This is a genomic window from Xanthomonas massiliensis (assembly GCF_900018785.1).
Taxonomy (GTDB): Bacteria; Pseudomonadota; Gammaproteobacteria; order Xanthomonadales; family Xanthomonadaceae; genus Xanthomonas_B; species Xanthomonas_B massiliensis.
The window spans coordinates 459,640-515,483 of record NZ_FCOY01000007.1; the positions used below are offsets into that span (position 1 = coordinate 459,640).

The 55,844-nt window shown below is 67.5% G+C and carries 58 protein-coding genes and 5 tRNA genes (1 of these 63 running past the window's edge); 4 read left to right on the plus strand and 59 right to left on the minus strand.

Translation table 11 applies throughout. The features are described from left to right. Positions 1-219: 219 nt before the first annotated feature. Both BN3794_RS12095 and BN3794_RS12100 read right to left on the minus strand, forming a co-directional pair. On the minus strand, positions 220-1,206 hold the full coding sequence (locus BN3794_RS12095; RefSeq protein WP_066097599.1) for a malate dehydrogenase: 987 nt from the start codon (positions 1,204-1,206) through the stop codon (positions 220-222). Positions 1,207-1,295: 89 nt separating this feature from the next. Further along, complete coding sequence (locus BN3794_RS12100; RefSeq protein WP_066097600.1) at positions 1,296-1,790, minus strand: peptidylprolyl isomerase; 495 nt, start codon at positions 1,788-1,790, stop codon at positions 1,296-1,298. Between the two features lie 205 nt (positions 1,791-1,995). Here BN3794_RS12100 and typA point away from each other — a divergent pair, with 205 nt between their 5' ends. From typA to BN3794_RS12115, 3 genes are all read left to right on the plus strand, one after another. Further along, a complete protein-coding gene (gene typA, locus BN3794_RS12105) occupies positions 1,996-3,825 on the plus strand; it encodes a translational GTPase TypA (protein ID WP_066097602.1) in 1,830 nt (609 codons plus the stop codon). Positions 3,826-3,842: 17 nt separating this feature from the next. Then, positions 3,843-4,352, plus strand: a complete 510-nt coding sequence (locus BN3794_RS12110) for a DUF2127 domain-containing protein (RefSeq protein WP_425476717.1) — start codon at positions 3,843-3,845, stop codon at positions 4,350-4,352. Between the two features lie 82 nt (positions 4,353-4,434). Continuing rightward, positions 4,435-5,991 (plus strand): amidase, encoded by a 1,557-nt coding sequence (locus BN3794_RS12115; protein ID WP_066097604.1) that lies wholly within the window; start codon positions 4,435-4,437, stop codon positions 5,989-5,991. Between the two features lie 61 nt (positions 5,992-6,052). On the opposite strand, the gene BN3794_RS12120 is transcribed toward BN3794_RS12115, so the two are convergent. The 5 genes from BN3794_RS12120 to BN3794_RS12140 form a co-directional block, all read right to left on the minus strand. Further along, the gene (locus BN3794_RS12120; protein ID WP_147675761.1) at positions 6,053-6,547 is read right to left on the minus strand and encodes a hypothetical protein; all 495 of its coding nucleotides are present in this window, start codon (positions 6,545-6,547) and stop codon (positions 6,053-6,055) included. Between the two features lie 57 nt (positions 6,548-6,604). After that, positions 6,605-8,806 (minus strand): TonB-dependent siderophore receptor, encoded by a 2,202-nt coding sequence (locus BN3794_RS12125; RefSeq protein ID WP_066097607.1) that lies wholly within the window; start codon positions 8,804-8,806, stop codon positions 6,605-6,607. A 103-nt stretch (positions 8,807-8,909) separates the two neighbouring features. Then, positions 8,910-11,024, minus strand: a complete 2,115-nt coding sequence (locus tag BN3794_RS12130) for an acylase (protein ID WP_066097609.1) — start codon at positions 11,022-11,024, stop codon at positions 8,910-8,912. A gap of 461 nt (positions 11,025-11,485) precedes the next feature. After that, the gene (locus tag BN3794_RS12135) at positions 11,486-12,595 is read right to left on the minus strand and encodes a mechanosensitive ion channel family protein (protein ID WP_066097611.1); all 1,110 of its coding nucleotides are present in this window, start codon (positions 12,593-12,595) and stop codon (positions 11,486-11,488) included. Positions 12,596-12,668: 73 nt separating this feature from the next. Beyond that, on the minus strand, positions 12,669-14,051 hold the full coding sequence (locus BN3794_RS12140) for a class II 3-deoxy-7-phosphoheptulonate synthase (RefSeq protein ID WP_066097613.1): 1,383 nt from the start codon (positions 14,049-14,051) through the stop codon (positions 12,669-12,671). Between the two features lie 236 nt (positions 14,052-14,287). Here BN3794_RS12140 and BN3794_RS12145 point away from each other — a divergent pair, with 236 nt between their 5' ends. Then, positions 14,288-16,396, plus strand: coding sequence for a TonB-dependent receptor (locus BN3794_RS12145; protein WP_066097615.1), 2,109 nt, complete (start codon positions 14,288-14,290; stop codon positions 16,394-16,396). Positions 16,397-16,526: 130 nt separating this feature from the next. On the opposite strand, the gene BN3794_RS12150 is transcribed toward BN3794_RS12145, so the two are convergent. The 52 genes from BN3794_RS12150 to lolB all read right to left on the minus strand — a co-directional run. Beyond that, the gene (locus tag BN3794_RS12150) at positions 16,527-17,042 is read right to left on the minus strand and encodes a disulfide bond formation protein B (protein ID WP_066097617.1); all 516 of its coding nucleotides are present in this window, start codon (positions 17,040-17,042) and stop codon (positions 16,527-16,529) included. Between the two features lie 126 nt (positions 17,043-17,168). Continuing rightward, positions 17,169-17,552, minus strand: coding sequence for a 50S ribosomal protein L17 (gene rplQ / locus BN3794_RS12155; protein WP_066097619.1), 384 nt, complete (start codon positions 17,550-17,552; stop codon positions 17,169-17,171). Positions 17,553-17,849: 297 nt separating this feature from the next. Beyond that, positions 17,850-18,848, minus strand: coding sequence for a DNA-directed RNA polymerase subunit alpha (locus tag BN3794_RS12160; protein ID WP_066097621.1), 999 nt, complete (start codon positions 18,846-18,848; stop codon positions 17,850-17,852). 52 nt (positions 18,849-18,900) lie between these two features. Continuing rightward, entirely contained in the window at positions 18,901-19,530 is a 630-nt protein-coding gene (gene rpsD, locus BN3794_RS12165) for a 30S ribosomal protein S4 (RefSeq protein ID WP_066097623.1), read from the minus strand. A 14-nt stretch (positions 19,531-19,544) separates the two neighbouring features. Beyond that, positions 19,545-19,937 carry a 30S ribosomal protein S11 gene (rpsK, locus tag BN3794_RS12170; protein WP_024891209.1) on the minus strand — a complete coding sequence of 131 codons (393 nt, stop codon included), beginning with the start codon at positions 19,935-19,937 and terminating at the stop codon, positions 19,545-19,547. Positions 19,938-19,949: 12 nt separating this feature from the next. Beyond that, complete coding sequence (rpsM, locus tag BN3794_RS12175) at positions 19,950-20,306, minus strand: 30S ribosomal protein S13 (RefSeq protein ID WP_066098847.1); 357 nt, start codon at positions 20,304-20,306, stop codon at positions 19,950-19,952. 342 nt (positions 20,307-20,648) lie between these two features. After that, positions 20,649-22,001, minus strand: coding sequence for a preprotein translocase subunit SecY (secY, locus tag BN3794_RS12180; RefSeq protein ID WP_066097625.1), 1,353 nt, complete (start codon positions 21,999-22,001; stop codon positions 20,649-20,651). A gap of 7 nt (positions 22,002-22,008) precedes the next feature. Next, the gene (rplO, locus tag BN3794_RS12185; RefSeq protein ID WP_066097627.1) at positions 22,009-22,452 is read right to left on the minus strand and encodes a 50S ribosomal protein L15; all 444 of its coding nucleotides are present in this window, start codon (positions 22,450-22,452) and stop codon (positions 22,009-22,011) included. A gap of 6 nt (positions 22,453-22,458) precedes the next feature. After that, positions 22,459-22,650 (minus strand): 50S ribosomal protein L30, encoded by a 192-nt coding sequence (gene rpmD / locus BN3794_RS12190; protein WP_005408214.1) that lies wholly within the window; start codon positions 22,648-22,650, stop codon positions 22,459-22,461. Continuing rightward, positions 22,643-23,185, minus strand: a complete 543-nt coding sequence (rpsE, locus tag BN3794_RS12195) for a 30S ribosomal protein S5 (RefSeq protein ID WP_066097629.1) — start codon at positions 23,183-23,185, stop codon at positions 22,643-22,645. The genes rpmD and rpsE overlap by 8 nt, the downstream gene beginning before the upstream one ends. Positions 23,186-23,396: 211 nt before the next feature. Further along, complete coding sequence (gene rplR, locus BN3794_RS12200) at positions 23,397-23,756, minus strand: 50S ribosomal protein L18 (protein ID WP_066097631.1); 360 nt, start codon at positions 23,754-23,756, stop codon at positions 23,397-23,399. A 90-nt stretch (positions 23,757-23,846) separates the two neighbouring features. After that, positions 23,847-24,374, minus strand: a complete 528-nt coding sequence (gene rplF, locus BN3794_RS12205) for a 50S ribosomal protein L6 (RefSeq protein WP_066097634.1) — start codon at positions 24,372-24,374, stop codon at positions 23,847-23,849. A gap of 13 nt (positions 24,375-24,387) precedes the next feature. Then, positions 24,388-24,786 carry a 30S ribosomal protein S8 gene (gene rpsH / locus BN3794_RS12210; RefSeq protein ID WP_066097636.1) on the minus strand — a complete coding sequence of 133 codons (399 nt, stop codon included), beginning with the start codon at positions 24,784-24,786 and terminating at the stop codon, positions 24,388-24,390. A 225-nt stretch (positions 24,787-25,011) separates the two neighbouring features. Continuing rightward, positions 25,012-25,317 (minus strand): 30S ribosomal protein S14, encoded by a 306-nt coding sequence (rpsN, locus tag BN3794_RS12215; protein ID WP_066097638.1) that lies wholly within the window; start codon positions 25,315-25,317, stop codon positions 25,012-25,014. Between the two features lie 16 nt (positions 25,318-25,333). Further along, positions 25,334-25,879, minus strand: coding sequence for a 50S ribosomal protein L5 (gene rplE, locus BN3794_RS12220; RefSeq protein ID WP_066097639.1), 546 nt, complete (start codon positions 25,877-25,879; stop codon positions 25,334-25,336). 11 nt (positions 25,880-25,890) lie between these two features. Beyond that, positions 25,891-26,208, minus strand: coding sequence for a 50S ribosomal protein L24 (gene rplX / locus BN3794_RS12225; RefSeq protein WP_066097642.1), 318 nt, complete (start codon positions 26,206-26,208; stop codon positions 25,891-25,893). 15 nt (positions 26,209-26,223) lie between these two features. Beyond that, complete coding sequence (rplN, locus tag BN3794_RS12230; protein WP_013535986.1) at positions 26,224-26,592, minus strand: 50S ribosomal protein L14; 369 nt, start codon at positions 26,590-26,592, stop codon at positions 26,224-26,226. Positions 26,593-26,606: 14 nt separating this feature from the next. Then, positions 26,607-26,876: a 30S ribosomal protein S17 gene (gene rpsQ, locus BN3794_RS12235; protein ID WP_066097644.1), complete on the minus strand. Its 270-nt coding sequence runs from the start codon at positions 26,874-26,876 to the stop codon at positions 26,607-26,609. 11 nt (positions 26,877-26,887) lie between these two features. Beyond that, positions 26,888-27,076 carry a 50S ribosomal protein L29 gene (gene rpmC, locus BN3794_RS12240; protein WP_066097646.1) on the minus strand — a complete coding sequence of 63 codons (189 nt, stop codon included), beginning with the start codon at positions 27,074-27,076 and terminating at the stop codon, positions 26,888-26,890. Further along, entirely contained in the window at positions 27,076-27,489 is a 414-nt protein-coding gene (rplP, locus tag BN3794_RS12245; protein WP_066097648.1) for a 50S ribosomal protein L16, read from the minus strand. The genes rpmC and rplP overlap by 1 nt, the downstream gene beginning before the upstream one ends. A 5-nt stretch (positions 27,490-27,494) precedes the next feature. After that, positions 27,495-28,217: a 30S ribosomal protein S3 gene (gene rpsC / locus BN3794_RS12250; RefSeq protein WP_066097650.1), complete on the minus strand. Its 723-nt coding sequence runs from the start codon at positions 28,215-28,217 to the stop codon at positions 27,495-27,497. Between the two features lie 2 nt (positions 28,218-28,219). Continuing rightward, entirely contained in the window at positions 28,220-28,555 is a 336-nt protein-coding gene (gene rplV, locus BN3794_RS12255; RefSeq protein WP_066097652.1) for a 50S ribosomal protein L22, read from the minus strand. A 12-nt stretch (positions 28,556-28,567) separates the two neighbouring features. Continuing rightward, positions 28,568-28,834: a 30S ribosomal protein S19 gene (gene rpsS / locus BN3794_RS12260; protein ID WP_066097654.1), complete on the minus strand. Its 267-nt coding sequence runs from the start codon at positions 28,832-28,834 to the stop codon at positions 28,568-28,570. Between the two features lie 6 nt (positions 28,835-28,840). Beyond that, positions 28,841-29,668 (minus strand): 50S ribosomal protein L2, encoded by an 828-nt coding sequence (gene rplB / locus BN3794_RS12265; RefSeq protein ID WP_066097656.1) that lies wholly within the window; start codon positions 29,666-29,668, stop codon positions 28,841-28,843. Positions 29,669-29,678: 10 nt separating this feature from the next. Next, positions 29,679-29,978 (minus strand): 50S ribosomal protein L23, encoded by a 300-nt coding sequence (gene rplW / locus BN3794_RS12270; protein WP_066097658.1) that lies wholly within the window; start codon positions 29,976-29,978, stop codon positions 29,679-29,681. Further along, entirely contained in the window at positions 29,975-30,580 is a 606-nt protein-coding gene (gene rplD, locus BN3794_RS12275) for a 50S ribosomal protein L4 (protein WP_066098849.1), read from the minus strand. Before rplD ends, rplW begins: the two co-directional genes overlap by 4 nt. Positions 30,581-30,592: 12 nt before the next feature. Then, positions 30,593-31,243 (minus strand): 50S ribosomal protein L3, encoded by a 651-nt coding sequence (gene rplC, locus BN3794_RS12280; RefSeq protein WP_066097660.1) that lies wholly within the window; start codon positions 31,241-31,243, stop codon positions 30,593-30,595. An 11-nt stretch (positions 31,244-31,254) separates the two neighbouring features. Then, positions 31,255-31,566 (minus strand): 30S ribosomal protein S10, encoded by a 312-nt coding sequence (gene rpsJ, locus BN3794_RS12285; RefSeq protein ID WP_005408208.1) that lies wholly within the window; start codon positions 31,564-31,566, stop codon positions 31,255-31,257. Positions 31,567-31,979: 413 nt separating this feature from the next. Next, on the minus strand, positions 31,980-33,170 hold the full coding sequence (gene tuf, locus BN3794_RS12290; protein WP_066097662.1) for an elongation factor Tu: 1,191 nt from the start codon (positions 33,168-33,170) through the stop codon (positions 31,980-31,982). Between the two features lie 47 nt (positions 33,171-33,217). Next, a complete protein-coding gene (gene fusA / locus BN3794_RS12295) occupies positions 33,218-35,338 on the minus strand; it encodes an elongation factor G (protein WP_066097664.1) in 2,121 nt (706 codons plus the stop codon). Between the two features lie 136 nt (positions 35,339-35,474). Further along, positions 35,475-35,942, minus strand: coding sequence for a 30S ribosomal protein S7 (gene rpsG, locus BN3794_RS12300; protein ID WP_066097666.1), 468 nt, complete (start codon positions 35,940-35,942; stop codon positions 35,475-35,477). 12 nt (positions 35,943-35,954) lie between these two features. After that, complete coding sequence (rpsL, locus tag BN3794_RS12305) at positions 35,955-36,329, minus strand: 30S ribosomal protein S12 (protein WP_066097668.1); 375 nt, start codon at positions 36,327-36,329, stop codon at positions 35,955-35,957. 212 nt (positions 36,330-36,541) lie between these two features. Beyond that, entirely contained in the window at positions 36,542-40,771 is a 4,230-nt protein-coding gene (gene rpoC / locus BN3794_RS12310) for a DNA-directed RNA polymerase subunit beta' (RefSeq protein ID WP_066097670.1), read from the minus strand. Positions 40,772-40,857: 86 nt separating this feature from the next. Next, positions 40,858-45,048: a DNA-directed RNA polymerase subunit beta gene (gene rpoB / locus BN3794_RS12315; RefSeq protein WP_066097672.1), complete on the minus strand. Its 4,191-nt coding sequence runs from the start codon at positions 45,046-45,048 to the stop codon at positions 40,858-40,860. A 249-nt stretch (positions 45,049-45,297) separates the two neighbouring features. Continuing rightward, on the minus strand, positions 45,298-45,669 hold the full coding sequence (gene rplL, locus BN3794_RS12320; RefSeq protein WP_066097674.1) for a 50S ribosomal protein L7/L12: 372 nt from the start codon (positions 45,667-45,669) through the stop codon (positions 45,298-45,300). A gap of 64 nt (positions 45,670-45,733) precedes the next feature. Continuing rightward, entirely contained in the window at positions 45,734-46,261 is a 528-nt protein-coding gene (rplJ, locus tag BN3794_RS12325; protein ID WP_066097676.1) for a 50S ribosomal protein L10, read from the minus strand. A 493-nt stretch (positions 46,262-46,754) separates the two neighbouring features. After that, a complete protein-coding gene (gene rplA / locus BN3794_RS12330; RefSeq protein ID WP_066097678.1) occupies positions 46,755-47,453 on the minus strand; it encodes a 50S ribosomal protein L1 in 699 nt (232 codons plus the stop codon). Between the two features lie 3 nt (positions 47,454-47,456). Next, positions 47,457-47,885 (minus strand): 50S ribosomal protein L11, encoded by a 429-nt coding sequence (gene rplK, locus BN3794_RS12335; RefSeq protein ID WP_066097679.1) that lies wholly within the window; start codon positions 47,883-47,885, stop codon positions 47,457-47,459. A gap of 196 nt (positions 47,886-48,081) precedes the next feature. Continuing rightward, positions 48,082-48,639: a transcription termination/antitermination protein NusG gene (gene nusG / locus BN3794_RS12340; protein ID WP_066097681.1), complete on the minus strand. Its 558-nt coding sequence runs from the start codon at positions 48,637-48,639 to the stop codon at positions 48,082-48,084. A 13-nt stretch (positions 48,640-48,652) separates the two neighbouring features. Further along, positions 48,653-49,063 (minus strand): preprotein translocase subunit SecE, encoded by a 411-nt coding sequence (gene secE / locus BN3794_RS12345; protein WP_066098851.1) that lies wholly within the window; start codon positions 49,061-49,063, stop codon positions 48,653-48,655. Between the two features lie 62 nt (positions 49,064-49,125). Further along, a tRNA-Trp gene (locus tag BN3794_RS12350) sits at positions 49,126-49,201 on the minus strand. Between the two features lie 99 nt (positions 49,202-49,300). Next, positions 49,301-50,491, minus strand: coding sequence for an elongation factor Tu (gene tuf / locus BN3794_RS12355; RefSeq protein WP_066097662.1), 1,191 nt, complete (start codon positions 50,489-50,491; stop codon positions 49,301-49,303). A 73-nt stretch (positions 50,492-50,564) separates the two neighbouring features. Further along, a tRNA-Thr gene (locus BN3794_RS12360) sits at positions 50,565-50,640 on the minus strand. Positions 50,641-50,687: 47 nt separating this feature from the next. Continuing rightward, a tRNA-Gly gene (locus BN3794_RS12365) sits at positions 50,688-50,761 on the minus strand. A 31-nt stretch (positions 50,762-50,792) separates the two neighbouring features. After that, positions 50,793-50,878 (minus strand) — tRNA-Tyr (locus BN3794_RS12370). A gap of 133 nt (positions 50,879-51,011) precedes the next feature. Continuing rightward, the gene (gene ychF, locus BN3794_RS12375) at positions 51,012-52,103 is read right to left on the minus strand and encodes a redox-regulated ATPase YchF (protein WP_066097683.1); all 1,092 of its coding nucleotides are present in this window, start codon (positions 52,101-52,103) and stop codon (positions 51,012-51,014) included. Between the two features lie 77 nt (positions 52,104-52,180). After that, positions 52,181-52,762: an aminoacyl-tRNA hydrolase gene (gene pth, locus BN3794_RS12380; protein ID WP_066097685.1), complete on the minus strand. Its 582-nt coding sequence runs from the start codon at positions 52,760-52,762 to the stop codon at positions 52,181-52,183. 57 nt (positions 52,763-52,819) lie between these two features. Continuing rightward, on the minus strand, positions 52,820-53,491 hold the full coding sequence (locus tag BN3794_RS12385; RefSeq protein ID WP_066097687.1) for a 50S ribosomal protein L25/general stress protein Ctc: 672 nt from the start codon (positions 53,489-53,491) through the stop codon (positions 52,820-52,822). Between the two features lie 106 nt (positions 53,492-53,597). Further along, positions 53,598-54,557, minus strand: a complete 960-nt coding sequence (locus BN3794_RS12390) for a ribose-phosphate diphosphokinase (RefSeq protein WP_066098853.1) — start codon at positions 54,555-54,557, stop codon at positions 53,598-53,600. Between the two features lie 96 nt (positions 54,558-54,653). Further along, positions 54,654-54,730: transfer RNA gene (locus tag BN3794_RS12395), tRNA-Gln, on the minus strand. A gap of 3 nt (positions 54,731-54,733) precedes the next feature. Beyond that, the gene (ispE, locus tag BN3794_RS12400; RefSeq protein ID WP_066097689.1) at positions 54,734-55,609 is read right to left on the minus strand and encodes a 4-(cytidine 5'-diphospho)-2-C-methyl-D-erythritol kinase; all 876 of its coding nucleotides are present in this window, start codon (positions 55,607-55,609) and stop codon (positions 54,734-54,736) included. Then, on the minus strand, positions 55,606-55,844 hold the 3' portion of the coding sequence (gene lolB, locus BN3794_RS12405) for a lipoprotein insertase outer membrane protein LolB (RefSeq protein WP_066098855.1). Its footprint extends 406 nt past the window's final position; only the last 239 of its 645 coding nucleotides appear in the window; its start codon lies beyond the right edge, outside the window — the gene reads right to left on this strand; it ends in the stop codon at positions 55,606-55,608. Before lolB ends, ispE begins: the two co-directional genes overlap by 4 nt.

Here is a 55,844-nt window from a genome sequence, read left to right on the forward strand (position 1 = left end):
CCCGGGCATGGCGTCCGACCGCCCGGGAGCGCCCGCCCATGGCCATCGCGAACGGCGCCGCCTGCCCTGCCCGGGTGTTGGCGAGTCCACCGGACCGGTCGTGCGCCGTCCTCCTCGCGGCGAGGCCCGCCCTTCTCCTTGCTCCTTCCCCCAAAAAAAACGCCACCCCGAAGGGCGGCGTCCGTATCGCTGGCCGGGGCGCGGTACGCCCCGCCGGCCTTACTTGAGCAGGTGCGCCACGCCGGCACGCTCTTCTTCCAGCTCGGCCAGGGTCTTGTCGATGTACTTCTTGCTGAAGTCGTCGATCGGCAGGTCCTTGACGATGGTGTACTTGCCGTTCTCGGTGGTCACCGGGAAGCCGAAGATCACGCCCTCCGGGATGCCGTAGGAACCGTCGGACGGCACGCCCATGGTCACCCACTCGCCGCCGCTGCCCAGCACCCAGTCGTGGATGTGGTCGATGGCGGCGTTGGCGGCCGAGGCGGCCGAGGACAGGCCGCGCGCCTCGATGATCGCCGCGCCGCGCTTGCCCACGGTCGGGATGAAGGTGTTGGCGTTCCACTCCTGGTCGTTGATCGCCTCGGCGATGGAGGCGCCATCGGCGGTGGCGAAGCGGTAGTCCGGGTACATGGTCGGGCTGTGGTTGCCCCACACCACCAGCTTGCGGATGCCGCCGACCGGCTTGCCGAGCTTGTGCGAGAGCTGGCTCAGCGCGCGGTTGTGGTCCAGCCGCAGCATCGCGGTGAAGTTCTTCGGATCCAGGTCCGGGGCCGACTTCATGGCGATGTAGGCGTTGGTGTTGGCCGGGTTGCCGACCACCAGCACCTTGACGTCGCGCTTGGCGACCTTGTTCAGCGCCGCGCCCTGGGCGGTGAAGATCTTGGCGTTCTCCAGCAGCAGGTCCTTGCGCTCCATGCCCGGGCCGCGCGGACGCGCGCCGACCAGCAGGGCGATGTCGGCGTCCTTGAACGCCACTTCCGGATCGTCGGTGCCGACCATGCCGGCCAGCAGCGGGAACGCGCAGTCGTCCAGCTCCATCATCACGCCCTTGAGCGCGGCCTGGGCCTTGTCCACCGGCAGTTCCAGCAGCTGCAGGATCACAGGCTGGTCCTTGCCGAGCATCTCGCCGGAGGCGATGCGGAACAGCAGGGCATAACCGATCTGGCCGGCGGCGCCGGTCACGGCAACACGAACGGGGGTCTTCATGGGGTATTTCCTCTGCGATGAAACGTGGGAGAGCGCGACCACGGCGCTCCTAGACGAAGACGGCCGCCCGTGCCGGGCAGCCGCCGTGATCAGGCATCCAGGACCTTGTTCCACTCGGCCACGCGGTCGGCCTTGGCGGCCAGCGCGGCATCGGCGTCGCCCTCGATGGTGACCTTGTTGATCACGTCGCCCTGCTGGACGGCATCGACCACGTCCTGGCCTTCCAGCACCTTGCCGAACACGGTGTGGCGCCCGTCCAGCCACGGCGTGGCGACGTGGGTGATGAAGAACTGGCTGCCGTTGGTGTTCGGGCCGGCGTTGGCCATCGACAGCGTGCCGCGCTCGTGGTGCAGGCCGTTGCCGGTCTCGTCCTCGAAACGGTAGCCGGGGCCGCCGGTGCCGGTGCCGTGGGGGCAGCCGCCCTGGATCATGAAATCGGCGATGACGCGGTGGAAATTCAGCCCGTCGTAGAAGCCGCGCCGGGCCAGGTTGACGAAGTTGGCCACGGTCAGCGGGGCCTTGTCGGGGTACAGCGCGATCTTGATCGGGCCGCGGGCGGTGTCGAAGGTGGCGGTCAGGGACATGGGTTCCTTGGCGTGCGCAGGGCGGTGTTTTCCGGCCCGCTAGGATACACCGGCAGGCCCGTTTCCCGGGGCGCCGGGGCGCCGCGCGGGCCCGTTCACCCGGCAGCCGGGCCGATGCCGGCGGCCGCGCCCGGAAGACGATATAATGATCGGCTTGTCCACCCCATCCAGGCACGGCGGCCCGCAACGGCTGCCCACATCGCGCATGTCCATCGAGAACCTCCGCAACATCGCCATCGTCGCCCACGTCGACCATGGCAAGACCACCCTGGTCGACCAGCTGCTCAAGCAGTCCGGCACCTTCAGCGAGCGCGCCCAGATCGCCGACCGCGTGATGGACAGCAACGACCAGGAAAAGGAACGCGGCATCACCATCCTGGCCAAGAACACGGCCATCAACTGGAACGGCAACCGCATCAACATCGTCGACACCCCCGGGCACGCCGACTTCGGCGGCGAGGTGGAGCGCGTGCTGTCGATGGTGGACACGGTGCTGATCCTGGTGGACGCGATGGACGGGCCGATGCCGCAGACCCGCTTCGTCACCCAGAAGGCGTTCGCGATGGGCTTCAAGCCGATCGTGGTGGTCAACAAGATCGACCGCCCCGGCGCGCGCCCGGAATGGGTCGTCGAGCAGGTCTGGGACCTGTTCGACCGCCTCGGCGCCACGCCCGAGCAGATGGACTTCCCGATCGTCTACGCCTCGGCGCTGAACGGCTACGCCTCGCTCGACGAGAACGCCCGCTCCGGCGACATGACCCCGCTGTACGAGGCCATCATGCAGCACGCGCCCAAGCCGGACGTGGATCCGGACGGCCCGTTCCAGATGCGCATCAGCCAGCTGGACTACAACAGCTTCGTCGGCGTGATCGGCATCGGCCGCATCCAGCGCGGCACGCTGAAGAAGAACATGCCGGTGGTGGTCATCGACCGCGAGGGCAAGAAGCGCCAGGGCAAGGTGCTGCAGGTGCTGGGCTTCCTCGGCCTGGAGCGCATCGAGCAGGAGTCGGCCGAGGCCGGCGACATCGTCGCCATCTCCGGCATCCAGGAGCTGACCATCTCCGACACCATCTGCGCGCCCGACTTCCCCGAGGCGCTGCCGGCGCTGACCGTGGACGAGCCGACCATCTCGATGACCTTCCAGGTCAACAACTCGCCGTTCGCCGGCAACAAGGACCTGTCCGGCGGCAAGTTCCTGACCAGCCGCCAGCTCAAGGACCGGCTGGACCGCGAGAAGGTGCACAACGTCGCCCTGCGCGTTGAGCAGCTGGAGGACGCCGACAAGTTCCTGGTCTCCGGCCGCGGCGAGCTGCACCTGTCGGTGCTGATCGAGAACATGCGCCGCGAGGGCTACGAGCTGGCGGTGTCGCGCCCGGAAGTGATCATCAAGGAGATCGACGGCCAGCTGATGGAGCCGATCGAGCAGCTGGTCATCGACGTGGAGGAGATCCACCAGGGCGGCGTGATGGAGAAGCTCGGCATCCGCAAGGGCCAGCTCAAGAACATGGAGCCCGACGGCAAGGGCCGCGTGCGCCTGGATTACGAAATCCCGGCGCGCGGCCTGATCGGCTTCCAGAACGAGTTCAAGACCCTGACCCAGGGCTCGGGCCTGCTGTTCCACGTGTTCGACCACTACGGCCCGAAGGAACAGGGCGCCATCGCCAAGCGTCCCAACGGGGTGATGATCGCCAATGCGCCGGGCACCACGCCGGCCTACGCGCTGGGGCCGCTGGAAGAGCGCGGCAAGCTGTTCGCCGCCGAGGGCGACAACGTGTACGAGGGCCAGCTGGTCGGCATCCATTCCAAGGACAACGACCTGACCGTCAACGCGATCAAGACCAAGCCGCTGACCAACATGCGCGCCTCGGGCAAGGACGATGCGATCAAGCTGACCCCGGCGATCAAGTTCACCCTGGAGCAGGCGCTGGACTTCATCGAGGACGACGAGCTGGTCGAAGTGACGCCCAAGGAAATCCGCCTGCGCAAGAAGGGCCTCACCGAAAACGAGCGCAAGCGCGCCAGCCGCGGCGGCTGACCGGCGCACCCACCGGGATGGGCGAAGAGGACGCGATGGCGCACGAGCCGCCACGGCCGTACAACCCGAGTCCGCGCGCCCACCCCGGCCTGCACGTGCTGGCCCTGGTGGAAGGCGGCAAGGGCCTGCTGGCGGTTCTCGCCGCCAGCGGCCTGGAACTGATCGGTCCGGATCCGCTGCGCCATGCCCTGCACTACCTGATCAGCCGGCTGCACCTGGATCCGGATCACGGCGCCCTGCCGTCGCTGTTGCGCGTGATCGACCCGAGCGCGGTGCACCTGGCCGCCGGGATGATCCTGCTCTACGGCCTGCTGCATCTGGTCGAGGCCTGGGGCCTGTGGCGCGCCCGCGCCTGGGCCTCCTGGCTGGGCTGCATCTCCGCCTCGCTGTACCTGCCCTTCGACATCTTCGCGATCCACCACCACCCGAGCTGGACGTCCTGGGCCGTGCTCGGCTTCAACCTGCTGCTGGTGGCCATCCTCGGGCGCGACATCCATCGCCGACACGCCCGCCCGGCCAACAACTGACGCGCCGCCGCCGGCACGCGCGACGCCGGCCGCTTGGTTAAGCTGGCCTGCCCTCCTCCGGAACGTACACGCCATGGCCCGCATGCCTGCGCCGTGCCTGTTGTTCGCCCTGCTCCTGACCGCCGGCCCCGTTGCCGCCGCCCCGCCCGACTGCGCCACGCTGGACATCGCGAGCACCCGGGCCGGCATGGCCGCCGGCGACTTCGACAGCCGCCAGCTGGTGCAGGCCTGCCTGCAACGCATCGCCGCCCTGGACCGCGACGGGCCGGCGCTGCACGCGATCCTGGAGACCCATCCCGGGGCGCTGCAGGAAGCCGGGCGGCGCGACGAGGCGCGCCGTGCCGGCCATCGACCGGGATCGCTGCAGGGCATCCCGATCGTGCTCAAGGACAACATCGACGCGGCGCCGATGGCCAACAGCGCCGGCTCGCTGGCGCTGGCGGACTTCCACCCGCGCCAGGATGCCCCGCTCGTCCGGCGCCTGCGCGCGGCCGGCGCGGTGATACTGGCCAAGACCAACCTGAGCGAATGGGCCAACTTCCGCTCCACGCACTCGATCGGCGGCTGGAGCGCGCGCGGCGGCCAGACCCGCAATCCCTACGTGCTGGACCACACGCCGTGCGGCTCCAGCTCCGGTACCGCGGTGGCCGTGGCCGCCGGCATGGCGGTGGCGGGCGTCGGCACCGAGACCGACGGCAGCCTGATGTGCCCGGCCGCGGTGAACGGCCTGGTGGCGATCAAGCCGACCGTGGGCCTGGTCAGCCGCCGCGGCATCATCCCGATCTCCGCCAGCCAGGACACCGCAGGCCCCATGGCGCGCAACGTCGCCGACGCCGCGGCGCTGCTGACCGTCATGGCCGGCCCCGACCCGGACGATCCGGCGACCAGGGTGGCGGACCGGCCAGCGCCGGCCGACTACCGCCAGGCCCTGGACGCCGGCGCCCTGCGCGGGGTCCGCATCGGCGTGCTGCGCAACCGGCTGACCGCCGATCCGGCGATCGCGGCCCGCTTCGAGGCGGCACTGGAGGTGCTGCGTGGCGCCGGCGCCCAGCTGGTCGATGCGACGATCACCACCGACGGGCAATGGTCCGAGGACGAGACCCGCGTCCTGCGCACCGAGTTCAAGCACGGGCTGGATCGCTACCTGCAGTCGCACGACGCGCCGGTGGCCTCGCTGGCGGCGCTGATCGCCTACAACGACCGGCATGCCGAAAGCGAGATGCCGCTGTTCGGCCAGGAGACCTTCATCGCCGCCCAGGCCACCGCCGGCCTGGACGATGCCGACTATCTCAGCTCGCGCGCGCGCGCCCACCGCCTGGCCGGCCCGGAAGGCATCGACCGCGCCCTTGCCGAGGCCGGCGTGCAGGCCCTGGTCGCCCCGGCCACCGGACCGGCCTGGCCGATCGATCCCGCGCGCGGCGGCCGCTTCCCCGGCGCCGGCTACAGCGCGGCCGCGGTCAGCGGCTATCCCAGCATCACCGTGCCGATGGGCAGCATCGGCCCGCTCCCGGTCGGCCTGCTGTTCATGGGCCCGGCGTGGAGCGAGGCACGCCTGGTCGGCCTGGCCTACGCCTACGAGCAGCGCCGCGGACCGCGCCCGGTGCCGGCCTTCCTGCCCACCCTCGACGCGACGCCCTGACACGCGAAGGGCCGGGTCCCGAAGGACCCGGCCCTTGCGCGGCCACCTTGCCGGCGGCGATTCAGGGCATCTTGTCGGTGCGGTCGAAGTACTCCACGAAGGCCTTGGACTTGCCCTCCACGGACTTGCCCACGCCCTTGCGCACCAGGTGCTTGCCGTCGGCGGAATATTCCCAGAACTCGCCGACCACCACATCGTCGCCCTTGAGCTTCAGGAACTGGAACTCGCGCGGCCCCATGCGGCTGACCGACACCGCGTTGTAGCGGTCCTCGGGGCCGTGCTCGGGCAGCGGATGGGACTTGCCGTCCATCGGGATGTGGTAGCGCAGCGTCGTCTTCTTGGCCGGATTGGTGTCGTTGACCGAGTAGTAATCCAGCGCGTTGCCGTCGAAATCCACCTTCACCGTCAGGCTCATGCCCTTGGGCATGTTGCCGTCGGTCCAGTAGGACTTGACGTTGTCCAGCCGCCACACGCCGTCGAGCGGGCTCTTGGCCAGGACCAGCGCCGGCAGCATCAGCGAGAACATCAGCGCACCACGGGCTACGTGTTTGAACACGGCATTCACTCCTCTTGTTTCGATCGGATCAGGAACCGGCGTGGATACCGGAAGACATCAGAAGTCGAAGGACACGTTGGCGTAGTACGCGCGCGGATCGCCCAGGAACACGAACGAGTTCGAGCCGCCGATCCAGTAGGCCTTGTTGAACAGGTTGTTCACGCCGACGCGGTAGGTGACCTGGTGGGCGCCATAGGGCGCGGCGTACTTGAAGCCGACGTCGTACAGCGTATAGCCCGGGGCGGTCAGGGTCAGCTGGCGGGTGATGTTCTGGTAGGCGGTCGTCTCGCCGGTCGCGCGCGCATTGACGTTGACGCTGGCGCCGGGCAGCCATTGCGGGCTGTACTCGGCACCCAGCGCGCCGCTGGCGCGGAAGCCGCCGGACACCTGCTTGCCCTTCAGCCAGGCGTTGTCGATGGTCACGTAGTCGGACTTGTCCAGGTAGACCGCCGAGGCCGACAGGCGCAGGCTCGGCACCACGCGCCAGCTCAGGCTGGCATCCACGCCCTGGTAGCGGCTGATGCCGCTCTGCACGTAGTAGTTCTCGCTGTTGGCGTAGCCGGTGCCGCGGTCGAGCCGGAACAGCGCCAGCGAGGCGTTGACCAGGCCCTTCTCCAGCTTGAAGCCGGTCTCGTACTGCTTGCTCTTGATCGGCCCCAGCTGCTGGCCGTAGTTGACGTAGGTCGCGCCCACGGTGTTGCCGGCCTCCAGCGCCTCGACGTAGCTGGCGTACACGGTGGCGTCGGGGATCGGCTTGTACATCACCGCGACCGTCGGCGAGGTCGAGTACGCGGTCGAGGTGGTGCGGCTGCGCGAGCTCACTTCGCCCGCGCTGAACTTGTAGGCGTTGTTGTACTGCTCGTACTGGGTGTAGCGCACGCCCAGCAGGGCCGACCACTGCGGCGAGAAGTCCACCGTGTCGCTGGCGAACACCGCACGCTGCAGGTCGCCGCTGGTCGGGTAGCCCTGCTGCGACTTGCCGTAGGTCGGCGTGTACACCAGCTTCTGGCCGTCGCCCAGGTAGCGGTAGCCGTGCGCCACGTAGCCCTGGGTGAGGTTGCTGTAGCCGAGCTTGTTGTCGCTGGTCTGGTAGTTCACGCCGACCACGACGTTGTGGGTGGTCGGTCCCAGGGCGAACGTGCCCTGCAGCATGGTCCGCGCCATCTCGTAGTTGTAGGTGTAGTAGCCGTCGTAGGTGCGGTCCTGGAAGCGGCCGCTGGCGTCCAGCAGGTACAGGTAGTCGATCGAGAACACCGTCTTGGAGCGGCTCTTGGCCACGTCCATGCGCAGGTTCCAGTCGTCGGAGATCTGCCAGTACAGGCCGGTGTTGGCTTCCCAGAACTTGGTGTCGTCGTAGGCGTTGTCGGCCTGCGGGTTGTCGGTGCCGGTGCTGATGTGCGGCAGCTTCGGCGAGGTGTAGCTGGTGAGGAAGGCCATCGGCATCGGCTTGTCGATGCTCATCTTCTGGTAGATGGCGTCCAGGTTCCAGCGCAGGGTCGAGGTGATGTCCGCATCCAGCGAGACCGCGAACGCGTTCTTCTTCACCCCGGTGCCGCGGTTGGAATCGCCTTCCTGGTGGCTGGCGTTGATGCGGTAGCCGAAGTGGTGCGGCCCGTCGGTGCGGTCGCCGAAATCGACGTGCTCCTGCAGCAGGTTGTCCGAGCGATAGCCCACGTCGGCGCTGAGCAGGAAGCCGTCGGTCGGCTTCTTGGTCACGTAGTCGACGATGCCGCCCGGCGCGGCGAAGCCGTACATGAAGCCCGAGGCGCCCTTGAGGATGCGCACGCCCTGCATCATCTCCATCGGCAGGGTGATGCCGAACAGCATGGTCGGCAGGCCGTTGAGCTTGGTGGCACCGGCGGTGGAGGCCACCGGGATGCCGCGGATGGTCAGGTACGAGGACCAGGCGGTGAAGTCGCCGCCGGACTGGCGGCTGATGCTGGCATCGCTGGCGAACAGCGCGTAGACCGAGGCCGGCTGCAGGTCGGCTACCTTCTCCGCGCTGGCCTCCACGGTGGAGAACGGGGTCTCCAGGTTGGACAGGTTGCCCAGCGATCCCTGGCTGACCACGGCCGAGCGGGCATTGGCCTTCACGTCGATCGTGTCCAGGGTCTTGGCCTTGCTGTCGGCCTCCTGCGCGTGGGCCGTCGCCTGGCAGGCCAGGCCGGCCACGGCCAGCGACAGGGCCAGGTACAGCGGGCGGAGCGTGCCCGCAGCGGCGGAAGGCCGGGCACGATAACCGGGGTGTTGCACGATCATTTTCTTGGAACCTCTCGGATGCGGGGGAGTGGCAGGAGTGGCGGGCACGGCAGGTCGCCGTCGCCCGGGGGGCGGCCGTCCATGGCGTGTCGGGAGCGGGACGTCAGAGCGTGTCGGTGGATTCCAGGTTGGCTTCCACCTGCTCGCGCGTGGTCCACAGGGTGCGGTACTTGCCCTGCGAGAGCAGCGACAACTGGTCGTTGTTGTGGCGGCTGCCGGGCTGGGTCGAGTTGCCGTAGCTCATCAGTCCCTTCGCCTTGAGCGGCGTGCCGAACTCGACCATCGACACCCAGGTTTCCCCGTGCTGGGGCAGCCGCTCGCCGTCCTTGATCGGGTCCCAGGTGATCACGTTGAACACGCCCAGGTTGCCGAAGCCGCCGCGACCGGGCAGGTCCACGTCGCCGATGTGGAAGCGCGACACCTCGCCGTAGGGCCGGTCGATGCTGCCGTAGAGCTTGCGGGTGACGGCCACGGCCTGCTTGAGCTGCTGCAGCGCCAGTGCCGGGTCCTTCAGCCCGCGCGGCGTGGCCAGCGGATCGTCCAGCGTCCACGGGTCGCGATAGCCCTTCTGCGAGACGTACTTGTAGTCGCCGGCGAACAGGTGCGCCCATTCCTCGAACAGCAGCGCGCCGCGGCTGTCGGCCTCGAACGCGCGGTCCCAGCCGGCCAGCACCTGGGCGGCCTGGGCGATGTCGGGATCCTGGCTGCCCTTGGCCAGCGCCAGCAGTTCCGGCAGCAGGCGCTCGGCCGCCAGCGAATGCACCGAGCGCTTGCGCTGCTCGAAGTCCTCGAACGACAGCCGCCCGCTGCCGGCCAGCGACAGCACCGAGGTCTGCGCGCGCAGCGACATCGGCCCTTCCTCGGCCACGTAGGCGGGGAACTTCGCCGGATCCAGCACCCGCGGCCAGGTCGACACCCACGGCGGATCGTTGGTGTTCTGCACGAACCCGCCCGGCGGATTGATCACCTTGGGCAGTTCCTCGTAGGTGTGGATGTCGTCGGCGTTCCACAGCGTGGCCGAGGTGTCGCCGGGCACCAGTCCCTGCCAGTACTTGACGTCGCCGCTGGCGCGCCGCGGCAGGATGCCGTTGTCCAGGAACATGACGTTGCCCTGGCGGTCGGCGTAGACGATGTTGAACATCGGCACCTGCACGCGCTTCACCGCGGCCAGGAACTGGTCGAAGCCGCGCGCCTTGCCCATGTCCCAGTACTGCTGCAGCATGCCCGGCCGGTCCAGCCCGGCCACGCGCAGCGCCACCAGCGTGCCGTCGTAGCGCTCGAACACCGGGCCGTGCACGGTATGGCGCACCTGGAAGTCCAGGCGCTTGAGCGTGCCGTCCGGCTGGCGCACCTGCAGGTGCTTGTCCTCGACCGTGTAGGCGCGCGGCTTGCCGTCGAACAGGTAGCCGTCGCCGGCTGGGGTCAGCTTGTACACGGTCGCGCCGAGCATGGTGTTGACCGTGTTGGTGAAGCCCAGGTCCGGGTTGAAGGCGAAGCGGATGATCGGCAGGCCAATCTGGGTGGCCCCGTAGATGTCGATCCCGGGCGCGTTCAGGTGCGCCTCGTAGTAGGTGAAGAAGCCCGGCGCCCACGGCAGGTGCGGATTGGCCAGCAGCATGGCCGCGCCGTCACGGGTACGCGCGGGCATCAGCGCCCAGGCGTTGGAGCCGTCGCGGGCCTTGGTGTCCGGCGGCGGATTGCCGCGCACGCGCTGCTCGCTGGCGATGTAGACGTAGTTCATCAGCCGCTCGGCATGGGCGACCACGTCCACGCCGGTGATCGGCAGCACCTGCCGCAGCGAGGGATCGATCTGCTCGGGATGGGCGTTGGCGTAGTCGGTCATGCCCTGAGCGAACGCATCCAGGTCCTTGCGGAACTGCGGCGTCTGCTGCGCGTACCAGCGGCGCGCACGCGCGTAGGCGTCGTTGCTGGCCAGCCAACGGTCCTGCTCGACGTACTGCTCGCCCCAGTATTCGGCGGCGCGGCCGCGGGCCTCGCCGTACAGGTGCAGCACGATGTTGCCGTGGCTCTTGACCTGGGCCCAGCCGAATCCGTAGAACGCGCCGGCCTCGTCCGGGGCATAGATATGGGGCACGCCATAAGAATCCCATAGGATCTGGCCGTGCGACTTGGCCAGTGCCGGCAGGCTCAGCACGGCCGCCAGCAGGCACGCCACGATCCGCGTCGCGAAGTGCACGCGGTGTTGCAGTCGATACATGTGAATCTTTCTCCAGGTCACCAGGGAAGAACGGGGGCTGCACCGCCGGCACGGCCATCGTGCCCGCCACGCCCCCTTGCGATTGCCTTCCCTGGTAGGCCCCCGCCTCGGCATGGGGCCCAGCATGCTGCCGTGACGCGGGCGCAGCGGTAAGTGATCGATCGGCATGTGGAAATAACCCCATGCCGGATGGCCGTTCCTTCAGCGGCCCGACCGAGCCTAGGGACGCGCGCACCGACATGCGACCACCCGGGCGGGTAGGTCCCCGCCGGGCGGGTAGGTGTGTCCGCCACGGGCATGCGGGGGAAAGGCTTTCGGCCCGGCTACGCATTCCCGCGCACGGCAACCACTGCGCCGCGCGGCGGCGGCGGCGCAAGCGGGAAGCGGCAGGCCGCGCATTTCACGGGGACACGGTCAATCCGGCCAGGTCGTCCGCCCGGTCCAGCTCGCCCCGGAGGGTTTCAGCCATCCTCGGCGCGCGGCGAGCGCACCGCCGCCGCGGCCGGCCGGGCAGGACGCGGCACCGGCCCCTCGTCGCCGTCGAGCATCTGCGCGCGCAGGCGCGGCAGGGACTCGGGGTGGTGGCGGGCGAGGAAGTCGAGCATGCGCTCGCGCACGATGCAGCGCAGGTCGAAGGCCTCGCCGGAATTGCGTGCGCTGACCAGCAGGCGCACCTGGATGGTGCTGTCGCTGGTGTCGGTGACCTGGGTGACGCATACGCGCCCGTCCCACAGCGGCTCGCCGTGGCAGATGCGCTCCAGTTCGGCACGCAGCTCCGCCACCGGTGTGCGGTAGTCCAGCCACAGGAAGGCGGTGCCCAGCAGCTGCGCACTGCTGCGCGTCCAGTTCTGGAACGGATGCTCGATGAACCACGTCAGCGGCACCACCATCCGCCGTTCGTCCCAGATGCGCACCACCACGTAGGCGCTGCCGATCTCCTCGATCCGCCCCCACTCGTCCTCGACGATGACCACTTCGTCCAGGCGGATCGGCTGGGTCAAGGCGATCTGCAGGCCGGCGATCAGGTTGCCGAACACCGGCTTGGCGGCGATGCCGGCGACCAGGCCGACGATGCCCGCCGAGGCCAGCAGCGTGGTGCCGATCTGGCGCACCGCGGGGAACGTGAGCAGGGTCAGCGACAGGCCGAGCAGCACGATCGTCCCCATCAGCACCCGGCTGAGCACGCGCGTCTGGGTCTGGATGCGGCGCGCCTGCAGGTTGTCGGCCACCTCGATGGGATGGCTGCGCAGGATGAAGGCCTCGCCGGCGGCCACCGCCCGCACCAACAGCCAGGTCAGGCAGCCGACCAGGCAGATGCGCAACAGGTGGCTGGCCAGCTGCAGCGGCGCGCCCTGCAGCGGCGTGGCTTCCAGCGCCAGCTGCAGCGCGAGCGCCGGCAGGGCGAAGGCCAGCGGCAGGCTGATCACGCCGACGATGCGCGCGCGCCGCTGGTCGCGCCCCTGGCTGCGCCGGGCCAGCAGGCGCAGCCACCACCACGCCAGCAGCCCGAACGCCAGGCCCGTCGCCAACGGCACGCCATAGGCGCGCACCACGCTCCAGTCCGGATCCAAGGCCGCCTCCTGTCGAACGAGTGGGGACGGCCAGGATGCCGCAACGCCCGTTCAGATCAGGACAACGTACCAGCTACGCGGGCGTCACCCGGCCGCGCTTGCGCACGATGGCCATGGCCATTTCCAGCGACTGCTCGTAGTTCAGGCGCGGATCGACGGAGGAGCGGTAGGCACGCTCCAGGTCGTGCTCGGTCAGCTCGCGTGCCCCGCCGGTGCATTCGGTCACGTCCTCGCCGGTCAGTTCCAGGTGTACGCCGCCCAGGTGGGTGCCGGCCGCCGCATGCAGGTCGAAGGCCAGTTCCAGCTCGCGCAGGATGTTGCCGAAGCGGCGCGTCTTGTAGCCGTTGCTCGTGGCCTCGGTGTTGCCGTGCATGGCATCGCACACCCACAGCACGCGCCGGCCTTCGCGCTTGACCGCCTCCAGCAGCGGCGGCAGGGCTTCCTCGATCCTGGCCGCGCCCATGCGGTGGATCAGGCTCAACCGGCCCGGCTCGTCGTCCGGGTTGAGTACCTCGATCAGGCGCAGCAGCTGCCCGGGCGTGGTACTCGGGCCCACCTTCACCGCGATCGGGTTGCGCACCCCGCGCAGGTAATCCACGTGGGCGCCGTCCACGTCGGCGGTGCGCACCCCGATCCACGGGTAGTGCGTGCCCAGGTTGAACCAGCCCCGTTGCCGCGGCACCTGCCGGGTCAGCGCCTCCTCGTAGGGCAGCAGCAAGGCCTCGTGCGAGGTGTAGAAGTCGATGCGGTTGAGGTTGTGCACCTGCGCGCCGGCCAGGGTCTCCATGAAGTTCACCGCCTCGCCGATGGAGGCGACCATGCGCTGGTAGTCCTCCGCCTGCGGCGAGCAGCCCACCCAGGACAGGTTCCAGTATTCCGGATGGCGCAGGTCGGCGAATCCGCCATCGATCAGCGCACGCACGAAATTCATCGTCAGTGCCGAGCAGGCGTGCGCGGTGAGCATGCGTCGCGGATCGGGCGTGCGCGCCTCGGCGGTGAACTCCGGCCGGTTGACCACGTCGCCGCGGTAGCTGGGCAGGGTCACGCCGTCGCGGGTCTCGGTGTCGGCCGAGCGCGGCTTGGCGTACTGGCCGGCGAAGCGCCCCACCCGGATCACCGGCAGGTGCAGGCCGTGCACCAGCACCAGGCTCATCTGCAGCAGCACCTTGAGCCGGCTGGTGATCGTGCCGGAATCGCAGTCGGCGAAGTTCTCCGCGCAGTCGCCGCCCTGCAGCAGGAAGCGCTTGCCCTCCTGGGCCTCGGCCAGCTGCTGCTTGAGCGCCAGGATCTCCCACGAGGTCACCAGCGGCGGCAGCCGGCGCAACTCGGCCAGGGTCTGCTCCAGCGCGGCCGGATCGGTATAGCGCGGCATCTGCAGCGCCGGGCGCGCGCGCCAGCCGTCGGGATGCCACTCGCGCGGGTACGAAACGGGGGAAGCGGCGAGGTCGGATTTCATCGGGGACTCCACGGGCAGCGGCCAATCTTGGCAGAGCCCGCCTGCAGTGCAAGACGGCGGCGGCCGCGGCATGCACCTGCCGGCGTGGCGGGATGCGCAACGCCGGATTCTCCCACGTTCTTCCGACCTTGCTAAATCCCGGTGACCCCCGGCGGCGGCGCGTGACTTCCGGCAGGGGTCACTGGGGGCGGCCGGCGCGCAACGTTACTCCATAACACACCACCTGGAATTCCCCCATGACCATTCGTCCCCTTGCCCTCGCCATCGCCACGGCCGTCTGCGGCCTGTCGCAGGCGGCCCTGGCCGATGAAGCCCCCGTCACCGACCTGGATGCCGTCACCGTCACCGCCAAGCTGGAAGCGGCGCGCAACGCCCTGTCGCCGGACATCGGCAGCAGCCAGTTCGCCATTTCCGCCGAGGACATCGACAAGCTGCCGCTGGGCGCCTCCACGCCGATGAACCAGGTGCTGCTGCAGGCCCCCGGCGTGGTGCAGGATTCCTACGGCGGCATTCACGTGCGCGGCGACCACGCCAACGTGCAGTACCGCATCAACGGGGTGATCCTGCCCGAGTCCATCTCCGGCTTCGGCCAGACCCTGGACCCGCGCACGGTCAAGAGCATCCGCCTGCTCGATGGCGCCCTGCCGGCCCAGTTCGGCGAGCGCACCGCCGCCGTGGTCGACATCACCACCAAGAGCGGCAGCGAGCTCGGCAACGGCGGCAGCGTCGGCCTGACCGCCGGCTCGTTCGGCAAGGTCAACCCGTTCGCCTCGGTGTGGGGTGGCTCCGGGCGCTGGAGCTGGTTCGCCACCGGCAGCTACGACCAGGACAAGGTCGGCCTGGAGAATCCCACCGACAGCCGCACGCCGGTGCACGACAAGACCCACCAGGGCAAGGGATTCTTCGACCTGAGCTACCTGGTCAACGAGGACACCCGCCTGACCCTGCTCGGCGGCTTCGCCAACAACCGGTTCCAGGTACCGAACAATCCCGGCCAGGATCCGGCCTTCGACGACCAGGGCATCACCGAAGCCGATTCCTCGCAACTGGACGAGAACCAGCGCGAGAACACCCGCTTCGCCACGCTGGTGCTGCAGGGCCTGATCGGCGACACCTCCTACCAGCTGTCCGCCGGCCAGCGCTACAGCAGCGTGACCTTCGATCCGGACGTGGCCGGCGACCTGATCTTCAACGGCGTGGCCTCGCGCGTGGACCGCTCCAACCGCGCCGACGTGCTGCAGGCCGATTTCTCCACCCCGCTGGGCGAGAACCACACCCTGCGCTACGGCCTGTACGGCGCCTACGAGCATGCCGTCGCCAACAACTCGGCCTGGGTGTTCCCCGCCGACGACGACGGCAACCAGACCAGCAACATCCCCGAGCTGATCCCCGACGCCAGCCGCTTCCATGCCAGCACCACCGCGCTGTACCTGCAGGACGAATGGAAGATCGGCGACGACTGGGTGATCAACTACGGCGCCCGCGGCGATCGCTTCAAGGCCTTCGGCCACACCGAGGGCCAGCTCAGCCCGCGCCTGGGCGTGGTCTGGAACGCGACCGGCACCACCACCGTGCACGCCGGCTATGCGCGCTACTTCACGCCGCCGGCCACCGAGCTGATCTCCACAGGCGACATGGCCCTGTACGACGGCACCACCAACCAGCAGACCAGCAGCGGCGCGACGGTCCCGCTGAGCGAGCGCAGCGACTACTACGACCTGGGCATCTCGCAGAACGTCGGCGAACACCTCACCGTGGGCCTGGATGCCTACGACCGCCGCGTCGACCGCCTGCAGGACGAAGGCCAGTTCGGCGCCGCCTACATCTACTCGACCTTCAACTACCGCTACGGCCACATCCGCGGCACCGAGCTCAGCCTCGACTACGACAACGGCCCGTTCAGCGCCTACCTCAATGCCGCCTACAGCAGGGCCATGGGCAAGCGCGTGATCACCGGCGACTACAACTTCGATCCCGACGCGCTGGCCTACGTGTACGACAACTGGATCCACCTGGACCACGACCAGAAGTGGACCTCCTCCGGCGGCGTCAGCTACCGCTTCCCGGACACGACCCGGATCGGCGCCAACTACCTGTTCGGCAGCGGCCTGCGCACCGACACCGATACCGTGCCCAACGGCGCGGCGCTGCCGTCGTACTTCCAGCTCAACCTCAGCCTGGGCCACGACTTCGGCGCAGAAGGCCATGCCCTGCACACCCAGCTGGCAGTGATCAACGCGCTGGACCGCAGCTACCAGCTGCGCGACGGCGGCGGCATCGGCGTGTTCGCCCCGCAGTGGGGACCGCGCCGCGGCGTGTACCTGACCCTGCAGCAGGACTTCTGAGGCACCGCGGCGCAGACGCGCACCCCATCCCCTTTTCCTCGGTCCCCTTCGGGCCTTCCCGCCACGTGCGGCGAAGGCCCGCTTTTTTTTGGGGGGGGGGAAGATCCGCTCCGGCAGCGGCCGGAACGGCTCAGCGCATCAGCAGGCGCCGGCGCGAACGGAAGCCGGCGACCAGCGCCCACACGGTCAGCGCGACGAAGCACACCAGGCTCCACATCGGCATGGTCAGCCCGAGCAGCTGCCAGTCGATGGCGCCGCAGTCGCCCGTGCCGGTCAGCACCGTGCGCAGCACCTCGAACGGCCCCATGGTCTCGCGCAGGAAGCTCAGCGGCGGACCGCAGGAAGCCATCGGATCCGGGTGCAGCTGCACCCAGCTGTGGCGCGCGGCGATGCCGGCCCCGGCGAGCCCGGCCAGGGCGGCCAGCAACCCGTACGCCTTGCGTCCGGCGGCCGAGGACGGCGCATGCAGGCCGCCGACCAGGAACACCACGCCCATCGCGGCATAGGCGATCCGCTGGAAGATGCACTTCGGGCACGGCTGCAGGCCCGCATGCAACTGCAGGAAGATCGCGTAGGCCAGCAGCCCGGCGCAGACCAGGAAACCCAGCAGGAATTGGGCGCGGAAACTCCAGCGGAACGGATTCATCGTGGATCCCGGGACGACGGATGGCGGCATTATCGACCACCGCGCCGGCATGCGCACCCGCAATCGGAAACGAAAAAGGCCCGGACGTGGCCGGGCCTCTTCGGAAACACGTGCGGACCGCGTGGCTTACTCGGCCACTTCCTCGGCCACGGCCGGGCGGTCGACCAGCTCGACGTACGCCATCGGCGCGTTGTCGCCGGCGCGGAAACCGCACTTGAGGATGCGCAGGTAACCGCCGGGACGGCCCTGGTAACGCGGGCCCAGCGTAGTGAACAGCGTACCGACGGCTTCCTTGTCGCGCAGGCGCGCGAAGGCCAGGCGGCGGTTGGCGACGCTGTCGACCTTGGCCAGGGTGATCAGCGGCTCGGCGACGCGACGCAGCTCCTTGGCCTTGGGCAGCGTGGTCTTGATCAGCTCGTGCTTGATCAGCGAGGACGCCATGTTCTTGAACATGGCCTCGCGATGGGCGCTGGTGCGGTTGAACTTGCGTCCGGACTTCTGGTGGCGCATGACTTGGATTTCCTGGGTTGAATGGTGGGACTGCTGGACGTCTGTGTCGCCATCCTGGCGTTGTCGACTTGGACTGCGTTGGCCCGTGCCGGATTCCCTGTCCGGCCATCGCCGCGGGCTCGGGCCCGTCGGCGTCTGCTCGTATCCCCCGTCATCCGGGGAACCTCGCGCTTGTTGCGAAACGGCGGCCTGCCCGCCTCCCTGGTGTTCCCGCGGGTTCCGTCAGGAACCCCGCCCGGCCGTCGCTGGCCAGGCTCCTCGGCCCGCCACCGCCTCGGCGGCAGCGGGCCCGAAGGCTTACCCCAGCATGCCGTGCTGGGCGATCCCGGCCGGCGGCCAGTTCTCCAGCTTCATGCCGAGCGAAAGGCCGCGCTGGGCGAGCACTTCCTTGATCTCGGTGAGCGACTTCTTGCCCAGGTTCGGGGTCTTGAGCAGCTCGACCTCGGTCTTCTGCACCAGGTCGCCGATGTAGTAGATGCTCTCGGCCTTCAGGCAGTTGGCCGAACGCACCGTCAGCTCCAGATCGTCGATCGGACGCAGCAGCACCGGATCCACGCCACCGGTGGCCGGCTTGGGTGCGCCACGGTCGCGATGGGTGAAGTCGCCGAACACCGACAGCTGGTCGGTGAGGATGTCGGCGGCGGTACGCACCGCTTCCTCGGCGTCGATGGTGCCGTTGGTCTCGATCTCCAGCACCAGCTTGTCCAGGTTGGTCCGCTGCTCGACGCGCGCGGCCTCGACCGAATACGCCACGCGGCGCACCGGCGAGAACGAGGCATCCAGCACCAGGCGACCGATCGTGCGGGTCTCCTCGTCGGGACGCTGGCGCGAGGTAGCGGGCTGGTAGCCGAAGCCGCGCTCGATCTTCAGGCGCATGTTCAGCGCCGTGTCCTTGGTCAGGTGGCAGATCACGTGGTCGGGATTGAGGATCTCGACGTTGTGGTCGGTCTTGATGTCGCCGGCGGTGACCGTGCCCGGCCCCTGCTTGGTCAGCGACAGCGTGGCGCTGTCGCCGCTGTGCATGCGGATGGCGACGTCCTTCAGGTTCAGCAGGACTTCCAGCACGTCCTCCTGCAGACCCTCGACCGTGGTGTACTCGTGCAGCACGCCGTCGATCTCGACCTCGGTGATGGCGAAGCCGGGAATCGAGGAAAGCAGCACGCGGCGCAGGGCGTTGCCCAGGGTATGGCCATAGCCGCGCTCCAAGGGCTCGATCACGACCTTGGCGCGGTTCTCGGTAAGGCGTTCGATCTGCGGGCCCTTGGGCCGCAGGACCTGGTTGGCGGTAACCGTCATGTTGCGGGGTCTCCTGCGAACCCCCGGCGCACCGGGGGCTCTCCAATGTGAATTACTTCGAGTACAGCTCGACGATCAGCGCTTCGTTGATGTCCGAAGGCAGCTCGGCGCGATCCGGGACCGCCTTGAACACGCCGCTGAACTTCTTCGAGTCGACCTCGACCCACGCCGGGCTCAGGCCATGCTGCTCGGCCAGGGTCAGCGACTCCTGGACGCGGAGCTGCTTCTGCGCCTTCTCCGACAGCGTGATCGCATCGCCAGCCTTGACCTGGTAGGACGGCAGGTTGACCGGCTTGCCGTTGACCAGCACGCCGCGGTGCGAGACCAGCTGGCGGGCGGACGGACGGGTCACCGCGAAACCCATGCGGTAGACGACGTTGTCCAGGCGGGTTTCCAGCAGCTGCAGCAGGTTCTCGCCGGTGTTGCCCTTCTTGGTCGAGGCCTTCTTGTAGTAGTTGCGGAACTGGCGCTCCAGCAGGCCGTAGATGCGCTTGACCTTCTGCTTCTCGCGCAGCTGGGTGGCGTAGTCGGAGAGCTTGCCCTTGCGCGCGGTGGCGCCATGCTGGCCGGGCTTCTGCTCCAGCTTGCACTTGGAGTCCAGCGCACGGGCCGGGCTCTTGAGGGAGAGGTCGGCGCCTTCGCGACGCGCGAGCTTACAGGTGGGACCAATGTAACGAGCCATTTCTCTTCAGCTCCTCAGACGCGGCGCTTCTTCGGCGGGCGGCATCCGTTGTGCGGGATGGGCGTCACGTCGATGATGTTGGTGATCTTGTAGCCGACGTTGTTCAGCGAACGCACGGCCGACTCGCGGCCCGGACCCGGGCCCTTGATGCGCACTTCCAGCGACTTCACGCCATAGTCCAGCGCGGCGCGGCCGGCCTTCTCGGCGGCGACCTGGGCAGCGAACGGGGTGGACTTGCGCGAACCGCGGAAGCCGGCACCACCGGAGGTCGCCCAGGACAGGGCATTGCCCTGGCGGTCGGTGATCGTGACGATCGTGTTGTTGAAAGAAGCGTGGACGTGGGCGACGCCGTCGGTGATGACGCGCTTGATCTTCTTCTTGGTCTTGGTTGCGGCAGGCTTGGCCATTTTCTGTGTCCCTTACTTCCTGATCGCCTTGCGCGGGCCCTTGCGGGTGCGGGCGTTGGTACGGGTGCGCTGGCCACGCAGCGGCAGGCCGCGGCGGTGGCGCAGGCCGCGATAGCAACCCAGGTCCATCAGACGCTTGATGGCGATGCCGACCTCGCGGCGCAGGTCGCCCTCGACGACGTACTTGCCGATCTCGGCGCGCAGGCGCTCGATCTCCGGCTCGGACAGATCACGGATCTTGGTGGTGACGGGAACGCCTGCGGCTTCGCAGACCTTCTTCGAGCGGGTACGGCCGATGCCGTAGATGCTTTGCAACCCGACCCAGACGTGCTTCTGGGCTGGCAGGTTGACGCCTGCAATACGCGCCATGACGCGGTTCTCCAACTGAGTTGAGGCCCGACGACGCAGGCGCGCCATCCGGCTTGGATGGATCAAAAAGTGAACGTTGAATTGTAGCAAGGTCTCGGGTTACTTGGAAGCCCATGGAACAAGGATGTTCCACGGACCCGGCATGGGGAGTGTGCCCATGCTCCGGCGCCGGATCGGGTTGGCGGGGCGGCGTGCCGCCCCGTCCGGCCGCGCTACTCCAGCGCGGCACCACCCGATCACACCCGCGCACGAGACCGCTGCACGGGCCGCCCATTGGTTTGTCAGGACTGGGCCCGGGCGTCGGGCCGTACCTGAGCGGCAGGAGCCGCGATTATACCGGGGTCAGCCGCGCGCGAAACCGCCGCGCGAACCGCCCTTCAGGTTGGCCTTCTTGAGCAGGCTCTCGTACTGGTGCGACATCAGGTGGGCCTGGACCTGGGCGATGAAGTCCATGATCACCACCACCGCGATCAGCAGCGAGGTGCCACCGAAGTAGAACGACGCGCCCATCTGCGTGCGCAGCACTTCCGGCAGCAGGCACACCAGTACCAGGTAGATCGAGCCGGCCGCGGTCAGGCGCGTCAGCACGCCGTCGATATAGTCCGCCGTGGCCTTGCCCGGACGGATGCCCGGGATCAGCGCGCCCGACTTCTTCAGGTTGTCGGCGGTTTCCTGCGAGTTGAACACCAGTGCGGTATAGAAGAACGCGAAACCGATGATCAGCGCGGCGAACACGATCATGTGCAGCGGCTCGCCCGGGGCCAGCGCGTTGGCGATGCGCTGCAGCCAGGTGGCCGAGGTCGCCTGGCCCGACCACATCGACAGGGTCGCCGGGAAGGCCAGGATCGAGGAGGCGAAGATCGGCGGGATCACGCCGGACATGTTCAGCTTCAGCGGCAGGAACGAGGTCTGGTTCATGTACGCGCTGCGGCCACCCTGGCGGCGCGCGTAGTTGACCGTGATCCGCCGTTGCCCGCGCTCGACGAACACCACGAAGAAGGTGAAGGCGAGCACGGTGATGGCGATCATCAACAGCGAGATGAAGCTCAGCTCGCCGTCGCGGAAGCGCTCGATCGTGGTGATCACCGCGCCCGGCAGGCCGGCGACGATGCCAGCGAAGATGATCAGCGACACGCCGTTGCCGATGCCGCGCTCGGTGACCTGCTCGCCGACCCACATCAGGAACAGCGTACCGGCGGTCAGCGACACCACCGCGGTGAGCACGAAGCCCAGACCCGGGGCGTACACCACCGGCGCGCCGCCCGGCGCGGTCTGCCCCTGCAGCGCCAGGGCGATGCTGCCGCCCTGCACGATCGCCAGCAGCACCGCGCCGTAGCGCGAGTACTGGGTGATCTTGCGCCGGCCGGACTCGCCTTCCTTCTGCATCGCCTTGAGCGAGGGGAAGATGTGCGTGGCCAGCTGCATCACGATGGACGCGGAGATGTACGGCATCACGTTCAGCGCGAAGATGCTGAAGCGATGCAGGGCGCCACCGGAGAACATGTTGAACATGTCCACGATGCCGCCCTGGTTCTGCATCAGGGCAAGCATGGCATCGGGATTGACGCCCGGGACCGGCACGTAGCAGCCGATCCGGTAGACGACCAACGCCCCGAGGACGAACAGCAGGCGCTGGCGCAGTTCGGTGAACTTGCCCAGACCGCCGCCGATGTTTCCGATGCCAGCTTGCGCCATCTTGCCCTTACTCCTGCACGCTGCCGCCGGCCGCCTCGATGGCGGCCTTGGCGCCGGCGGTGACCGCCACGCCCTTGATCACGAAGGCCTTGGTCAGCTCGCCCTTCTTGACGATCTTGGCCTTCTTGGCGCTGGTCGGCACCAGCTTGGCCGCACGCAGCGCGGCGAAGTCGACGTCGCCGGCCTCCAGCTTGTCGAGCTGGTAGGACAGCACCTCGGCGGTGTCCTTGGCCAGCTTGGAGCGGAAGCCGATCTTCGGCAGGCGCCGCTGCATGGGGGTCTGGCCGCCTTCGAAGCCGGCCTTGATCTTGCCGCCGCCCTTGCGGGCGAACGAACCCTTGTGGCCGCGGCCGGCGGTCTTGCCCAGGCCGGAACCGATGCCGCGACCGACGCGGGTGCGCTCGGTGCGGGCGCCCTCGGCGGGCTTGAGGTCATTGAGACGCAGAGTCATGGTCGATTACTCCTCAACCTGGACGAGGTACTGAACCTTGTTGATCAGGCCACGCACCTGCGGGCTGTCCTTCAGTTCGCGCACATCGTTGAGCTTGTTCAGGCCCAGCGCACGCACCGACAGGCGGTGACGCGACTGGGTACCCCGCAGGCCGCGCACCAGGCGCACCTTCACGGTCTTGTTGGACTCATTAGCCATGGTTGAGTTCCTCCACCTTCTTGCCGCGCTTGGCCGCGATGCGCTCCGGCGACTGGGTGCCGGCCAGCCCCTTCAGGGTAGCGCGGACCAGGTTGATCGGGTTGCGCGAACCGGTGGCCTTGGCCAGCACGTTCTTCACGCCGACCGCTTCCAGCACGGCGCGCATGGCACCGCCGGCGATCACGCCGGTACCCTCGGAGGCCGGCTGCATGAACACCCGCGCCGCACCGTGGCCGGACTTCACCGGATGCCACAGGGTGCCGTTGTTCAGCTGCACGTTCACCAGGTTCTTGCGGGCGTGCTCCATCGACTTCTGGATGGCGACCGGCACTTCGCGCGCCTTGCCGTAACCGAAGCCGACCTTGCCCTCGCCGTCGCCCACCACCGTCAGCGCGGTGAAGGTGAACTGGCGACCGCCCTTGACCGTCTTGCTGACGCGGTTGACCGCGACCAGCTTCTCGATCATGCCGTCGTCTACTTTCTCTTCGCGGTTACGGTCGCGATCGCGACCCCGCGGTGCACGTTCATCTGCCATGTTGGCTCCTGATTGTCGGGACTATGTACGGCTGCTGCCGCTTGTGGTTGTGCTCTACCTCGGTGCAGCAGACGGCGCTGCAGAAGAGCGCCGCTGCCCGGCACAAGCCCGTGCCGGCGGGTGGAACCTGGCGATCGGCGCGGAACCCGGGACACGGGCACAACCGCCGCGACGACGCCTTGGCGAATGGCGGGCCAGGCCCGCCACGCCGTCAGAACTGCAGACCACCCTCGCGGGCGGCATCGGCCAGCGCCTTGATGCGGCCGTGGTAACGGTAGCCGGAGCGGTCGAACGCGACCTTCTCGATCCCCGCGGCCTTGGCACGCTCGGCGATCAGCTTGCCCACGCGGGTGGCGGCCTCGGTGTTCTTGCCGTTCTTCAGGCCTTCCTTCACGTCGGCCTGCAGCGTGTTGGCGGCGGCGATCACCTTGGCGCCGTCGGCGGTGAAGACCTGCGCGTACAGGTGCTGGCCGGTGCGCAGCACCGACAGGCGCGGCACGCCCAGCTCGCGGATATGGGCGCGGGTGGACTTGGCGCGGCGCAGACGGGCGATGTTCTTGTTGATGCTCATGGCTTGATTCCTATGGAAGCTGAAGGACACAGGCTCCGGCCCCGGAACGTCCGGCCACGGATGGCCGGGTTCCTGGCAGAAGGCCCTGGATTACGCCTTCTTGGCTTCCTTGCGAATGATGACTTCGTCGGAGTACTTCACGCCCTTGCCCTTGTACGGCTCCGGCGGGCGGAAGCCGCGGATCTTCGCGGCCACTTCGCCCACGCGCTGCTTGTCGCTGCCCTGGACCAGGATCTCGGTCTGCGACGGCGTGGACAGGGTGATGCCTTCCGGCGCCTGGAACACCACCGGGTGGGAGAAACCGAGCGACAGGCTCAGGTCCTTGCCCTGCATGGCGGCACGGTAGCCCACGCCGACCAGCTCCAGCTTGCGCTCGAAGCCGGCGGACACACCGTGGACCATGTTGGCCAGGATGGCGCGCACGGTACCGGTGATGGCGTCGTGGGCGGCATCGGCCGGCACCAGGTTGACCGTGCCGTTGTCGACGCTGACCTGCACGCCGACCGGCTTGGCCAGCGACAGATCGCCCTTCGGGCCCTTCACGCTGACCTGATCGGCCTGCACATTGATTTCGACGCCCTTCGGCAGGGCGATCGGCTTCTTGGCTACACGGGACATGTCGATTCCTCCCTTAGGCCACGAAGCACAGGACTTCACCACCGATGCCGGCCGCGCGGGCCTGCGCATCGGTCATGATGCCCTTGGACGTGGAGATGATGGCGATGCCCAGGCCACCGAGGACCTTGGGCAGCTCGGCCTTGCCGCGGTACTGGCGCAGGCCCGAGCGCGAAACGCGCTTGAGGGTCTCGATCACCGGGCGGCCTTCGAAATACTTCAGCACGATCTCCAGCTCGGCCTTGTTGTTGGCCACCGGGGTCACGCGCAGGTCGGCGATGTAGCCCTCGTCCTTCAGGACCTGGGCGATGGCGGCCTTGATCTTGGACGACGGCACCTTCACCGTCTGCTTGCCCACCGCGGCCGCATTCTTGATGCGGACCAGCAGGTCGGCGATGGGATCAGTCATGCTCATGCGATTACCTTTGAGTGCACCGATATCCGCTTTCGCGAAAATCTCGTGTTTTGGGACCGCCTTGCCGGGCGGCGCTTCCCGGCGAACCGGGACTCCATCCGGGCACGACGCCCGAAAGGAGCGGGATTATACACGACGACAAGCCCGGTTTGCACCGGACTTGCGTCGATGACGGCGCCTGGGCCGGCGACTGGCGTATCCGCCGGCCACCGGACCGCCGCGGTTTTACCAGCTGGCCTTGCGCAGGCCGGGCACGTCGCCGCGCATGGTCGCTTCGCGCAGCTTGTTGCGGCCCAGGCCGAACTTGCGGTACACGCCGCGCGGACGGCCGGACAGCTCGCACCGGTTGCGCTGGCGGCTCGGCGAGGAATCGCGCGGCAGCTTCTGCAGCTTGGTCGCCGCGTCCAGCTTCTCCTCGTAGGAGGCGTCCTGGCTGGAGACGATCTTCTTCAGCGCCGAACGCTTGTCGGCGAACTTCTGCGCCAGCTTCTTCCGCTTGACGTCGCGGTTGACCATCGAGGTCTTTGCCATGTCGGTTTCCTACGGATCAGTTGCGGAAGGGGAACTTGAACGCCGCGAGCAGCGCCTTGGCTTCGGCGTCGGTCTTGGCGGTCGTCGTGATGGCGATATCCATGCCGCGGAGCGCATCGACGGCGTCGAAGTCGATTTCCGGGAAGATGATCTGTTCCTTCACGCCCATGTTGAAGTTGCCGCGACCGTCGAACGAGCGACCGGAGATACCCCGGAAGTCGCGCACGCGCGGCAGCGCGATGTTGATCAGGCGGTCCAGGAACTCGAACATCTTGTCGCGGCGCAGGGTCGTCTTGCAGCCGATCGGCCAGCCATCGCGGATCTTGAAGGAGGCCACCGAGATGCGCGACTTGGTCACCACCGGCTTCTGGCCGGCGATCTTGGCCATGTCGGCGACGGCATTCTCCAGGACCTTCTTGTTGGTGGCAGCCTCGCCCACGCCCATGTTGAGCGTGACCTTGACCAGCCGCGGCACCTGCATCGGGTTGGCATAGCCGAACTGCTTCATCAGCGCCGGCACCACTTCTTCCTGGTAGATCTTTTCGAGACGGGGAGTCGTCATTGGGTCATTCCTCAGGCGTCGAGCGCCTCACCGCTGGAGCGGAACACACGCAGTTTGCGTCCATCCTCCAGCACCTTGAAGCCAACGCGTTCGCCCTTGCCCGTGGCCGGGTTCAGCAGCTGCACGTTGGAGATATGGATCGAGGACTCGCGCTCGACCACGCCGCCGGCGACACCCGCCTGCGGATTCGGCTTGGTATGGCGCTTGACGATGTTCACGTTGGCGACGACCACGCGGTCGCCGTCGACGCGGACGACTTCGCCCTGCTTGCCCTTGTCCTTGCCGGTGATGACGACGACCTGGTCGCCCTTCTTGATACGGTTAGCCATGTTTGTGTCCTCAGCTCACAGCACTTCGGGAGCGAGCGAGACGATCTTCATGAACTTCTCGGAACGCAGTTCACGGGTGACCGGCCCGAAGATGCGGGTACCGATCGGCTCCTGCTTGTTGTTGAGCAGGACCGCGGCGTTGCCGTCGAAGCGGATCAGCGAACCGTCCGGGCGACGCACGCCCTTGCGGGTACGCACCACGACCGCGTCGTAGACCTCGCCCTTCTTCACCTTGCCGCGCGGGATCGCGTCCTTCACGGTCACCTTGATGATGTCGCCGATGCCGGCATAACGGCGCTTGGAGCCGCCCAGCACCTTGATGCACATCAGTTCCTTGGCGCCGGAATTGTCGGCGGCGTCCAGGTAGCTCTGCATCTGGATCATGATTCAGATCTCCCTTACTCGGCCGCGCGGGTGACGATTTCCACCACCCGCCAGTTCTTGGTCTTGGACAGCGGCGCGATTTCCGTCACGCGGACGACGTCGCCCTCGTGGCAGGCGTTGTCGGCGTCGTGGGCGTGCAGCTTGGTCGAGCGCTTGATGTACTTGCCGTACAGCGGGTGCTTGACCTGACGCTCGACCAGGACGGTCACCGTCTTGTCCATCTTGTTGCTAACGACGCGGCCTTCGACCGTGCGCAGCGTCTTGCTTTCAGTGTTCTCGCTCATCGCGGCGGTCCTTACTTGGTGCTGCCGAGCAGGGTCTTGACGCGAGCGATCTCGCGCCGCACCCGGCGGGTTTCGTGGGTCTTCGGCAGCTGACCGGTGACCTGCTGCATGCGCAGCGCGAACTGCTCCTTGCGCAGGTCGCCCAGCTGGGCCTTCAGCTCATCGGCCGACTTCTCGCGGAGTTCCTTGATCGTAGCCATCAGCGCACCGTCCGGGTCACGAATTGGGTGGTCACCGAGAGCTTGGCCGCGGCCAGGCGGAACGCTTCGCGCGCCTGCTCCTCGGTGATGCCCTCGATCTCATAGATCATGCGGCCCGGCTGGATCTGGGCGACCCAGTACTCGACGTTGCCCTTACCGGAGCCCATACGCACCTCGATGGGCTTCTTGGTGATCGGCTTGTCGGGGAACACGCGGATCCACATCTTGCCGCCGCGCTTGACGTAGCGGCTGATCGTGCGGCGGGCCGCCTCGATCTGGCGCGCGGTCAGCTGGCCGTGGGCGGTAGCCTTCAGGCCGTACTCGCCGAAGCTGACGGCGTTGCCGCTCCAGCTCAGGCCGTCGTTGCGGCCCTTCATGACCTTGCGGTATTTGGTTCGCTTGGGTTGCAACATTGCCGTTACCTCGCTTCACGCGGCTGGCGGGGAGCACGCTCGCGGTCGCCGCGCTCGCGCGGAGCCGCTTCCTCGGACTTCTCCTGGCCGACCTGGGCGAAGTCGAAGATCTCGCCCTTGTAGATCCACACCTTGATGCCGATGATGCCGTAGGTCGTCTTGGCCTCGGCAAAACCGTAATCGATGTCCGCACGCAGGGTGTGCAGCGGCACGCGGCCTTCGCGGTACCACTCCGAACGGGCGATTTCCGCACCGTTGAGGCGGCCGGCGACGTTGACCTTGATGCCCAGGGCACCCAGGCGCATCGCGTTGCCGACCGAGCGCTTCATCGCACGGCGGAACATGATGCGGCGCTCCAGCTGCTGGGCGATCGACTCGGCCACCAGCTGCGCGTCGAGCTCGGGCTTGCGCACCTCGGTGACGTTGATGTGCGCCGGGACGCCCATCATCTCGCTCACTTCCTTGCGCAGCTTCTCGATGTCCTCGCCGCGCTTGCCGATCACCACGCCCGGGCGGGCGGTGTGGATCGTCACGCGCGCGGTCTTGGCCGGGCGCTCGATCAGGATCTTGCTGATGCCCGCCTGCGCCAGCTTCTTGCGCAGCATCTCGCGCACCTTCAGGTCGGCCGCCAGGTAGGCGGCGTACTCGCCCTTGTTGGCGTACCACTTGGAATTCCAGTCCTTGGCGATGCCCAGGCGGATTCCGGTCGGATGAACTTTGTGACCCATCGTTATTTGCCCTCGCCCACGACCACGGTGATGTGGCTGGTGCGCTTGAGAATGCGCGTGCCGCGGCCCTTGGCGCGGGCCATGAAGCGCTTCAGGGTCGGACCTTCATCCACCATGATGGTCTTGACCTTCAGCTCGTCGATATCGGCGCCCTGGTTGTTCTCGGCATTGGCGATCGCCGACTCCACCACCTTCTTGATCAGGTGGGCAGCCTTCTTGTCGGAGAACTTCAGCAGGTTGACGGCGCGCTCGGCGGACAGGCCACGCACCTGGTCGGCGACCAGGCGGGCCTTCTGCGGGGAGATGCGCGCGGTGCGCAGGATGGCTTTCGCTTCCATAGTCATCTCTCCTTACTTCGACTTCTTGTCGCCACCGTGACCCTTGAAGGTCCGGGTGACGGCAAATTCGCCGAGCTTGTGGCCGACCATGTTCTCGTTGACCAGCACCGGAACGTGGTTCTTGCCGTTGTGCACGGCGATGGTGATTCCCACCATCTCCGGCAGGATCATCGAACGGCGCGACCAGGTCTTGATCGGCCTCTTGCTGTTGCCCGCAGCCTCCACCTTCTTGATCAGGTGGTGATCGACGAACGGGCCTTTCTTCAGTGAACGTGCCATGGTCGATTAGCCCCTACGATCGCGGACGATGAAATGCTGGGTGCGCTTGTTGTGGCGCGTCTTGTAACCCTTGGTCGGCACACCCCACGGGGTGACCGGGTGCGGATTACCCTGGCCGGCCTTGGCCTCACCACCGCCGTGCGGGTGATCGACCGGGTTCATGGCCGCACCGCGGACGGTCGGCTTGACGCCGCGCCAGCGCTTGGCGCCGGCCTTGCCCAGCTTCTCCAGGTTGTGCTCGACATTGCCGACCTCGCCGATGGTGGCGTGGCACTCGGCCGGCACCTTGCGCATCTCGCCCGAGCGCAGGCGCAGCGTGGCGTAGATGCCCTCGCGGGCCACCAGCTGCACGCCGGCGCCGGCGGCGCGGGCGATCTGGGCGCCCTTGCCGGGCTTGAGCTCGATCGCGTGCACCGTGGTGCCGACCGGGATGTTGCGCAGCGGCAGGGTGTTGCCGGTCTTGATCGGCGCATGCGCGCCGGAGATGACCTGGTCGCCGGCCTTCAGGCCCTTGGGGGCGATGATGTAGCGGCGCTCGCCGTCGACGTAGCACAGCAGGGCGATGTGGGCGGTGCGGTTGGGATCGTATTCGATCCGCTCCACGCGCGCCGGGATGCCTTCCTTGTTGCGCTTGAAGTCGATGATGCGGTAGTGCTGCTTGTGGCCACCGCCGATGTGGCGGGTGGTGATCCGGCCGTGGTTGTTGCGGCCGCCGCTCTTGCTCTGCTTCTCGAGCAGGGCCGCGTGCGGAGCACCCTTGTGCAGATCAGGCGTGACCACGCGCACGGCCGAACGGCGGCCGGCGGAGGTGGGCTTGAATTTCATCAGTGGCATGGGATGTACCTCAGGCCTTGGCCGTTACGTCGATGGACTGGCCATCGGCCAGGCGCACGTACGCCTTGCGCCAATCGCCGCGGCGGCCGGCGCGGTTACGGAAGGACTTGTTCTTGCCCTTCACGTTGACCACGTTCACCGCATCGACCTTGACGTCGAACAGCTGCTCGACGGCGGCCTTCACGTCAGCCTTGGTGGCTTCGCTGGAGACCTCGAAGACGTACTGGTTGGAGAGTTCCTGCAGGCGCGCGGTCTTCTCGGAGACACGCGGCGCGCGCAGGACGCTGAAAATCTTCTCGTTGGCGCTCATGCCAGCCACTCCTCGACCTTCTTGACCGCATCGGCGGTGATCACGACGGTGTCGGCACCGACCAGGGCGACCGGGTCCAGGCCCTGCACGTCGCGGACCTGCACGTAGGGCAGGTTGCGGGCGGACAGGTACAGGTGCTCGGAAGCCTCCTCGGTGACGATCAGCGGACGCGCACCGACATCCAGCCCCTTGAGCTTCTCGACCAGGCCCTTGGTCTTGGTGGCCTCGACGTCGAAGCCCTCCACGACCTTCAGGCGACCCTGGCGGTTCAGCTCGGAGAAGATGGCCGCGATGGCCGCGCGGTACTGCTTGCGGTTGACCTTCTGGTCGAAGCTGCGCGGCTTGGCCGCGAAGGCCACGCCGCCGCCGACGAAGATCGGAGCGGTCAGCGCGCCGTGGCGGGCACCGCCGCCCTTCTGCTTCTTGGACTTCTTGGTGGTGCCGGCGACTTCCGAACGGGTCTTCTGCGCCTTGGTACCGGCGCGGGCGGCGTTGCGGAAAGCGACGACGACCTGGTGGACCAGATCCTCGCTGAACGCGCGATCGAAGACGGCGTCGGAGACCGAGACCTTGTTGTTGCTACCCGTGATAACGAGTTCCATCGTCATCTCTCCTTAAGCCTTGCTGGCCGGACGGACGATCACGTCGCCACCGGCGGCACCGGGGACGGCGCCGCGGATCGCGATCAGACCACGCTTGACGTCGACCTTGACCACTTCCAGGTTCTGCGTGCTCTGCTGCACCGAACCCATGTGGCCGGACATCTTCTTGCCGGGGAACACGCGACCGGGCGTCTGGCGCTGGCCGATCGAGCCGGGGGCGCGATGCGACAGCGAGTTACCGTGGGTGGCATCACCCATGCGGAAGTTGTGACGCTTGATGGTGCCCTGGAAGCCCTTGCCCTTGGTCACGCCCTGGACGTCGACGATCTGGCCGACTTCGAAAACGTCGGCCTTGATCTCGCTGCCGACGGCGAAGTCGCCGATCTTGGCGTCGTCCACGCGGAACTCCCACAGGCCGCGACCGGCTTCCACCTTCGCCTTGGCGAAGTGGCCGGCTTCCGGCTTGTTCACCAGGGCGGCGCGGCGGCTGCCCACGGTGACCTGCACGGCGCTGTAGCCATCGGCCTCGACGGTCTTGATCTGGGCGATGCGGTTCGGGGTGGCCTCGATGAGGGTCACCGGCACCGAACGGCCGTCCTCGGTGAACAGGCGGCTCATGCCGGCCTTGCGGCCCACGAAGCCCAACGAATATTTCTTCGTCATGGTCGTAGTCCTCAGGTCAACTTGATCTGCACGTCGACACCGGCAGCCAGTTCGAGCTTCATCAGCGCGTCCACGGTCTTGTCGTTGGGGTCGACGATGTCGAGCACGCGCTTGTGCGTGCGGGTCTCGTACTGGTCGCGCGCGTCCTTGTCGACGTGCGGGGACACCAGGACGGTGTAGCGTTCGATCTTGGTCGGCAGCGGGATCGGGCCGCGCACCTGCGCGCCAGTCCGCTTGGCCGTCTCGACGATCTCGCTGGCCGAACGGTCGATCAGACGATGATCGAACGCCTTCAGCCGAATCCGGATCTTTTGGTCCGCCATGACGGGGGTTCCTTCGTTGAAAGAGCGACGGGCGAGGCCTCTGGGATGCCTGCCCCGGATGTTCCTGCGTGATGAGCCACGTATCCGCCGGATACGCGGCGAGCCGCATCCAGCGGCCCAAAAACTGAGGCAGCCCGGTCACCCGGCCTGCCCAGACGGAAAAGTATAGAGCGCAATACCGAGCGCGTCAAACCTGACGCGAACCGATGGCGCGACCTTCCCGGTCTGGCGAACACGAGCGGCGTCCTGCCTCTCTTTTCGCGGTTGTTTCAGCCTCGCAATCCGACCCAGGGATTGCAGGGGCCGGCATTCTACACCAGAAAAATCGCGTCCGCCATACCCCTGGCACCGGAAAAACAAAAAAAGCGGGCGACCCACCGGCCGCCCGCTTCTTCCGCCAGACCGGCCGGGTATTACTTGATGATCTTGGCGACCACGCCGGCGCCGACGGTACGGCCGCCCTCGCGGATGGCGAAGCGCAGGCCCTCGTCCATCGCCACCGGGTGGATCAGGGTGACCGTCATCTTGATGTTGTCGCCCGGCATCACCATCTCCACGCCTTCCGGCAGCTGCACCGCGCCGGTGATGTCGGTGGTGCGGAAGTAGAACTGCGGACGGTAGCCCTTGAAGAACGGGGTGTGGCGGCCGCCCTCGTCCTTGCTCAGCACGTACACCTCGGCCTCGAACTCGGTGTGCGGGGTGATCGTGCCCGGCTTGGCCAGCACCTGCCCACGCTCGACCTCGTCACGCTTGGTGCCGCGCAGCAGCAGGCCCGCGTTGTCGCCCGCCTGGCCCTGGTCCAGCAGCTTGCGGAACATCTCCACGCCGGTGACCGTGGTCTTGGTCGTCGGACGGATGCCCACGATCTCCACTTCGTCGCCCACCTTGATGATGCCGCGCTCGATACGACCGGTCACCACGGTGCCGCGGCCCGAGATCGAGAACACGTCTTCCACCGGCATCAGGAACGGCTTGTCGACGTCGCGCTCCGGGGTCGGGATGTAGGTGTCCAGCGCATCGACCAGCTTGATGATCGCCGGCACGCCGATGTCGCTCTGGTCGCCTTCCAGCGCCTTCAGCGCCGAACCCTTGATGATCGGGGTGTCATCGCCCGGGAAGTCGTACTTGCTCAGCAGCTCGCGCACTTCCATCTCGACCAGCTCGAGCAGCTCCTCGTCGTCCACCATGTCGGCCTTGTTCAGGAACACGACGATGTACGGCACGCCCACCTGGCGGGCCAGCAGGATGTGCTCGCGCGTCTGCGGCATCGGGCCGTCCGCGGCCGACACCACCAGGATCGCGCCGTCCATCTGCGCCGCACCGGTGATCATGTTCTTCACGTAGTCGGCGTGGCCGGGGCAATCCACGTGCGCGTAGTGGCGCGTCGGGGATTCGTACTCCACGTGCGCCGTGGAGATCGTGATGCCGCGCGCCTTCTCTTCCGGCGCCGCGTCGATCGCGTCGTACGCCTTGAACTCGCCGCCAAAGCGCTCGGCACCCACCTTCGTCAGCGCCGCGGTCAGCGTGGTCTTGCCATGGTCGACGTGGCCGATGGTGCCCACGTTCACGTGCGGCTTGGTGCGTTCGAACTTACCCTTGGACATGGATTTCTACCTTCTAGCTTGGATTGGGGAGAAAGGGCCGAATCGGCTCAGCCCTTCTTGACGACCGTTTCGGCGATGTTGGCCGGCGCTTCTTCGTAATGGTCGAATTCCATCGTGAAGGTGGCGCGGCCCTGGCTCATCGAACGCAGCGCGGTGGCATAGCCGAACATCTCGCCCAGCGGGATCATCGCGTTGATGATCTTGCCCGACGGGCTGTCGTCCTGACCCTGCAGCACGCCGCGGCGACGGCTCACGTCGCCCATCACGTCGCCGAGGTAATCCTCGGGCGTGACGATCTCGACCTTCATGATCGGCTCCAGCAACACCGGGCTGGCCTTGGCGAAGCCCTGCTTGAACGCCATCGAGGCGGCCAGCTTGAACGCCATTTCCGAGGAGTCGACGTCATGGTACGAACCGAAGGTCAGGCGCGCCTTGACGCCCACCACCGGGAAGCCCGCCAGCGGACCGGAGGTGATCGTCTCGCGCAGGCCCTTCTCGACCGCCGGGATGAACTCCTTCGGGATCACGCCGCCGGTGATCTCGTTGACGAACAGGAAATCGTCCTTGACGCCCGCGTCCTGGCGCTCCTCCTCGGTCATCGGGGCCATCTTGATGACCACGTGGCCGTACTGGCCCTTGCCGCCGGACTGCTTGGCGTGCTTGTAGTCGGACTCGACTTCCTTGCGGATCGTCTCGCGGTAGGCCACCTGCGGCTTGCCGACGTTGGCCTCGACGTTGAACTCGCGGCGCATGCGGTCGACGATGATGTCCAGGTGCAGCTCGCCCATGCCGGAGATGATGGTCTGGCCGGACTCCTCGTCGGTACGCACGCGGAAGGACGGATCCTCCTGCGCCAGGCGGCTGAGGGCGTTGCCCATCTTCTCCTGGTCGGACTTGGTCTTCGGCTCGACTGCCATCGAGATCACCGGGTCCGGGAAGCTCATGCGCTCGAGCACGATCGGCGCGTCCTGGGCGCACAGGGTGTCACCGGTGGTGACGTCCTTCAGGCCCACGGCCGCGGCGATGTCGCCGGCCAGCACTTCCTTGATCTCGTCGCGCTGGTTGGAATGCATCTGCAGCAGGCGGCCGATGCGCTCCTTCTTGCCCTTGACCGAGTTCAGCACCTGGTCGCCGGCATTGAGCGTGCCGGAATAGACGCGGAAGAAGGTCAGCGAGCCGACGAACGGGTCGGTCATGATCTTGAACGCCAGCGCGGAGAACGGCGCCTTGTCGCTGGACTCGCGGGTCAGCTCCTTGCTCTCGTCGTCCACGTCCACGCCCTTCACCGGCGGCACGTCCACCGGCGACGGCAGCAGGTGCACCACGCCGTCGAGCATGGCCTGCACGCCCTTGTTCTTGAACGCCGAGCCGCAGAACATCGGCACGATCTCGGTCTTCAGGGTGCGCTCGCGCAGGCCGTCGAGGATTTCCTCCTCGCTCAGGTCGCCGTCGGACAGGTACTTGTCCATCAGCTCCTCGCTGGCCTCGGCCGCGGCCTCGACCATGAACGCGCGCGCCTCCGCGGCTTCCTCGGCCAGCTCGGCCGGGACATCGCGGTACTCGAACTTGGTGCCCTGCGAGGCGGCATCCCAGTGGATGGCCTTCATCTTGACCAGGTCGACCACGCCCTCGAAGCCGTCCTCGGCGCCGATCGGCAGCTGCATCGGCACCGCATAGGCACCCAGGCGGGTCTTGAGCTGGTCGACGACCTTGTGGAAGTTGGCGCCGGTGCGGTCCATCTTGTTGACGAACGCGATGCGCGGCACGTGGTACTTGTTGGCCTGGCGCCACACCGTCTCGGACTGCGGCTGCACGCCGCCGACCGCGCACAGCACGAACACCGCGCCGTCGAGCACGCGCAGCGAACGCTCCACCTCGATGGTGAAGTCCACGTGCCCGGGGGTGTCGATGATGTTGAAGCGGTACTGCGGCAGGGACTTGTCCATCCCAGTCCAGAACGCGGTGGTCGCGGCCGAGGTGATGGTGATGCCGCGCTCCTGCTCCTGCTCCATCCAGTCCATCACCGCAGCGCCGTCATGCACCTCGCCGATCTTGTGGCTGACGCCGGTGTAGAACAGGATGCGCTCGGACGTGGTGGTCTTGCCGGCATCGATGTGGGCCATGATGCCGAAGTTGCGGTAACGCTCGATGGGAGTGGTACGAGCCACGGGAGCCTCTCAGATTTCTCGGATTTCGGATGGCCGAACGCCGCCTTGCGGCGGCCTTCGGATTGATGCGGCGCACGATGCGCCTATTGCACCCAGATGGGGCTGGCGGGCCTTGCCTGCAAGGCCCGCCGGGAGATCACCAGCGATAATGGGCGAAGGCCTTGTTGGCCTCGGCCATGCGGTGGGTCTCTTCGCGCTTCTTGATGGCGCCGCCACGGTTCTCCGAGGCATCCAGCAGCTCGGCCGCAAGCTTGCGCGGCATCGAGTTCTCGCCGCGCTTGCGCGCGGATTCGATCAGCCAGCGCATGGCCAGCGCAACGCGACGGGAAGCGCGGACCTCGACCGGGACCTGGTAGGTGGCACCACCGACGCGACGGGACTTGACCTCGACCGTCGGCGCCACGTTGTCGAGCGCCTTCTGGACCAGCTCGATGGCATTGGGATTCTTCTCGCCGATGACGTCCATCGCGCCATAGACGATCTTCTCGGCAACCGACTTCTTGCCACTCTGCATCACCATGTTGATGAAGCGGGCAATGGTTTCGCTGCCATGCTTGGGGTCAGGCAGGACGGTGCGCTGCGGAGCAGAACCTTTACGGGACATTGTTTGTTTTCCTTAGCTCTTCGGACGCTTGGCGCCGTACTTGGAACGCGCCTGGCGACGCTTGGCCACGCCGGCGGCATCGAGCGAGCCGCGGATGGTGTGGTAGCGCACGCCGGGGAGGTCCTTGACACGGCCGCCGCGGATCAGGACTACCGAGTGCTCCTGAAGGTTGTGGCCTTCGCCGCCGATGTAGCTGATGACCTCTTCCTGATTGGTCAGGCGGACCTTGGCTACCTTGCGCAGCGCGGAGTTCGGCTTCTTGGGGGTGGTGGTGTAGACGCGGGTGCAGACGCCACGGCGCTGCGGGCACTTATCCAGCGCCGGAGACGCGCTCTTGTACGTGGCCGCCTGCCGCGGCTTGCGGACCAGCTGGTTGATCGTCGCCATCAGTGGATTCTTTTCTGAATGAGGCCCGGAGGCCGGACGTGAAAACGAAGGCAGGCCGACGGACGGCCTGCCAAGACAGACAAGTATAGAGGACTGCCAAATCCAGCGTCAACTGCAACGGATTTGTCAATCCCGCCCCTTCCCGGGACCGCTAACGGGGCGTCCCTGCCCCGTTCGACGGTGGCCGGCGCACCGGGCGCCGGCCGTCCGCATCACTCCTCCCCGGCCTCGCCGGCCGCCGGGGCGGCGGTCTCGGTCTCGGCTTCGGCCACCGGGGCGGCTCCGCCGGCCAGCGTCTCCATCTCCGACTCGGTGAGACCGGAGGCGTTGCGACGGCGCTGGCTGTGGTAGGTCAGGCCGGTGCCGGCCGGGATCAGGCGACCGACGATCACGTTCTCCTTCAGGCCGCGCAGGTGGTCGCGGGTACCGCGCACGGCCGCCTCGGTCAGCACGCGGGTGGTCTCCTGGAACGAGGCCGCGGAGATGAACGACTCGGTCGCCAGCGAGGCCTTGGTGATGCCCAGCAGCACCGGCTCGTACTGCGCCGGCAGCTCGTTGCGCGCCACCAGCCTGGCGTTCTCCTCGATCACGCGCTGCTTCTCGACCTGCTCGCCGGCCAGGAACTTGCTGGCGCCGGCGTCGCTGATCTCGACCTTGCGCAGCATCTGGCGGGTGATCACCTCGATGTGCTTGTCGTTGATCTTCACGCCCTGCAGCCGGTACACGTCCTGGATCTCCTTGACCAGGTAGGCGGCCAGGTCGCTGACGCCCTTCAGGCGCAGGATGTCCTGCGGGCTCGGCTCGCCGTCCACCACGGTCTCGCCCTTGGTCACGTGCTCGCCCTCGAACACGATGATCTGGCGGTACTTCGGGATCAGCTCCTCGTGCTCGTTGCCTTCCGGATCCTTGATGATCAGCCGCTGCTTGCCCTTGGTGTCCTTGCCGAAGCTGACCACGCCGGAACGCTCGGCCAGTACCGCCGGGTCCTTGGGCTTGCGCGCCTCGAACAGGTCGGCCACGCGCGGCAGACCACCGGTGATGTCGCGGGTCTTGGACGCCTCCTGCGGGATCTTGGCGACCACGTCGCCGACGCCGACCGCGGCGCCGTCCTGCAGGTTGACGATCGAGCGCGGCGGCAGCAGGTACTGCGCCGGCAGGTCGGTGCCCGGGATCGACAGGTCGTTGCCGTCCTTGTCGACGATGCGCACCAGCGGGCGCAGGTCCTTGCCCTGCGAGCCGCGACGCTTCGGATCGGTGATCTCGCGCGAGGCCAGGCCGGTCAGCTCGTCGGTCTTCTCGATGACGGTGATGCCGTCGATGAAGTCCACGAAGCGGACGAAACCGGCCACTTCCGAGACGATCGGGTGGTTGTGCGGATCCCAGTGGGCCACGGTCTGGCCGATCTTGACCGCCTCGCCGTCCTTGACGGTGATGGTGGCGCCGTAGGCCAGCTTGTAGCGCTCGCGCTCGCGGCCCTGGGCATCGAGCACGGACACCTCGCCCGAACGCGACACCGCCACCAGCGAACCGTTGCCGTGCTCGACCGACTTGAGGTTGTTGAACTTCACCGAACCGGTGGTCTTGACGGTGATATTGTCCACGGCGGCGGCACGCGAAGCCGCGCCACCGATGTGGAACGTACGCATGGTCAGCTGGGTGCCCGGCTCGCCGATCGACTGCGCGGCGATGACGCCCACCGACTCGCCGATGTTGACCAGGTGGCCACGCGCCAGGTCACGGCCGTAGCAGTGCGCGCACACGCCGAACGGCGATTCGCAGGTGATGGTCGAACGCACCTTCACCGCCTGCACGCCCAGCTCTTCCAGTTTGGCCGCCCACGGCTCGTCGATCAGCGTGTTGCGGGTGATCACCGGCTCGTCGTCGTTGCCCGGCAGGTACACGTCCTCGGCCACGACACGGCCCAGCACGCGGTCCTTCAACGGCTCGACCACGTCGCCGCCTTCCACGATCGGGGTCATGATCAGGCCGCCATGCGTGCCGCAGTCGGGCTCGGTCACCACCACGTCCTGGGCCACGTCGACCAGGCGGCGGGTCAGGTAACCGGAGTTCGCCGTCTTCAGCGCGGTGTCGGCCAGGCCCTTTCGCGCGCCGTGGGTGGAGTTGAAGTATTCCTGCACGTTCAGGCCTTCGCGGAAGTTGGCCTTGATGGGCGTCTCGATGATCGAGCCATCCGGACGCGCCATCAGGCCGCGCATGCCGGCCAGCTGGCGGATCTGCGCCTGCGAACCACGGGCACCGGAGTCGGCCATGATGTACAGCGAGTTCATCGACTTCTGCTTGACCTGCTCGCCCTTGGCGTTGGTCACCACCTCGGTACCGATGGTGTCCATCATCGCCTTGGCGATGCGCTCGTTGGTGCGCGACCAGATATCGACCACCTTGTTGTAGCGCTCGCCGGCGGTGACCAGGCCGGACTGGTACTGCTCCTGGATCTCCAGCACTTCCTTCTCGGCCTCGCCCAGGATCGCCTTCTTCTCGGCCGGGATCAGCATGTCGTCGATGCCGATGGACACGCCGGCGCGCGTGGAATACGCGTAGCCGGTGTACATCAGCTTGTCGGCGAACACGACCGTGTCCTTCAGGCCCAGGCGGCGGTAGCTGGCGTTGATCAGCCGCGAGATGTTCTTCTTGCTCATCTCGGTGTTGGCCAGCTCGAACGGCAGGCCCTCGGGCAGGATCTCGCTCAGCAGCGCGCGCCCGACCGTGGTGTCCACGATCGAGGTCTTCTTGCTGCGGTTGCCTTCGGCGTCGATCTCGGTCTCGGTGATGCGCACCTTGACCTTGGCGTGCAGCTCGACCACGCGGTTGTCGTAGGCGCGCTTCACCTCGTTGGTGTTGGCGAACACCATGCCCTCGCCCTTCTTGTTCTCCAGGGCGCGGCTCATGTAGTACAGGCCCAGCACCACGTCCTGCGACGGCACGATGATCGGCTCGCCGTTGGCCGGCGACAGGATGTTGTTGGTGGACATCATCAGCGCGCGCGCTTCCAGCTGGGCCTCCAGGCTCAGCGGCACGTGCACGGCCATCTGGTCACCGTCGAAGTCGGCGTTGAACGCGGTGCACACCAGCGGGTGCAGCTGGATGGCCTTGCCCTCGATCAGCAGCGGCTCGAACGCCTGGATGCCGAGGCGGTGCAGGGTCGGCGCGCGGTTCAGCAGCACCGGATGCTCGCGGATGACTTCCTCCAGGATGTCCCAGACCTCGCCTTCCTCGCGCTCGACCAGCTTCTTGGCGGCCTTGATCGTGGTGGCCAGGCCGCGACGCTGCAGCTTGGCGAACACGAACGGCTTGAACAGCTCCAGCGCCATCTTCTTCGGCAGGCCGCACTGGTGCAGCTTCAGGTACGGACCGACGGTGATCACCGAACGGCCGGAGTAGTCCACGCGCTTGCCGAGCAGGTTCTGGCGGAACCGGCCCTGCTTGCCCTTGATCATGTCGGCCAGCGACTTCAGCGGGCGCTTGTTGGTGCCGGTGATGGCACGGCCGCGGCGGCCGTTGTCCAGCAGCGCGTCCACCGACTCCTGCAGCATGCGCTTCTCGTTGCGCACGATGATGTCCGGCGCATTGAGCTCGAGCAGGCGGCGCAGGCGGTTGTTGCGGTTGATGACGCGGCGGTACAGGTCGTTCAGGTCGGAGGTCGCGAAGCGGCCGCCGTCCAGCGGCACCAGCGGACGCAGGTCCGGCGGCAGCACCGGCAGCACGGTCATGACCATCCACTCCGGACGGTTGCCCGACTCCAGGAACGCCTCGACCAGCTTGATGCGCTTGGTCAGGCGCTTGAGCTTGGTCTCCGAACCGGTACCGGCGATCTCCTCGCGCAGGCGGGTCATCTCCGACTGCAGGTCGATCGTGCGCAGCAGGTCGTAGACCGCCTCGGCGCCCATGGCGGCGTCGAAGTCGTCGCCGTACTCCTGGCGCGCGGTCAGGTACTGCTCCTCGGTCAGCAGCTGGCGCTTCTCGAGCGGGGTCAGGCCCGGCTCGGTCACCACGTAGGCCTCGAAGTACAGCACGCGCTCGATGTCGCGCAGGGTCATGTCCAGCATCAGGCCGATGCGCGAGGGCAGCGACTTGAGGAACCAGATGTGCGCGACCGGGCTGGCCAGGTCGATGTGGCCCATGCGCTCGCGGCGCACCTTGGCCAGGGTGACCTCGGTGCCGCACTTCTCGCAGATCACGCCGCGGTGCTTCATGCGCTTGTACTTGCCGCACAGGCACTCGTAGTCCTTGATCGGCCCGAAGATGGCCGCGCAGAACAGGCCGTCGCGCTCCGGCTTGAAGGTACGGTAGTTGATGGTCTCCGGCTTCTTCACCTCGCCGTAGGACCACGAGCGGATCAGCTCGGGCGAAGCCAGGCCAATCTTGATCGCGTCGAAGTCCAGCGTCTGGCGCTGCTGGTTGAAGAGATTGAGCAGGTCTTTCATTTTGTTTCTCCGTCAGGAGGAATGCGTTTCGATGGAGGCGGGGACGGCGATGCGGGCGCGCACCCTTGGATGCGCGCCCGTGTGCATCAGGTGTCTTCCAGCTCCATGTTGATGCCCAGCGAGCGGATTTCCTTGACCAGCACGTTGAAGGACTCCGGCATGCCGGCGACCATCTCGTAGTTGCCGTCGACGATGTTCTTGTACATCTGGTTGCGGCCCTGCACGTCGTCGGACTTCACCGTCAGCATTTCCTGCAGGGTGTAGGCCGCGCCGTAGGCTTCCAGCGCCCAGACTTCCATCTCGCCGAAGCGCTGGCCGCCGAACTGCGCCTTGCCGCCCAGCGGCTGCTGGGTGACGAGCGAGTACGGGCCGGTCGAGCGCGCGTGCATCTTGTCGTCGACCAGGTGGTGCAGCTTCAGGTAGTGCATGTAGCCCACCGTGGTCTTGCGGTCGAACGCCTCGCCGGTGCGGCCGTCGTACAGCTGCATCTGCGTCTTGCTGGCGTTGAAGCCGAGCTTGACCGTTTCCGGGGCGTCGCTCGGGTAGGCCAGCTCCAGCATCGAGCGGATCTCGTCCTCCTGGGCACCGTCGAACACCGGGGTGGCCATCGGCACGCCGTCGGTCAGGTTGCGCGCCAGGCCGATCAGCTCCTCGTCGCTGAACTGGCCCAGGTCGACGCGCTCGCCGGTCTGCGCGGCATCGTGGTTGTAGATCCTGCCCAGGAACTCGCGCAGCTCGCTCACCGCGCGCTGCTCGTCGAGCATCTTCTGGATGCGCTTACCCAGGCCCTTGGCGGCCCAGCCCAGGTGCACTTCCAGGATCTGCCCGATGTTCATGCGCGAGGGCACGCCCAGCGGGTTGAGCACGATGTCCACCGAGGTGCCGTCGGCCATGTACGGCATGTCCTCGACCGGCACGACGTTGGAGACCACACCCTTGTTGCCGTGGCGGCCGGCCATCTTGTCGCCCGGCTGGATGCGGCGCTTCACCGCCAGGAACACCTTCACCATCTTCAGCACGCCCGGGGCGAGGTCGTCGCCCTGGGTGATCTTGCCGCGCTTGTCGGCGAAGCGGCGCTCGAACTCCTTCTCGTGCACAGCGATCTGGTTCTGGGCGCGCTCGATGGCCTCGGAGGCCTCCTCGTCCTTCATGCGCAGCACGAACCAGTCGGACTTCTTCAGCCCGTCCAGGTAGGCGTCGGTGACCGTGTCGCCCTTCTTCAGGCCCGGGCCGCCGTTGGCGACCTTGCCCACCAGCTGCGAGCGCAGGCGCGCGTAGATCGCCCCTTCCAGGATGCGGAACTGGTCGTCGAAGTCCTTCTTGACGCGCTTGATCTCGTTCTCCTCGATCTGGCGCGCGCGCTTGTCCTTCTCGATGCCGTCGCGGGTGAACACCTGCACGTCGATGACGGTGCCGTCCATGCCCGGCGGCACGCGCAGCGAGCTGTCCTTAACGTCGGAGGCCTTCTCGCCGAAGATCGCGCGCAGCAGCTTCTCCTCGGGGGTCAGCTGGCTCTCGCCCTTCGGGGTGACCTTGCCCACCAGGATGTCGCCCACGCGCACCTCGGCGCCGATGTACACCACGCCCGATTCGTCCAGGCGGCCCAGCGCCTGCTCGGAGACGTTGGGGATGTCCGCGGAGATCTCCTCCGGCCCCAGCTTGGTGTCGCGCGCCACGCAGGTCAGCTCCTCGATGTGGATCGTGGTGTAGCGATCCTCCTCCACCACGCGCTCGGAGAGCAGGATGGAGTCCTCGAAGTTGTAGCCGTGCCAGGGCATGAACGCGATCAGCATGTTCTGGCCCAGGGCCAGCTCGCCGATGTCGGTGGACGGGCCGTCGGCCAGCACGTCGCCACGCGCCACCACGTCGCCCACGTTCACCCGCGGACGCTGGTTGATACAGGTGTTCTGGTTGGAACGGGTGTACTTGATCAGCGGGTAGATATCCACGCCGGCATCGGTCTCGCCGACGATCTCCTCCTCGTTGACCTTGACCACCACGCGGCCGGCATCGATCTGCTCGATCACGCCGCCACGGCGCGCGTTCACGGTCACGCCCGAGTCGCGCGCCACGGCACGCTCGATGCCGGTACCCACCAGCGGCTTCTGCGCACGCAGGGTCGGCACCGCCTGGCGCTGCATGTTGGCGCCCATCAGCGCGCGGTTGGCGTCGTCGTGCTCCAGGAACGGGATCAGCGCCGCGGCGACCGAGACGGTCTGCATCGGCGAGACGTCCATGTAGTCCACTTCCGCCGGCGGCTTGAGCAGCGACTCGCCCTGGAAGCGGCACGGCACGAACTGCTCGGTGAGCTTGCCGGCGACGTCGGTCAGGGCGTTGGCCTGGGCGATGACGTACTCGTTCTCCTCGATCGCCGACAGGTACTCGACCTCGTCGGTGACCTTGCCGTCCACGACCTTGCGGTACGGCGTCTCCAGGAAGCCGTACTGGTTGGTGCGGGCGAACACGGCCAGCGAGTTGATCAGGCCGATGTTCGGGCCTTCGGGCGTCTCGATGGTGCACACGCGGCCGTAGTGGGTCGGATGCACGTCGCGCACCTCGAAGCCGGCGCGCTCGCGGGTCAGGCCGCCCGGGCCCAGCGCCGAGATGCGGCGCTTGTGGGTGACCTCCGACAGCGGGTTGTTCTGGTCCATGAACTGCGACAGCTGCGAGGAGCCGAAGAACTCCTTGATCGCGGCGGCGACGGGCTTGGCGTTGATCAGCTCCTGCGGGGTCAGGCCCTCGGACTCGGCCATCGACAGGCGCTCCTTGACCGCGCGCTCGACGCGGACCAGGCCCACGCGGAACACGTTCTCGGCCATCTCGCCGACCGAACGCACGCGGCGGTTGCCGAGGTGGTCGATATCGTCCACCGCGCCGCGGCCGTTGCGGATCTCGCACAGCACCTTGAGCACGTCGAGGATGTCGCTGGTCTCGCCGTTGTGGGCGACCAGACGCTTGGCCTCCTCGTCGTTGCGCTCGGAGAAGTACTGGTGGTCGTACAGCACGGCCTCGCCGGTGACTTCCTTGCGGCCGACGCGGCGGTTGAACTTCATCCGGCCGACCGTGGACAGGTCGTAGCGCTCGAAGGTGAAGAACAGGTTGTGGAACAGGTTCTGCGCGGCATCCTTGGTCGGCGGCTCGCCCGGGCGCATCATCCGGTAGATCTCGACCAGCGCCTCGAGCTGGGTCTTGGTCGGGTCGATGCGCAGGGTGTTGGACAGGTACGGACCGCGGTCGAGGTCGTTCACCCACAAGGTGCCGACCGCGTCCACGCCGGCCTTGCGGAACGCCGCCAGGTGGTCCTCGCTGATCTCGTCGTTGGCCGCGGCCAGCAGCTCGCCGGTGGTCGCATCGACCACGTCGTGCGACAGGATGCGCCCGACCAGGTACTCGTCGGGCACGGCCAGCGCGGCGATGCCCGACTGCTCGAGCTGGCGCACGTGGCGCGCGGTGATGCGCTTGCCGGCCTCGACGATGACCTTGTCGCCATCGGCCAGGTCGAAGTTCAGCGTCTCGCCGCGCAGGCGCTCGGGCACCAGCTCCAGCTGCACGCCCTCGTCCGGGTTGATGTGGAAGGTGTTGATCTCGAAGAACTCGGCGAGCATCTGCTCGTTGGAGTAGCCGAGCGCGCGCAGCAGGATCGACACCGGCAGCTTGCGGCGGCGGTCGATGCGGGTGTACAGCGCGTCCTTCGGGTCGAACTCGAAGTCCAGCCAGGAGCCGCGGTAGGGGATGATGCGGGCGCTGTACAGCAGCTTGCCCGAGCTGTGGGTCTTGCCGCGGTCATGGTCGAAGAACACGCCCGGCGAGCGGTGCAGCTGGGAGACGATGACGCGCTCGGTGCCGTTGACGATGAAGGTGCCGTTGTCGGTCATCAGCGGGATCTCGCCGAGGTAGACCTCCTGCTCCTTCACGTACTTGATGGCCTTGGTGGACGACTCGCGGTCGTAGATCACCAGGCGCACGGTCACCCGCAGCGGGGCGCCGTAGGACAGGCCGCGGTTGCGGCACTCGCGCTCGTCGAAGGCCGGCTCGCCCAGCTTGTAGCCGACGTATTCCAGCGCGGCGTTGCCGCTGTAGCTGGAGATCGGGAACACCGACTTCAGGGCCGCGTGCAGGCCGTGGTCCTTGCGCTTGGCCGGATCGATGTTCTCCTGCAGGAAATCGCGGTAGGAATCCACCTGGATGGCGAGCAGGTACGGCACCTCGAGGATCGAGCGCTGCTTGCCGAAGTCCTTGCGGATGCGCTTCTTTTCGGTGAACGAATAGGACGTCATGGAGTCTTCCACCTTGGCTGGTAGGCCGCGCGTCCGCGGCCGGAGGGGACATGAAGTTGTCAGTTGGAAGCTGCTGGTATTGCCGGCACCAGCACGCCATCTCCCGCCGCTTCCAACTACCAACTCCGCTACTGCAAGTTGGTTTTCGATGTGTTGCCGGAACGCGAGTTCCTGCAACGGCCAAAGGCCGGGGGCTTGCGCCCCCAGCCTTCAGTGCACCACCTGTCAGGACAGGCGGAACAAGTGCGATTACTTGACTTCGACGGTCGCGCCAGCGGCCTCGAGGTCCTTCTTCATCTTCTCGGCGTCGTCCTTGGACACGCCTTCCTTCAGTTCCTTCGGCGCGCTCTCGACCAGGTCCTTGGCCTCCTTCAGGCCCAGGCCGGTGATGGCACGCACGGCCTTGATGACCTCGACCTTCTTCTCGCCGACGGCCTTCAGCACGACGGTGAACTCGGTCTGCTCCTCGGCCGGGGCGGCGGCGGCCGGGCCGGCGGCCACGGCGACCGGGGCGGCGGCGGAGACGCCGAACTTCTCTTCGATCGCCTTGACCAGGTCAACCACTTCCATCAGGGACTTTTCGGCGATGGCGTCGACGATCTGCTCGTTGGTAAGGGACATTGTGTTTACCTTTGGATGATTTTCTGGGTTGGGGGTTCCGTCGGGAACCGCATTAACGTCGGACTCAGGCGGTCTCGGCAGCCGGCTCGGCGGCGACTTCGCCACCACCCTGCTTGTCGGCCACGGCCTTGACGGCACGGGCGAACATGGCGGCCGGCTCGATCAGCACGCGGGCCAGCATGGCCAGCGCCTGTTCGCGGGTCGGCAGCGAGGCCAGCACGTCGACGTGGCTCGGCGGGAACACTTCACCACCGACCGAGACGACCTTTGCCTGCAGCTTGTCGTTGGTCTTGGCGAACTCCTTGATCAGGCGCCCGGCAGCGCCGGGTTCCTCGGTCGAGAACGCATACAGCAGCGGACCGACGAGCTTGTCCTGGACGCACTCGTATTCGGTACCTGCCACGGCGCGCGCGGCCAGGGTGTTCTTGACAACCTTCAAGAACACGCCGGTCTCGCGGGCCTTCTTGCGCATCGCGGTCATCTGCTCGACCGTGATGCCTGCGTACTCGGCAGCGACCAGGGAGTGGGCCTTGGCGGCGACGTCGGCCAGTTCGGCGACGACTTCTTGCTTCTGGGACAGATTGAGAGCCATTGCACTCCTCCTGGCGGGACACGGATCGCGCACCGGCCTTGCGGCCGGCAGGCGGGCCGGGCCCTGCCTGAACACTCCGCTCGCGGCTCCTGCCGGTTGCGGTCCTGGACGGCTTCCTTCCTGGAGGCCGGGAACGCCCATGGCGTTCCTGTGGTGGCCGTACTGGACCTGGAGCAAGCCTGGCGGTCGTGCCGGGCGGAACCAGAAAACTCCAGAAGGGCGACACCATCTACGCAGGCCCGCCGTTGCCGGCCGGAATTAAGCCGCCCGCCTGGACCAGCGCGGACCGCACCTGCGGTCTTTGACGGGCCACTCCGGGCCGGGGCCCGGAGCAACGCCTTCAAAACCACTTGCCTGGCGGCGCGTCGCCGCTACCGCCGGGCAATCAATCCTTGCATCTTCACGATGCCCGCCTCGCCCCGGCGCGGCGACCTGCCTCCGGGACCGGGGACGAAGCCACCGTGCGCCACCGCGTGGCGCACGGCGCGGTGGATCACTTCAGCGCCAGCGAGGCCTGGTCCACGGCGACGCCGGGGCCCATGGTCGAGCTGAGCGAGATCTTCTGCAGGTAGGTACCCTTCGAGGTCGCCGGCTTGGCCTTGACCAGGTCGGCCAGCAGGGCCTGCAGGTTGCTCTTGAGCGCATCGTCGGCGAAATCGATCTTGCCGATGGTGCAGTGGATGATGCCGGCCTTGTCGGTGCGGTAGCGCACCTGGCCCGACTTGGCGTTCTTGACCGCCTCGCCCGGGTTCGGCGACACGGTGCCGACCTTCGGGTTGGGCATCAGGCCGCGCGGGCCCAGCACCGTACCGAGCTTGCCGACCACGCGCATGGCGTCCGGGGTGGCGATGACCACGTCGTAGTTCAGGTCGCCGGCCTGCATCTTCTCGGCCAGGTCTTCCATGCCCACCGCGTCGGCACCGGCGGCCAGGGCGTCATCGGCCTTGGCACCGGCCGGGGCGAACACGGCCACGCGCACGCTCTTGCCGGTGCCGGCGGGCAGCACGGTCGAGCCGCGCACCTGCTGGTCGGACTTCTTGGCGTCCACGCCCAGGCGCACGGCCACGTCCACGGCCTGGTTGAACTTGGCCTTGGCGGTATTCTTGATGATCTGCAGGGCTTCCTCGACCGGATAGGCCTTGCCCGGCTGCACGGCGGCGAGGATCGCCTTCTGTCGCTTGGTCTGTGCCATTGCTTAACCCTCCACCGTCAGGCCCATGGAACGGGCCGAGCCCGCGATCGTGCGCACCGCCGCGTCCAGGTCGGCCGCGGTCAGGTCGGGCTCCTTCGCCTTGGCGATCTCCTCGAGCTGCTTGCGCGTCACCTTGCCCACCTTCTCGGTGTTCGGGCGCTTGGAACCGGACTGGATGCCAGCCGCCTTCTTCAGCAGGATCGACGCCGGCGGCGTCTTGGTCACGAAGGTGAAGGTGCGGTCCGAATAGGCGGTGATCACCACCGGGATCGGCAGGCCCGGCTCGAGCTTCTGCGTGGCGGCATTGAACGCCTTGCAGAACTCCATGATGTTCAGGCCGCGCTGACCCAGCGCAGGACCGACAGGCGGCGAGGGATTGGCCTGGCCGGCCTTCACCTGCAGCTTGATGTAGCCAACTACTTTCTTAGCCATGGGATGGTTTCTCCGGGTGCGAACGCCTGTGAAGGCTCCCCATCGGGCCGGGAATCGCGCGTCCCGGCATCGCGTGTTGTACGGCGGCCCGCCTCACGCGGGCCCGGACACGCCAAGGCTCGCGAAAAGCGAGCCCGGCAGTATACCAGAATTTTCGACCGGTGCCGGAGGCACGGCCCGGCGTTCAGCTTCGGCCTCAGGCCTTCTCGACCTGCCCGAACTCCAGCTCCACCGGGGTGGAGCGGCCGAAGATCAGCACCGCCACGCGCAGGCGGCTCTTCTCGTAGTTGACTTCCTCGACCACGCCGTTGAAGTCGTTGAACGGCCCGTCGATGACGCGGACCATCTGCCCGGCCTCGAACAGCACCTTGGGCTTGGGCTTCTCGACGCCTTCCTGGACACGATCCAGGATCGCGGCCGCCTCGTCGTCGCGGATCGGCAGCGGGCGATCGGCGGTACCGCCGATGAAACCCATCACCTTCGGCGTTTCCTTCACCAGGTGCCAGCTCTCGCTGTCGATGCGCGGGATGCCGGCCTCCTCGTGGGTCTCGATCTGGACCAGCACGTAGCCGGGGAAGAACTTGCGCTCGGAACGGCGCTTCTGGCCGGAGCGCATTTCCACCACTTCCTCGGTGGGCACCAGGACCTCGCCGAAGCGCTCCTGCATTTCCAGGCGGGCGATACGCTCGCGCAGGGCCTGGGCAACCGACTTCTCGAAGCCCGAATAGGCGTGGACCACGTACCAACGCTTCACTGCAGCATCCTCCTCAACGACCCAGGAACCACTGGACCGCCTTCTGGATCAGGAAATCGAATCCCCCCAGCAGCAGGCTCAGCACGATCACGACCACGACCACGACCCAGGTGGTGCGCACGGCTTCCTGGCGGGTCGGCCAGACCACCTTGCGCAGCTCGAAGCGCGACTCGGACAGGAACTCGCGGGTTTCGCGCCCCTTGGCGGTCGCCATGAACACGGCGCCGCCGGCCACCAGGCCCACGATCACCGCCAGGGCGCGGATCTGCGTCGACCACGAACCCAGCACGGCGGCCTGGTCCTGCGCGGAGAACCAGAACCACACGAACAGACCGGCCACCACCAGCAGCGCGGAGATGACGTACTTGACGATGTCGCCGCCGGAAGCGGCTTCCGCCTTGGTTTGCTCGATCTTGCTGTTCAACTTGGCGCCGCTCTTCACCTGTTGGACCCGTTGCAGCCGGGCTGGCGGACGGATCCGCGGATTGGCACGCCAGGAGGGACTCGAACCCCCAACCTGCGGTTTTGGAGACCGCTGCTCTGCCAATTGAGCTACTGGCGTAGGAACTCCTTCATGCCCCTCCAGACGACGAAGGCGGACCGAGGACTCGGCCCGCCTCGCTCGCGGCCCGGCGGCTGCGACCGCCGGCGGGGCCGGGTATTACTTGATGATCTTGGCGACCACGCCGGCGCCGACGGTACGGCCGCCCTCGCGGATGGCGAAGCGCAGGCCCTCGTCCATCGCCACCGGGTGGATCAGGGTGACCGTCATCTTGATGTTGTCGCCCGGCATCACCATCTCCACGCCTTCCGGCAGCTGCACCGCGCCGGTGATGTCGGTGGTGCGGAAGTAGAACTGCGGACGGTAGCCCTTGAAGAACGGGGTGTGGCGGCCGCCCTCGTCCTTGCTCAGCACGTACACCTCGGCCTCGAACTCGGTGTGCGGGGTGATCGTGCCCGGCTTGGCCAGCACCTGCCCACGCTCGACCTCGTCACGCTTGGTGCCGCGCAGCAGCAGGCCCGCGTTGTCGCCCGCCTGGCCCTGGTCCAGCAGCTTGCGGAACATCTCCACGCCGGTGACCGTGGTCTTGGTCGTCGGACGGATGCCCACGATCTCCACTTCGTCGCCCACCTTGATGATGCCGCGCTCGATACGACCGGTCACCACGGTGCCGCGGCCCGAGATCGAGAACACGTCTTCCACCGGCATCAGGAACGGCTTGTCGACGTCGCGCTCCGGGGTCGGGATGTAGGTGTCCAGCGCATCGACCAGCTTGATGATCGCCGGCACGCCGATGTCGCTCTGGTCGCCTTCCAGCGCCTTCAGCGCCGAACCCTTGATGATCGGGGTGTCATCGCCCGGGAAGTCGTACTTGCTCAGCAGCTCGCGCACTTCCATCTCGACCAGCTCGAGCAGCTCCTCGTCGTCCACCATGTCGGCCTTGTTCAGGAACACGACGATGTACGGCACGCCCACCTGGCGGGCCAGCAGGATGTGCTCGCGCGTCTGCGGCATCGGGCCGTCCGCGGCCGACACCACCAGGATCGCGCCGTCCATCTGCGCCGCACCGGTGATCATGTTCTTCACGTAGTCGGCGTGGCCGGGGCAATCCACGTGCGCGTAGTGGCGCGTCGGGGATTCGTACTCCACGTGCGCCGTGGAGATCGTGATGCCGCGCGCCTTCTCTTCCGGCGCCGCGTCGATCGCGTCGTACGCCTTGAACTCGCCGCCAAAGCGCTCGGCACCCACCTTCGTCAGCGCCGCGGTCAGCGTGGTCTTGCCATGGTCGACGTGGCCGATGGTGCCCACGTTCACGTGCGGCTTGGTGCGTTCGAACTTACCCTTGGACATGGCTGCTTCTTCTCGATGATCGTGTTGTGTGGCTCGGCACCGGCTACTTGCCGCCGGACACGCCGTTCGAAAATGGTGCTCACGAATGGAATCGAACCATCGACCTCCTCCTTACCAAGGAGGTGCTCTACCGACTGAGCTACGTGAGCGTAGTTGTCTATTGTGGCATGAAGTCCCGCCGGATGGTACGGGTCAATGGAGCGGGAGACGGGAATCGAACCCGCACCATCAGCTTGGAAGGCTGAGGTTCTACCATTGAACTACTCCCGCACCGGAGTATGACAATGCCACAACGTGAAACTGGTGGAGGGAGGTGGATTCGAACCACCGAAGGCGTAAGCCAGCAGATTTACAGTCTGCCCCCGTTGGCCGCTTGGGTATCCCTCCGGGCTCCGTTCCCGCGCGATCCAGGATCGATTCGGGTCCGGGGTGAAACAGCCCGCAATTTTGTTCCGCACCGGAAAACCTGTCAAGCGTTTTCGGATGGAATTTTCGCGGGGCAAGGGCCCTGCCGGGGTCCTCAGACGTTGAAGCGGAAGTGCAGGACGTCGCCTTCCTGGACGCGATACTCCTTGCCTTCCAGGCGCAGGCGCCCGGCGTCGCGCGCCCCGGCCTCGCCCTTGTACTTGATGAAATCGTCGTAGGCGATGGTCTCGGCGCGGATGAAGCCCTTCTCGAAGTCGGTGTGGATCACCGCCGCGGCCTGCGGCGCGGTGGCGCCGGCCTTCACGGTCCAGGCACGGACTTCCTTCACCCCGGCGGTGAAGTAGGTCTGCAGCCCGAGCAGCTTGTAGGCCGCGCGGATGACGCGGTTCAGGCCCGGCTCGGCCAGGCCGAGGTCGGCCAGGAAGGTGTCGCGGTCGGCGTCGTCGAGCTGCGACAGCTCTTCCTCGATGGCCGCCGAGACCGGCACCACCTCGGCGCCCTCCCCGGCCGCGCGCGCGCGCACCGCGTCCAGCAGCGGGTTGTCCTCGAAGCCGTCCTCGAGCACGTTGGCCACGTACATGACCGGCTTGAGGGTAAGCAGGAACAGGTCGCGCACCAGCGCCTTCTCCTCCTCGTCCAGGCCGGCACCGCGCCCCGGATGGCCGTCGGACAGCGCCTTGTGCAGCTTCTCCAGCACCGGCTTGCGCGCCTGCGCGTCCTTGTCGCCGCCCTTGGCCGCGCGCTCGGCGCGGTTGAGCGCCTTCTCCACGCTGTCCAGGTCGGCCAGCGCCAGCTCGGTGTCGATGGTGTCGATGTCGGAGATCGGGTCGACCTTGCCGGCCACGTGCACGATGTCCGGGTGCTCGAAGCAACGCACCACGTGGCAGATCGCGTCGACCTCGCGGATGTGGGCGAGGAACTTGTTGCCCAGGCCCTCGCCGCTGGCCGCGCCGGCGACCAGGCCGGCGATGTCGACGAACTCGACCGCGGTCGGCACCACCTTCTCCGGCTTGACGATCGTGGCCAGCTCGGCCAGGCGCGGGTCGGGCACCGGCACCACGCCGACGTTCGGCTCGATGGTGCAGAAGGGGAAGTTGGCCGCGGCGATGCCCGCCTTGGTCAACGCGTTGAACAGGGTCGACTTGCCGACGTTGGGCAGGCCGACGATGCCGCATTTGATGCCCATGCTTGTGGTCCGGAATGGAGAATCGGGAATAGGGAACCGGAAAGCATAGCCGCCTTCCCTTCCCCATTCCCCATGCCCTACTGCCGGCTGGTGTGCAGCCGTTTCATCGCTTCGTTGAAATCGCCCGCCACGGCCAGCGGCAGCACGTCCAGCGCCGCGTCCACCGCGCGGCCGATCAGGAGGTCGTCGTCCGCGCCGGGGCGGCCCAGCACCCACGGGGTGACCTTGTCCTTGCTCCCGGGATGGCCGATGCCCACCCGCAACCGGTGGAACCGGCCGTGCCCGAGCAGGCGCATGATGTCGCGCAGGCCGTTCTGGCCGCCGTGGCCGCCGTCGAACTTCAGCCGCGCCGTTCCCGGGGACAGGTCCAGCTCGTCGTGGGCGACCAGCAACTGCTCCGGCTCGATCTTCCAGAAGCGCAGCGCCGCGGTGACGGACTTGCCCGACAGGTTCATGAACGTGGCCGGCCGCAGCAGCCACAGCGACTGCCCGTCGACCTGCACGCGGGCCACCTCGCCGAACAGCTTGGGCTCCACGGACCAGCGCGCGCCGGCACGGGCCGCCAGCTCGTCGACAAAACGAAACCCGGCGTTGTGCCGGGTGTTGGCGTACTCGGCTCCGGGGTTGCCCAGGCCGGCGATCAGTTTCAGGCCGCTCATGCCGCACTCCGCCATCCCGGGCCTGCCCGCGCGCTGGCGGGCAGGTCCGGCGGACGATTACTTGGCCTCGTCCTTGCCCTCGCCCTCGGCCGGGGCGGCCGGGGCCTCGCCTTCGCCCTCGGCGGCCGGCGCTTCCGGCTCGGCCTCGACGGCGGCGTACTTGGCGATGGCCACCGGCAGGTCGTGCTCCTCGCCGAGCTTGAGCTGCGGCACGGTCACCCCGGCCGGCAGCTTCAGGTCGGACAGGCGCACGACCTGGTCCACGTCCAGCGCCCCCAGGTCCACCGCGATGAACTCCGGCAGGTCCTTGGGCAGGCACTCCACGGTCACTTCGTTCAGCTCGTGGGTGATGACCACGTCGGCGGTCTTGCCGGCCGGCGAGGCTTCCTCGTTGGCGAAGTGCAGCGGCACGGCGGCGGTCAGGGCCTCGTTCTCGCTCACGCGCTGGAAGTCCAGGTGCATGACCAGCTGCTTGTACGGGTGGCGCTGCATGTCACGCAGCAGCACCTTCTGGATGTCGCCGTTGAGGCTCAGGTCCAGGATCGAGGAATAGAACCACTCGTTCTGCTGGGCCAGCCAGATTTCTTCCTGGTCGAGCTGGATGCTGACCGGGTTGAGCCCGCCACCGTAGACGATGGCCGGAATCTTGCCCGCGTGACGCAGGCGGCGGCTCGCACCCTTGCCCTCGTCCTCGCGGCGTTCGACCTTGATTTCGTGCGTCTTTGCCATTTGTTTTCACTGCTCTTGGTTGATGGACCGCCTCATGGCGGCTTGGGGACCGGCCGCCCGCGACCAGGCGGGCCGGATGGCGCCGGGACGGGCCCGGCGTTGTTCGTCAATCCACGTACATCGAGCTGACCGACTCGCCGAAGGCGATGCGGCGCATCGTCTCGGCCAGCATCTCGGCCACACTCAGCTGGCGGATCTTGGGGCACACGCGCGCCGCCTCGGACAGCGGGATGGTGTCGGTGACCACCAGCTCGTCCAGCTGCGAGTTGGTGATGTTGTTCACCGCCGGGCCGGACAGCACCGCGTGGGTGCAGTAGGCGGCCACCTTCTGGGCGCCGCGCTCCTTCAGCGCGGCGGCGGCGGCGCACAGGGTGCCGGCGGTGTCGACGATGTCGTCCACCATCACGCAGGTCTTGCCGGACACGTCGCCGATGATGTTCATCACCGTGGCGACGTTGGCGCGCGGGCGGCGCTTGTCGATGATCGCCAGGTCCGCATCGTCCAGGCGCTTGGCCACGGCGCGGGCGCGCACCACGCCGCCGACGTCGGGCGAGACCACGATCAGGTTCTCGGTGCCGTAGGCGCGCCAGATGTCGGCCAGCAGCAGCGGCGAGGCGTAGACGTTGTCCACCGGCACGTCGAAGAAACCCTGGATCTGGTCGGCGTGCAGGTCCACCGTCAGCACCCGGTCGGCGCCGATGGTGCTGATCATCTTGGCGGCGACCTTGGCGGTGATCGGCACGCGCGAGGAGCGCATGCGGCGATCCTGGCGGGCGTAGCCGAAATACGGCACCACCGCGGTCACCGAGCTGGCGCTGGCGCGCTTGAGCGCGTCGATCAGCACCAGCAGTTCGACCAGGTGCTCGGCGCTGGGCGCGCAGGTCGGCTGGATCACGAACACGTCCTGCTTGCGCACGGTCTCCTCGATCTCGACCTGGACCTCGCCGTCGGAGAACTTGGAAACCAGCGCCTTGCCCGGGCGCACGCCCAGCTCCTTGCAGATGCTGTACGCCAGCGCGCGGTTGGCATTGCCCGAAAAGATGAGCAGGTTGCGATCGTCTTGGATGTCCATTGCAGTCCCGGAACGGCAGTTAGTGAAGCGAATGCGATCGATGCCGCGCATCGCCCGTTCACCCCGGCAGGGCCAGCGGTACCATGCGTGTGGCAGGGGCGGCAGGATTCGAACCTGCGAATGCCGGGATCAAAACCCGGTGCCTTGGGCCACTTGGCGACGCCCCTGCATCAAGCCTTCATCGCCGCCAGCGCGTCCAGCAGCGGCGAGTGCGATGCACCCGCCGCCGCCCACGCGCGCAGGCCGCCCGGCAATTCCGCCAGGGCCCGCTCGGCATCGGGCAGGGAGGCGAACTCGACGAAGCAGCCGCTGCCCGACCCGGTCAGACGCGGCCGGCCGATCCTGGACAGGGCGGCGAAGGCGGCCTCCACGGCCGGTTCGCGGCGGCGCAGGACCGGCTCGAACACGTTGTCGAGCAGGGCTCCGGAAGCGAAGTCCGCTATTGTCGCGGGCGCGCAATCGCGCGTCAAATCGGCCGCACCGAACAACGGCCCGGTGGGCACCTGCACCCCGGGATCGGCGAGCACGTAGGCGGCCGCCGGCAGCGCCAGCGCCTCCAGGCGCTCGCCCACCCCTTCCGCCCAGGCATTGCGGCCGCGCACGAACACCGGCACGTCGGCGCCCAGGCGCAACCCCAGCGCCGCCAGGCATGCCTCGTCCAGGGCCGCGCCCCACAAGGCATTCAGGGCCACCAGCACGGTCGCCGCATCGGAGGAGCCACCGCCGAAGCCGCCGCCCGCCGGGACATGCTTTTCGACGATGATGTCGGCGCCCTTGGCAATATTGGCCTCCGATTGCAGCAATCTGGCCGCGCGCACGGCGAGGTCGTCGGTCTCGGCCACGCCGGCGACGCCGGGGCCGACACGCGCGATGCGGCCATCCGCGCGCGGGCGCAGGCCGATCCGGTCGCCCCAGTCGAGCAGGCGGAACACGGTCTGCAGGGCGTGGTAGCCGTCGGCACGGCGCCCGGTGATGTGCAGGAACAGGTTCAGCTTGGCCGGGGCGGGCCACCACGACCAGCCGTCACCGGCGGCTGTCGCGCTCATGGCGCCGCGAACTCCCAGTCGTCGACGACCAGGCGCACGCGGGCGGTGCCGTTGCCGGCCTCGATCCGGCGCGGCAGGGCCGGCCGGTCGTCCTGCGCGGGCGTCCACTCCAGGTATTCCAGGGTCCAGCCCTGCCAGGCCAGCCGGCGCAGGCGGCCCTCGGCGTCGTAGCCGACCTGCTCGGCACCGGCTCCGGGCAGGCCGCGCACCCAGTCGGCCAGGCGTTCGACCGGGA

Bases quoted from the DNA above. Each gene is read 5' to 3' on its own strand.
- rpoC (WP_066097670.1), bottom strand. From the start codon at position 40,771: ATGAAAGACCTGCTCAATCTCTTCAACCAGCAGCGCCAGACGCTGGAC.
- rpsD (WP_066097623.1), bottom strand. From the start codon at position 19,530: ATGGCTCGTTACATTGGTCCCACCTGTAAGCTCGCGCGTCGCGAAGGC.
- BN3794_RS12145 (WP_066097615.1), top strand. From the start codon at position 14,288: ATGACCATTCGTCCCCTTGCCCTCGCCATCGCCACGGCCGTCTGCGGC.
- rpsG (WP_066097666.1), bottom strand. From the start codon at position 35,942: ATGTCCCGTAAAGGTTCTGCTCCGCAGCGCACCGTCCTGCCTGACCCC.
- pth (WP_066097685.1), bottom strand. From the start codon at position 52,762: ATGAGCGGCCTGAAACTGATCGCCGGCCTGGGCAACCCCGGAGCCGAG.
- BN3794_RS12385 (WP_066097687.1), bottom strand. From the start codon at position 53,491: ATGGCAAAGACGCACGAAATCAAGGTCGAACGCCGCGAGGACGAGGGC.
- rpsE (WP_066097629.1), bottom strand. From the start codon at position 23,185: ATGGCAGATGAACGTGCACCGCGGGGTCGCGATCGCGACCGTAACCGC.
- rplB (WP_066097656.1), bottom strand. From the start codon at position 29,668: ATGCCACTGATGAAATTCAAGCCCACCTCCGCCGGCCGCCGTTCGGCC.
- tuf (WP_066097662.1), bottom strand. From the start codon at position 33,170: ATGTCCAAGGGTAAGTTCGAACGCACCAAGCCGCACGTGAACGTGGGC.
- rpsN (WP_066097638.1), bottom strand. From the start codon at position 25,317: ATGGCAAAGACCTCGATGGTCAACCGCGACGTCAAGCGGAAGAAGCTG.
- rplN (WP_013535986.1), bottom strand. From the start codon at position 26,592: ATGATCCAGATGCAGAGCTACCTGGACGCCGCCGACAATTCCGGCGCC.
- BN3794_RS12140 (WP_066097613.1), bottom strand. From the start codon at position 14,051: ATGAAATCCGACCTCGCCGCTTCCCCCGTTTCGTACCCGCGCGAGTGG.
- BN3794_RS12095 (WP_066097599.1), bottom strand. From the start codon at position 1,206: ATGAAGACCCCCGTTCGTGTTGCCGTGACCGGCGCCGCCGGCCAGATC.
- BN3794_RS12160 (WP_066097621.1), bottom strand. From the start codon at position 18,848: ATGACGGTTACCGCCAACCAGGTCCTGCGGCCCAAGGGCCCGCAGATC.
- rpsS (WP_066097654.1), bottom strand. From the start codon at position 28,834: ATGGCACGTTCACTGAAGAAAGGCCCGTTCGTCGATCACCACCTGATC.
- rpsL (WP_066097668.1), bottom strand. From the start codon at position 36,329: ATGGCGACGATCAACCAGCTGGTCCGCAAGCCGCGGCAGGCGGCCACG.
- rplD (WP_066098849.1), bottom strand. From the start codon at position 30,580: ATGGAACTCGTTATCACGGGTAGCAACAACAAGGTCTCGGTCTCCGAC.
- rplR (WP_066097631.1), bottom strand. From the start codon at position 23,756: ATGAGCATCAACAAGAACATCGCCCGTCTGCGCCGCGCCAAGTCCACC.
- rplL (WP_066097674.1), bottom strand. From the start codon at position 45,669: ATGTCCCTTACCAACGAGCAGATCGTCGACGCCATCGCCGAAAAGTCC.
- rpsC (WP_066097650.1), bottom strand. From the start codon at position 28,217: ATGGGTCACAAAGTTCATCCGACCGGAATCCGCCTGGGCATCGCCAAG.
- rplK (WP_066097679.1), bottom strand. From the start codon at position 47,885: ATGGCTAAGAAAGTAGTTGGCTACATCAAGCTGCAGGTGAAGGCCGGC.
- rpmC (WP_066097646.1), bottom strand. From the start codon at position 27,076: ATGGCTACGATCAAGGAACTCCGCGAGAAGTCGGCCGATGAGCTGAAG.
- rpoB (WP_066097672.1), bottom strand. From the start codon at position 45,048: ATGACGTCCTATTCGTTCACCGAAAAGAAGCGCATCCGCAAGGACTTC.
- rplA (WP_066097678.1), bottom strand. From the start codon at position 47,453: ATGGCACAGACCAAGCGACAGAAGGCGATCCTCGCCGCCGTGCAGCCG.
- rplP (WP_066097648.1), bottom strand. From the start codon at position 27,489: ATGTTGCAACCCAAGCGAACCAAATACCGCAAGGTCATGAAGGGCCGC.
- rpsJ (WP_005408208.1), bottom strand. From the start codon at position 31,566: ATGGCGGACCAAAAGATCCGGATTCGGCTGAAGGCGTTCGATCATCGT.
- typA (WP_066097602.1), top strand. From the start codon at position 1,996: ATGTCCATCGAGAACCTCCGCAACATCGCCATCGTCGCCCACGTCGAC.
- rplC (WP_066097660.1), bottom strand. From the start codon at position 31,243: ATGACGAAGAAATATTCGTTGGGCTTCGTGGGCCGCAAGGCCGGCATG.
- rplO (WP_066097627.1), bottom strand. From the start codon at position 22,452: ATGACTCTGCGTCTCAATGACCTCAAGCCCGCCGAGGGCGCCCGCACC.
- rplW (WP_066097658.1), bottom strand. From the start codon at position 29,978: ATGAGCGCCAACGAGAAGATTTTCAGCGTCCTGCGCGCGCCGCGTGTC.
- rpmD (WP_005408214.1), bottom strand. From the start codon at position 22,650: ATGGCTAATGAGTCCAACAAGACCGTGAAGGTGCGCCTGGTGCGCGGC.
- BN3794_RS12150 (WP_066097617.1), bottom strand. From the start codon at position 17,042: ATGAATCCGTTCCGCTGGAGTTTCCGCGCCCAATTCCTGCTGGGTTTC.
- BN3794_RS12130 (WP_066097609.1), bottom strand. From the start codon at position 11,024: ATGTATCGACTGCAACACCGCGTGCACTTCGCGACGCGGATCGTGGCG.
- rpsH (WP_066097636.1), bottom strand. From the start codon at position 24,786: ATGAGCATGACTGATCCCATCGCCGACCTGCTGGTCCGCATCAAGAAT.
- BN3794_RS12115 (WP_066097604.1), top strand. From the start codon at position 4,435: ATGCCTGCGCCGTGCCTGTTGTTCGCCCTGCTCCTGACCGCCGGCCCC.
- rplV (WP_066097652.1), bottom strand. From the start codon at position 28,555: ATGGAAGCGAAAGCCATCCTGCGCACCGCGCGCATCTCCCCGCAGAAG.
- ychF (WP_066097683.1), bottom strand. From the start codon at position 52,103: ATGGGCATCAAATGCGGCATCGTCGGCCTGCCCAACGTCGGCAAGTCG.
- rplE (WP_066097639.1), bottom strand. From the start codon at position 25,879: ATGACGACTCCCCGTCTCGAAAAGATCTACCAGGAAGAAGTGGTGCCG.
- ispE (WP_066097689.1), bottom strand. From the start codon at position 55,609: ATGAGCGCGACAGCCGCCGGTGACGGCTGGTCGTGGTGGCCCGCCCCG.
- rpsK (WP_024891209.1), bottom strand. From the start codon at position 19,937: ATGGCCAAGCCTGCCGCAACCAAGACCAAGAAGAAGATCAAGCGCGTC.
- BN3794_RS12110 (WP_425476717.1), top strand. From the start codon at position 3,843: ATGGGCGAAGAGGACGCGATGGCGCACGAGCCGCCACGGCCGTACAAC.
- secY (WP_066097625.1), bottom strand. From the start codon at position 22,001: ATGGCGCAAGCTGGCATCGGAAACATCGGCGGCGGTCTGGGCAAGTTC.
- BN3794_RS12100 (WP_066097600.1), bottom strand. From the start codon at position 1,790: ATGTCCCTGACCGCCACCTTCGACACCGCCCGCGGCCCGATCAAGATC.
- rpsQ (WP_066097644.1), bottom strand. From the start codon at position 26,876: ATGAGCGAGAACACTGAAAGCAAGACGCTGCGCACGGTCGAAGGCCGC.
- rplQ (WP_066097619.1), bottom strand. From the start codon at position 17,552: ATGCGCCACCAGAAGTCCGGACGCAAGTTCAACCGCACCAGCGCCCAT.
- BN3794_RS12125 (WP_066097607.1), bottom strand. From the start codon at position 8,806: ATGATCGTGCAACACCCCGGTTATCGTGCCCGGCCTTCCGCCGCTGCG.
- rplJ (WP_066097676.1), bottom strand. From the start codon at position 46,261: ATGGCTCTCAATCTGTCCCAGAAGCAAGAAGTCGTCGCCGAACTGGCC.
- rpsM (WP_066098847.1), bottom strand. From the start codon at position 20,306: ATGGCGCGTATTGCAGGCGTCAACCTGCCAGCCCAGAAGCACGTCTGG.
- tuf (WP_066097662.1), bottom strand. From the start codon at position 50,491: ATGTCCAAGGGTAAGTTCGAACGCACCAAGCCGCACGTGAACGTGGGC.
- rplX (WP_066097642.1), bottom strand. From the start codon at position 26,208: ATGGCTAACCGTATCAAGAAGGGCGACCAGGTCGTCGTCATCACCGGC.
- rplF (WP_066097634.1), bottom strand. From the start codon at position 24,374: ATGTCCCGTGTAGCCAAGAAGCCGATCGCCCTGCCGAAGGGCGTCGAA.